The 57,671-nt window shown below is 40.9% G+C and carries 55 protein-coding genes, 1 tRNA gene and 1 pseudogene (2 of these 57 only partly in view); 27 read left to right on the top strand and 30 right to left on the bottom strand.

What is annotated here, in order from left to right; translation table 11 throughout:
* The 3 genes from LS48_RS04890 to LS48_RS04880 all read right to left on the bottom strand — a co-directional run.
* Window positions 1–5,468, bottom strand: partial view of an alpha-2-macroglobulin family protein gene (locus LS48_RS04890; RefSeq protein WP_062620518.1) — the 5' portion only. The gene continues 151 nt to the left of window position 1, outside the view; the window shows 5,468 of its 5,619 coding nt (coding positions 1–5,468); it begins with the start codon at window positions 5,466–5,468; its stop codon lies off the left edge, out of view.
* A 201-nt stretch (window positions 5,469–5,669) separates the two neighbouring features.
* A complete protein-coding gene (locus LS48_RS04885) occupies window positions 5,670–5,969 on the bottom strand; it encodes an antibiotic biosynthesis monooxygenase family protein (protein ID WP_062620516.1) in 300 nt (99 codons plus the stop codon).
* Window positions 5,970–7,034: an isoaspartyl peptidase/L-asparaginase family protein gene (locus LS48_RS04880; RefSeq protein WP_062620515.1), complete on the bottom strand. Its 1,065-nt coding sequence runs from the start codon at window positions 7,032–7,034 to the stop codon at window positions 5,970–5,972.
* Between the two features lie 202 nt (window positions 7,035–7,236).
* On the opposite strand from LS48_RS04880, the gene LS48_RS04875 reads away from it, so the two are divergent.
* The 3 genes from LS48_RS04875 to amaB all read left to right on the top strand — a co-directional run bounded on the left by LS48_RS04875 (window position 7,237) and on the right by amaB (window position 10,100).
* A complete protein-coding gene (locus tag LS48_RS04875; protein WP_076692418.1) occupies window positions 7,237–7,746 on the top strand; it encodes a CAP domain-containing protein in 510 nt (169 codons plus the stop codon).
* 65 nt (window positions 7,747–7,811) lie between these two features.
* Window positions 7,812–8,348, top strand: a complete 537-nt coding sequence (locus LS48_RS04870; protein WP_062620510.1) for a 3-hydroxyanthranilate 3,4-dioxygenase — start codon at window positions 7,812–7,814, stop codon at window positions 8,346–8,348.
* A 198-nt stretch (window positions 8,349–8,546) separates the two neighbouring features.
* Window positions 8,547–10,100: an L-piperidine-6-carboxylate dehydrogenase gene (gene amaB, locus LS48_RS04865; RefSeq protein ID WP_062620508.1), complete on the top strand. Its 1,554-nt coding sequence runs from the start codon at window positions 8,547–8,549 to the stop codon at window positions 10,098–10,100.
* Between the two features lie 54 nt (window positions 10,101–10,154).
* On the opposite strand, the gene LS48_RS04860 is transcribed toward amaB, so the two are convergent.
* From LS48_RS04860 to LS48_RS04830, 7 genes and pseudogenes are all read right to left on the bottom strand, one after another.
* Entirely contained in the window at window positions 10,155–11,144 is a 990-nt protein-coding gene (locus tag LS48_RS04860) for an acyl-ACP desaturase (protein WP_062620506.1), read from the bottom strand.
* Window positions 11,145–11,207: 63 nt separating this feature from the next.
* On the bottom strand, window positions 11,208–11,936 hold the full coding sequence (locus LS48_RS04855) for a metallophosphoesterase family protein (RefSeq protein ID WP_062620504.1): 729 nt from the start codon (window positions 11,934–11,936) through the stop codon (window positions 11,208–11,210).
* Complete coding sequence (locus LS48_RS04850) at window positions 11,933–13,021, bottom strand: TFIIB-type zinc ribbon-containing protein (protein ID WP_062620501.1); 1,089 nt, start codon at window positions 13,019–13,021, stop codon at window positions 11,933–11,935. Before LS48_RS04850 ends, LS48_RS04855 begins: the two co-directional genes overlap by 4 nt.
* A 52-nt stretch (window positions 13,022–13,073) precedes the next feature.
* Window positions 13,074–14,213 (bottom strand): SPFH domain-containing protein, encoded by a 1,140-nt coding sequence (locus LS48_RS04845; RefSeq protein WP_062620499.1) that lies wholly within the window; start codon window positions 14,211–14,213, stop codon window positions 13,074–13,076.
* Between the two features lie 57 nt (window positions 14,214–14,270).
* Entirely contained in the window at window positions 14,271–15,407 is a 1,137-nt protein-coding gene (locus LS48_RS04840; protein ID WP_062620498.1) for an ATP-binding protein, read from the bottom strand.
* A gap of 53 nt (window positions 15,408–15,460) precedes the next feature.
* Window positions 15,461–15,850, bottom strand: a pseudogene (locus tag LS48_RS04835) (four helix bundle protein).
* Window positions 15,851–15,886: 36 nt separating this feature from the next.
* Window positions 15,887–16,648, bottom strand: a complete 762-nt coding sequence (locus LS48_RS04830; RefSeq protein ID WP_062620497.1) for an SDR family NAD(P)-dependent oxidoreductase — start codon at window positions 16,646–16,648, stop codon at window positions 15,887–15,889.
* A 143-nt stretch (window positions 16,649–16,791) separates the two neighbouring features.
* On the opposite strand from LS48_RS04830, the gene LS48_RS04825 reads away from it, so the two are divergent.
* From LS48_RS04825 to LS48_RS04770, 12 genes are all read left to right on the top strand, one after another.
* The gene (locus LS48_RS04825) at window positions 16,792–17,577 is read left to right on the top strand and encodes a DUF4382 domain-containing protein (RefSeq protein ID WP_076692409.1); all 786 of its coding nucleotides are present in this window, start codon (window positions 16,792–16,794) and stop codon (window positions 17,575–17,577) included.
* A gap of 146 nt (window positions 17,578–17,723) precedes the next feature.
* Window positions 17,724–18,728, top strand: coding sequence for an AAA family ATPase (locus LS48_RS04820; RefSeq protein WP_045080334.1), 1,005 nt, complete (start codon window positions 17,724–17,726; stop codon window positions 18,726–18,728).
* 94 nt (window positions 18,729–18,822) lie between these two features.
* The gene (locus tag LS48_RS04815) at window positions 18,823–19,686 is read left to right on the top strand and encodes a DUF58 domain-containing protein (RefSeq protein WP_062620496.1); all 864 of its coding nucleotides are present in this window, start codon (window positions 18,823–18,825) and stop codon (window positions 19,684–19,686) included.
* Window positions 19,687–19,730: 44 nt separating this feature from the next.
* Complete coding sequence (locus LS48_RS04810; protein WP_062620495.1) at window positions 19,731–21,404, top strand: hypothetical protein; 1,674 nt, start codon at window positions 19,731–19,733, stop codon at window positions 21,402–21,404.
* Window positions 21,394–22,398, top strand: a complete 1,005-nt coding sequence (locus LS48_RS04805; RefSeq protein ID WP_062620493.1) for a vWA domain-containing protein — start codon at window positions 21,394–21,396, stop codon at window positions 22,396–22,398. The genes LS48_RS04810 and LS48_RS04805 overlap by 11 nt, the downstream gene beginning before the upstream one ends.
* Window positions 22,399–22,400: 2 nt before the next feature.
* Complete coding sequence (locus tag LS48_RS04800) at window positions 22,401–23,450, top strand: VWA domain-containing protein (protein WP_062620491.1); 1,050 nt, start codon at window positions 22,401–22,403, stop codon at window positions 23,448–23,450.
* Complete coding sequence (locus tag LS48_RS04795) at window positions 23,431–24,333, top strand: tetratricopeptide repeat protein (protein WP_117590211.1); 903 nt, start codon at window positions 23,431–23,433, stop codon at window positions 24,331–24,333. Before LS48_RS04800 ends, LS48_RS04795 begins: the two co-directional genes overlap by 20 nt.
* Window positions 24,334–24,336: 3 nt before the next feature.
* The gene (locus LS48_RS04790) at window positions 24,337–26,109 is read left to right on the top strand and encodes a BatD family protein (RefSeq protein ID WP_062620489.1); all 1,773 of its coding nucleotides are present in this window, start codon (window positions 24,337–24,339) and stop codon (window positions 26,107–26,109) included.
* A 12-nt stretch (window positions 26,110–26,121) separates the two neighbouring features.
* Window positions 26,122–26,871 carry a tetratricopeptide repeat protein gene (locus LS48_RS04785; RefSeq protein WP_062620698.1) on the top strand — a complete coding sequence of 250 codons (750 nt, stop codon included), beginning with the start codon at window positions 26,122–26,124 and terminating at the stop codon, window positions 26,869–26,871.
* A 67-nt stretch (window positions 26,872–26,938) separates the two neighbouring features.
* Window positions 26,939–27,232 carry a hypothetical protein gene (locus LS48_RS04780; RefSeq protein WP_062620487.1) on the top strand — a complete coding sequence of 98 codons (294 nt, stop codon included), beginning with the start codon at window positions 26,939–26,941 and terminating at the stop codon, window positions 27,230–27,232.
* Between the two features lie 131 nt (window positions 27,233–27,363).
* Entirely contained in the window at window positions 27,364–27,993 is a 630-nt protein-coding gene (locus LS48_RS04775; RefSeq protein WP_062620485.1) for a carbonic anhydrase family protein, read from the top strand.
* Window positions 27,994–28,102: 109 nt separating this feature from the next.
* Window positions 28,103–29,950 carry a SulP family inorganic anion transporter gene (locus LS48_RS04770; RefSeq protein ID WP_062620482.1) on the top strand — a complete coding sequence of 616 codons (1,848 nt, stop codon included), beginning with the start codon at window positions 28,103–28,105 and terminating at the stop codon, window positions 29,948–29,950.
* Between the two features lie 9 nt (window positions 29,951–29,959).
* On the opposite strand, the gene LS48_RS04765 is transcribed toward LS48_RS04770, so the two are convergent.
* Window positions 29,960–30,514 carry a CvpA family protein gene (locus LS48_RS04765; RefSeq protein ID WP_076692415.1) on the bottom strand — a complete coding sequence of 185 codons (555 nt, stop codon included), beginning with the start codon at window positions 30,512–30,514 and terminating at the stop codon, window positions 29,960–29,962.
* Window positions 30,515–30,694: 180 nt separating this feature from the next.
* Between LS48_RS04765 and LS48_RS04760 the strand changes: the two genes are divergently transcribed.
* From LS48_RS04760 to LS48_RS04745, 5 genes are read left to right on the top strand one after another with little or no spacing between them, the layout of a single operon-like run.
* Window positions 30,695–31,051 carry a hypothetical protein gene (locus LS48_RS04760; RefSeq protein WP_062620479.1) on the top strand — a complete coding sequence of 119 codons (357 nt, stop codon included), beginning with the start codon at window positions 30,695–30,697 and terminating at the stop codon, window positions 31,049–31,051.
* Window positions 31,052–31,074: 23 nt separating this feature from the next.
* Complete coding sequence (gene pheS, locus LS48_RS04755; protein ID WP_062620477.1) at window positions 31,075–32,094, top strand: phenylalanine--tRNA ligase subunit alpha; 1,020 nt, start codon at window positions 31,075–31,077, stop codon at window positions 32,092–32,094.
* A gap of 50 nt (window positions 32,095–32,144) precedes the next feature.
* The gene (locus LS48_RS15485) at window positions 32,145–32,309 is read left to right on the top strand and encodes a hypothetical protein (RefSeq protein WP_193392787.1); all 165 of its coding nucleotides are present in this window, start codon (window positions 32,145–32,147) and stop codon (window positions 32,307–32,309) included.
* Window positions 32,310–32,311: 2 nt separating this feature from the next.
* Window positions 32,312–32,707, top strand: a complete 396-nt coding sequence (locus LS48_RS04750) for a hypothetical protein (RefSeq protein ID WP_062620475.1) — start codon at window positions 32,312–32,314, stop codon at window positions 32,705–32,707.
* Between the two features lie 9 nt (window positions 32,708–32,716).
* Complete coding sequence (locus LS48_RS04745; RefSeq protein WP_062620472.1) at window positions 32,717–33,670, top strand: ABC transporter ATP-binding protein; 954 nt, start codon at window positions 32,717–32,719, stop codon at window positions 33,668–33,670.
* Here the strand turns inward: LS48_RS04745 and LS48_RS04740 are convergent.
* Window positions 33,667–34,662 (bottom strand): NADP-dependent oxidoreductase, encoded by a 996-nt coding sequence (locus tag LS48_RS04740; RefSeq protein WP_062620470.1) that lies wholly within the window; start codon window positions 34,660–34,662, stop codon window positions 33,667–33,669. The two genes, LS48_RS04745 and LS48_RS04740, sit on opposite strands and share 4 nt — an antisense overlap.
* 165 nt (window positions 34,663–34,827) lie before the next feature.
* Between LS48_RS04740 and LS48_RS04735 the strand changes: the two genes are divergently transcribed.
* Window positions 34,828–37,062 (top strand): FUSC family protein, encoded by a 2,235-nt coding sequence (locus LS48_RS04735; protein ID WP_062620468.1) that lies wholly within the window; start codon window positions 34,828–34,830, stop codon window positions 37,060–37,062.
* Window positions 37,063–37,092: 30 nt separating this feature from the next.
* A complete protein-coding gene (locus LS48_RS04730; protein ID WP_062620466.1) occupies window positions 37,093–37,590 on the top strand; it encodes a hypothetical protein in 498 nt (165 codons plus the stop codon).
* Here the strand turns inward: LS48_RS04730 and LS48_RS04725 are convergent.
* From LS48_RS04725 to pdxA, 9 genes are all read right to left on the bottom strand, one after another.
* Window positions 37,574–38,032, bottom strand: a complete 459-nt coding sequence (locus tag LS48_RS04725) for a hypothetical protein (protein ID WP_062620464.1) — start codon at window positions 38,030–38,032, stop codon at window positions 37,574–37,576. The two genes, LS48_RS04730 and LS48_RS04725, sit on opposite strands and share 17 nt — an antisense overlap.
* Entirely contained in the window at window positions 38,029–38,763 is a 735-nt protein-coding gene (mtgA, locus tag LS48_RS04720) for a monofunctional biosynthetic peptidoglycan transglycosylase (RefSeq protein ID WP_062620461.1), read from the bottom strand. Before mtgA ends, LS48_RS04725 begins: the two co-directional genes overlap by 4 nt.
* 53 nt (window positions 38,764–38,816) lie before the next feature.
* Window positions 38,817–39,935, bottom strand: a complete 1,119-nt coding sequence (locus tag LS48_RS04715; RefSeq protein ID WP_062620459.1) for an NAD(P)/FAD-dependent oxidoreductase — start codon at window positions 39,933–39,935, stop codon at window positions 38,817–38,819.
* Window positions 39,936–40,020: 85 nt separating this feature from the next.
* Window positions 40,021–41,373, bottom strand: a complete 1,353-nt coding sequence (gene accC, locus LS48_RS04710) for an acetyl-CoA carboxylase biotin carboxylase subunit (protein WP_062620457.1) — start codon at window positions 41,371–41,373, stop codon at window positions 40,021–40,023.
* An 82-nt stretch (window positions 41,374–41,455) separates the two neighbouring features.
* On the bottom strand, window positions 41,456–41,944 hold the full coding sequence (gene accB / locus LS48_RS04705) for an acetyl-CoA carboxylase biotin carboxyl carrier protein (RefSeq protein ID WP_062620453.1): 489 nt from the start codon (window positions 41,942–41,944) through the stop codon (window positions 41,456–41,458).
* 33 nt (window positions 41,945–41,977) lie between these two features.
* Window positions 41,978–42,976, bottom strand: coding sequence for a beta-ketoacyl-ACP synthase III (locus LS48_RS04700; protein ID WP_062620451.1), 999 nt, complete (start codon window positions 42,974–42,976; stop codon window positions 41,978–41,980).
* 172 nt (window positions 42,977–43,148) lie between these two features.
* On the bottom strand, window positions 43,149–43,346 hold the full coding sequence (rpmF, locus tag LS48_RS04695) for a 50S ribosomal protein L32 (RefSeq protein WP_062620449.1): 198 nt from the start codon (window positions 43,344–43,346) through the stop codon (window positions 43,149–43,151).
* A 9-nt stretch (window positions 43,347–43,355) separates the two neighbouring features.
* Entirely contained in the window at window positions 43,356–43,901 is a 546-nt protein-coding gene (locus tag LS48_RS04690; protein WP_062620445.1) for a YceD family protein, read from the bottom strand.
* Window positions 43,902–43,982: 81 nt separating this feature from the next.
* Window positions 43,983–45,044 carry a 4-hydroxythreonine-4-phosphate dehydrogenase PdxA gene (gene pdxA, locus LS48_RS04685; protein WP_062620443.1) on the bottom strand — a complete coding sequence of 354 codons (1,062 nt, stop codon included), beginning with the start codon at window positions 45,042–45,044 and terminating at the stop codon, window positions 43,983–43,985.
* A 56-nt stretch (window positions 45,045–45,100) separates the two neighbouring features.
* On the opposite strand from pdxA, the gene LS48_RS04680 reads away from it, so the two are divergent.
* Complete coding sequence (locus LS48_RS04680) at window positions 45,101–45,688, top strand: riboflavin synthase (protein WP_062620440.1); 588 nt, start codon at window positions 45,101–45,103, stop codon at window positions 45,686–45,688.
* Here LS48_RS04680 and LS48_RS15525 read toward each other — a convergent pair.
* From LS48_RS15525 to mce, 3 genes are all read right to left on the bottom strand, one after another.
* Window positions 45,669–45,866 carry a hypothetical protein gene (locus LS48_RS15525; RefSeq protein WP_204376466.1) on the bottom strand — a complete coding sequence of 66 codons (198 nt, stop codon included), beginning with the start codon at window positions 45,864–45,866 and terminating at the stop codon, window positions 45,669–45,671. The two genes, LS48_RS04680 and LS48_RS15525, sit on opposite strands and share 20 nt — an antisense overlap.
* Before the next feature lie 170 nt (window positions 45,867–46,036).
* Window positions 46,037–46,110: transfer RNA gene (locus LS48_RS04675), tRNA-Ile, on the bottom strand.
* Window positions 46,111–46,161: 51 nt separating this feature from the next.
* A complete protein-coding gene (gene mce / locus LS48_RS04670) occupies window positions 46,162–46,569 on the bottom strand; it encodes a methylmalonyl-CoA epimerase (RefSeq protein WP_062620438.1) in 408 nt (135 codons plus the stop codon).
* Between the two features lie 105 nt (window positions 46,570–46,674).
* Here mce and rbfA point away from each other — a divergent pair, with 105 nt between their 5' ends.
* Window positions 46,675–47,070, top strand: a complete 396-nt coding sequence (gene rbfA / locus LS48_RS04665; RefSeq protein ID WP_062620436.1) for a 30S ribosome-binding factor RbfA — start codon at window positions 46,675–46,677, stop codon at window positions 47,068–47,070.
* A 1-nt stretch (window position 47,071) separates the two neighbouring features.
* A complete protein-coding gene (locus LS48_RS04660) occupies window positions 47,072–48,277 on the top strand; it encodes an ABC transporter permease (RefSeq protein ID WP_062620434.1) in 1,206 nt (401 codons plus the stop codon).
* Between the two features lie 40 nt (window positions 48,278–48,317).
* Here LS48_RS04660 and LS48_RS04655 read toward each other — a convergent pair whose 3' ends face one another.
* The 3 genes from LS48_RS04655 to LS48_RS04645 form a co-directional block, all read right to left on the bottom strand.
* Window positions 48,318–48,974: an FAD-binding oxidoreductase gene (locus LS48_RS04655; RefSeq protein ID WP_062620433.1), complete on the bottom strand. Its 657-nt coding sequence runs from the start codon at window positions 48,972–48,974 to the stop codon at window positions 48,318–48,320.
* Window positions 48,975–49,032: 58 nt separating this feature from the next.
* Complete coding sequence (gene dusB, locus LS48_RS04650; protein ID WP_062620432.1) at window positions 49,033–50,025, bottom strand: tRNA dihydrouridine synthase DusB; 993 nt, start codon at window positions 50,023–50,025, stop codon at window positions 49,033–49,035.
* A gap of 79 nt (window positions 50,026–50,104) precedes the next feature.
* Window positions 50,105–52,507 (bottom strand): outer membrane beta-barrel family protein, encoded by a 2,403-nt coding sequence (locus LS48_RS04645; RefSeq protein WP_162266493.1) that lies wholly within the window; start codon window positions 52,505–52,507, stop codon window positions 50,105–50,107.
* Between the two features lie 235 nt (window positions 52,508–52,742).
* Here LS48_RS04645 and lepA point away from each other — a divergent pair, with 235 nt between their 5' ends.
* The gene (lepA, locus tag LS48_RS04640; protein WP_062620429.1) at window positions 52,743–54,539 is read left to right on the top strand and encodes a translation elongation factor 4; all 1,797 of its coding nucleotides are present in this window, start codon (window positions 52,743–52,745) and stop codon (window positions 54,537–54,539) included.
* Window positions 54,540–54,585: 46 nt separating this feature from the next.
* Here lepA and LS48_RS04635 read toward each other — a convergent pair whose 3' ends face one another.
* The 3 genes from LS48_RS04635 to LS48_RS04625 all read right to left on the bottom strand — a co-directional run bounded on the left by LS48_RS04635 (window position 54,586) and on the right by LS48_RS04625 (window position 57,073).
* Window positions 54,586–54,849, bottom strand: a complete 264-nt coding sequence (locus LS48_RS04635; RefSeq protein WP_062620426.1) for a hypothetical protein — start codon at window positions 54,847–54,849, stop codon at window positions 54,586–54,588.
* Window positions 54,850–54,938: 89 nt separating this feature from the next.
* Complete coding sequence (locus LS48_RS04630; protein WP_062620424.1) at window positions 54,939–55,166, bottom strand: hypothetical protein; 228 nt, start codon at window positions 55,164–55,166, stop codon at window positions 54,939–54,941.
* A 38-nt stretch (window positions 55,167–55,204) separates the two neighbouring features.
* On the bottom strand, window positions 55,205–57,073 hold the full coding sequence (locus LS48_RS04625; protein ID WP_045080365.1) for a cation:proton antiporter: 1,869 nt from the start codon (window positions 57,071–57,073) through the stop codon (window positions 55,205–55,207).
* A 138-nt stretch (window positions 57,074–57,211) separates the two neighbouring features.
* Between LS48_RS04625 and LS48_RS04620 the strand changes: the two genes are divergently transcribed.
* Window positions 57,212–57,671: the 5' portion of an MBL fold metallo-hydrolase gene (locus LS48_RS04620; RefSeq protein WP_062620421.1), read on the top strand. The gene runs 401 nt beyond the window's last position; the window shows 460 of its 861 coding nt (coding positions 1–460); it begins with the start codon at window positions 57,212–57,214; its stop codon lies off the right edge, out of view.

Below are 57,671 nucleotides of genomic sequence, written 5' to 3'. Positions count from 1 at the left end.
TCGAAGAAGAAATTCACCCTGTCGTCGCGAATGTCCGTATATCGTGCATTTCCACTTGCGCCACCGCCCAATTCGGAGAAAATGGTGTTTACTATTTCCCAACCGCTTGGAAAGATTTTTGCCAAAGCCACGTTGTTTATCCAATTGTTGGAAGTATTGGTAACACTCACTTTCGCGATGATTTCCGTGCCCTGTCGCAATTTTGTAACGTCAATTGATTTTCCATCGCCTCCCAAATATTCAGATTTTATGGAGAGATTGCGTCTTTCGGCAAGTTCTTCCCCTAAAGGCAATTTCCCACGTTGCGAAAGTGTAACGTAAACCACATTCCCTTTTTTGTTTGTTACGGAAACGGAATTGCTTCCCATTACAAAAGAAAGATCGCGCTGCGCAATTGCTCGGTCGGTTTTCACTTCAACCGATTTTCCGCCATTTGTAAAGGTAAGCTCCATAGCCTTTCCACCGTTTTTGGCAACCATTTTTGCCATTGCCATCAATGCATACGAAGTTTCCTGAGTGCTGTACCAATTTCCGGAAGACAAATCTTTCGCCACGGAAATCGCCAAATCACGTTGTTTCGAATCTCCCAAATGCACCAACGTTTCCAAAGCCATCGCCCTATTTCTGAAAGGCGAGCCGTACGTATAATAATCGTATTTCTGCGGAACGAAATTGATATTGGCCGTTTGTGCAATCTGCTGTGCAACTTCCTTTTTGCCAGCCAAAGCGTATGCCGCGGCCAATCGCCATTTGGCATCGTTGCTCAATTCTTTGCTTTCGCGAAGGCGGTTCATTGCAGCGAGCTCCGGTTTTCCCGCCAACGCCAAGGTATAAAGTCTGTAAGCCTGCGTCAAACTTGAATTATAAACCTTATAACTGTTTCGCCATTGGCGCGCCGTGTTTTGCTGGTATAGCAACCAATTGCTCATAAAACTGATGGGCAACGCATATCCTTTTTGTTTCGCTTCCAGCATAAAATGCCCGGCATAATTGGTTGCCCATTCGTCGGCTTCACGTTCGCCGGGCCAATATGCAAGTCCGCCGTTTGCAGTTTGGAATCTTCCAAGTCGCTCAATCGCTGCTTTTACATTTTTTTCAATTTTCTGTTTTTTATCAAAAGTAATGTCGAAAACATCCGCCAAATACAACTGCGGAAACGCCGAAGAAGTAGTCTGTTCAATGCATCCGTACGGATAATGGATCAAATATTCCATTCGTTTTCCAAAATCCATCGGCGGCAAGGTTGAAAATTCAAGCATCGCGGCATTGCTTCCGGGTACGCCAAAAGTTTCAAAATTGATGGTCTGCGAAGCATTTCCATCCACAGTGTAATTTGTGGATTTCTGAGAAACCGGATTCGGATTTTCCACGTCAATTTCAACTTTGTAGCTCGCTTTTTCGCCGTTTCCGGAAGCGGTTACTTCAATGGTTTGAAATTCCTTCGTCGGCAAAACTTCGAATTCGAAATTCACAATCTGCTCGCCCGGTCCGCTGAACGAAACAGTTTCGGAAGCACCGTTTTTCGGTTTCAGCGCATCGCCTGTTTTTACGGTAATCGTGGCGGTTTTCACTTTATTCTCCATCGCAAAAACGGTAACAGGAAGTGTAACCGTTTCGCCCGGCGATAATTTCCGCGGAAGCGAGGCCAGCACCATCAGCGGAGTACGGACGGGCGTAGTTTTTTCGACACTGCCGTATGCACTTTTGGTTTTATCGCCCGCAATTACCATCGTCCGCACCGAACCGATGTAATTTGGCATCATAATATTATGACTTGCAATTTTTCCGGCGGCGAGTTCGAATGGTCCCAGATATTTCACAACTGGTTTAAATCTGTCGGCTTTTCGGTTTTTTGCACCCAAAGCCGCATCGCCACCACCGATTGCGTAAATATTATCCACACTGCCGGAATAGGCGCCAATCACATAATCAAACATATCAAAAGTCTTAACCCCCAAAGCTTCCCGGTTGTAAAAAGCTTCGTGGATATCTGGCGTGGCAAAGCGCGTTAAATCCAGCAAGCCTTCATCAACAACCGCCAAAGTATAGGTCATCGGCTTCCCTTTTTCTTCGGAAACTTTTACGGTGAATTGTTTCTCCGGTTTTAAAACTTCGGGCATCGAAATTTTCGGATGAAGCACTGTTGAAGGATCTTCCACCGAAAGCGGAATAACGCCATAAAGCCGAATCGGCAAATCATTTTTGGTCTGGCTATGGGGTTGAAGTAACGAAATATTCACATAAATATTCGGCGCCATTTCCTTGGTGATTTTTATCGCAGCTTTGGTTTCGCCTTTTTTGGTTTCAATCCAGTGCGTTGCCAAAACTTCGGTGCCGTTTTCAACGCTAATCAACGCGTGGCCGTCGCTTCCCGAAGGAAAGGTTATAAACGCTTCTTCGCCAACATTGTATTTTTCCTTATCTGCTGAAAAGAGCAACATGCGCGCACTTTCCGCATCGCCGTCACTTGGGCGCTGCCACCAATTTCTGTAGAAATATGTTATGCGCCCGGTTGCGTGGCCAGATTGTTTATCGATGACCCGAATTAAATAGCGTCCGCCTTCCTCTTCGGGAATATTTACGGTGAATTTTCCCTTTCCGTTGCCATCGGTTTTTACGGTGAATTCTTTCACAGGATGGTGCACGGTTGAATTTTCATAGGTTGAAAGATTGTCCTCTCCGCGGTTCCACCACCAACGCCATTCAATTTGAAAAACTTTCACTTCCAGCTCGCGGTTGGCGGCAGCTTTGCCCTGCGCATTCACGGAAACTACATCAAAAGTTGTGTTTTCATCCGTAAAATAGGAACCGTAACGACCCGCTTCGGGAGATTTCAAACCGACAAAATGTGAGAATGGGGCTAAATCTTTCGAAAAAATATCCATTGAAAAATCGCCGCCGCCTTCGTACACTTTCGTTAAAAAAGTAGCTTTTAACATTCCGGGCGCGTTCTTTCCCACTTCAAGATTTTGGCTAAAAGCAGTACTGCCTTCCGAAGAAAGTTGCACATCCAAAACAGGGATTTCCACCTCATCAAATTTTCGGATTGGGTCGATGAAATTGTATTTTGAAAACTTCGGAAAAGCTGAATTGCTGGCTCGAAGCGTGGCTGTCATATCAATTTTCAAATTGCGCGCAGGCGAGCCGTGAAGCCACATGGCGCTTGCCGTTCCTTTTACGGGTTTTGTGGCATCGAGAATTTCATCCTCAAAATCGAGTTTTATTTTTAACCGGTTTGGTTTAATGGTCGCCACTTTCAACGTGTGCGAAAATTGTGCGCCACCAACGGTTACGGTTGCATTCCAGTTTCCGGTTGGGGCGGAGGGGTCTGTGGCGATTGGGAAATAATAAAATCCCTGCCCCCCTCTGCCTGCGGCATCTCCCCCAAAGGGAGAGAAGTTCGAACTACTGTTCAGAACCGTTCTTTGTATGAGTTTTCCGCGCGCATCAGTAACAGAAAGCGTAACTGGATGATTTTTTGGAAGGGGATTTGCATTGTCGTTCAAGACGAAAGTCAAGTGAATGCTGTCGCCCGGACGGTAAACGCCACGTTCGGTATAAGTATAACCTTTTAATCCTTTTTGAAGCTCTTTCCCCGAAATGTCGAAATTGCTCATGGAAAGGGCATTTCCGTCCTCCAGTTTTACGTAGGCAAAATTATTTCCTTTCTGTGCCACTGCGAAAGCTGCATTTTTTGAACCATCGTAAAGTGTCATTCCATCGCCTTCGGTCGTAACAGTTTCAATAAGTTGCTGCTGATAGTTGAAAAGTTTCACTTTTACGCCACCTTCCGGCTTTGCGGTAATCAAATTTGTGGCAATAAAATGATATGAACGGTTGTTGCCCTTTTTCACAATCAATCCCAAATCTGAACCGAGAATATTTGCGGTAACCACACGCTCTTCATTGTAATACGCGGGATGGCACGGGTTATCGCGCTGTTCCCAGTTGTAATTGTAACTTCGCCAACGGTAGATTTCGTTATCCCAATAACGCTCCTCGCGGATTTCCTCGTCTTCGGAAGAATCGCTGGCGTAATAGGGATCTTCTTCGTAATAATCATTGTAGTATTCATCTTCGTTTTCCTCAGTATTTTCTTCTTCCGAAGTAGTTTCGGCACAATCATAAATGATATAATCCTTTTTGAAACTGAGTTCCAATTGGTAAATGGCGCCCGGATCTGCCGTAAAATATTCCGAAAGATTAATGGCGTAGGCTTTCCAACTGCCGTTATCGCCCAAATCGGCATTTTTTAGTTCGATGGTTTTTTTGGCGATTCGTCTGCCAACACGCTTAATATCGTAGGTATTTGTATTGTCCAAATTATAGCTTTGAAGAAATTGAAGCACGTTGTTTTCGTAAATTTTAATGACGCGCACATCCACTTTTGAAAGGTTTACCGCTTCAAAATAAACGGGCGTTGAAGCGGAATTCGGGAGAATTACACCTTTTGAAATCATCCGCACGGCTGGTTTCAGTTGCTCAAAGGAAACCAATTCTGAAAATTCCTTTTTCAGACCGATGCCTTCCGAATTTTTGATTCCCGTGAAAACCGTAACCTTTACGTGGCCCACCACGCGGTTTGGCGGATATACGTTGAGCACATTTCCGTTGACTTCGTATCGTAAATCCTGCGTATTTTCAATAGTAACCAAACCTGCAAAATCCTGATTTTCCAGCAACGGGTCGGAAAAGTTGATGCTCAAAAGTGCAGCCGGAGCCAACGTGCTGCTGATGTCAACAATTGTAAAATTGTTTTGGCCTGGAATTGCAAATGTATTTTCCCCTCTGTTTTCGGCTCCGATTGGTTTTCCATCCCATTTTATGAGAATTTCGGAATCGTCAATTTTCCTTGAAATACTGTCGATAGTAAAGTTGAAATAGCGCGCCTCTTTTTCTTCTGACGGCCATTTCAGTTTTAACTTTTTACCTTCCTGCGACGCAGAAACCAATTGTTTAGCCTTTTCAAAAGAAATAACATCCGACGCCTCAACTGATGCCTCAACATATTGCCATTGCTTGCTATAGCTTTGCAGTTTTCCAATATCTACTTTAAAATTGGGCGTAATTGTATGAAAGCTGAAAGTGTAGGTTTTAAATTCTTTGGAAATATCTTCGTAAAATTTATCCAGTTTTACCGTTACAGTATATTCTGTGTCGGGCTTTAAATATTCCGAAGGTTGGAAAATTAGGGTTTTGCCGTTTTCAACAACCAATTTACCTTTCGTAGCGGGAGAAATTTTTAAATATTCATCGGCAGCAAGTTCTTGAGTGATCTCAAATTGTTCCAACGGTTTTGCAAGTTCAACACGAATATCTGTAGTGATGGATTGGTTTCCGTAGGTGTTATAGGAAATATATTCCTTGAATTTAAAGAGATTGTCGGTTTCGGAATGTTTGTCTTTGTCTTTACAGGAAAAAACGAAAAGCAATAAAAGGACAGTTAGGAACTTGAGAAGATTTTTCATACTCGATGGTTAAAGGCATTTAAAAATAAGGCAAAATGATTGGGCAGCAAAGCAAAAACCAAATCGTTTTGTTTGAAATAATTACTTAAATACGTTTTATGGGTGGGAGGTTAAATTTGTAACGTTCAACTATTTTATAATCGTATTTTAAAATTTAACATTTGGGATGGAATTAACAGATTGTCAAAAAATTATGCCCCTTCAAGCGTTAAATTCATAATCCCGTTCCACTTTGCAAACCCTCACTTTATAATAGGAATACCATTGTTCTCTACCTTTTTTCTGCGCAGTTAAATGATCCAAATTTTCTTTCCATTTTTTAATGCTTTCAAGGCTTTGCCAATAGCTTACGGTAATGCCGATTTCATTTCGGGCACTTTCAATTTCCAAAAAACCAGGTTGCTGTTTTGCCAGATTTTCCATTAATGTTGCCATTTCAGAATAGCCTTCAATATTTTCAGTTTGGACGGAAGTGAAAATTACAGCGTAATACGGTTCCATTTATTCCTCTTTATAAATTTTAAAAACCAACTCGCCTTCGGAATTCATCGTGGCGCGATACATGCCCGCAGTGTTGAATTCCATCGCCACATTTCCATCCTTATCAATTGCAACAATGCCACCATCTCCGCCAAGGGCAGGTACTTTTTTCTGGATAACTTCATAAGCGGCTTCCTGTAACGTCATTCCTTTATATTCCATCAAGGCAGAAATATCATAGGCAACAACAGAGCGGATAAAATACTCGCCCCAACCCGTTGAAGAAACGGCGCAAGTTGCATTATTTGCATAGGTTCCAGCGCCAATAATTGGGGCATCGCCAATGCGGTTCCAGCGTTTATTGGTCATTCCGCCCGTTGAGGTTCCGGCGGCGAGGTTGCCGTGTTTGTCCAAGGCCGCACAACCCACGGTCCCGAATTTTGAATTTTTTATATAAGAATCTTCAAAGGAAATCTTCTTCTCGTTTTGGGCTTTTTCCCTTTCCAAAACCCGTTGTAAAGACTTATATCTGTTTTGGGTGTAGAAATAGGAGGTATCCATCATTTTATAGCCCAAACCTTTTGCAAATTCTTCCGCGCCAGCGCCATAAAGCATTACATGTTCACTGTTTTGCATTACATCTCGTGCCAAATCGATTGGGTTTTTAATGTGCTTCACCCCAGCTACCGCTCCAGCATTCAAAGTAGCCCCGTCCATTATTGACGCGTCGAGTTCGTTGGAACCTTCGTGCGTAAAAACCGCTCCTTTTCCCGCGTTGAAAAGTGGTGAATCTTCCATAACATTGATAGTCTGTGTAACAGCATCTAAAGAAGTGCCGCCGTTTTTTAAAATTTCATACCCTACGGAAATTGCTTCTTTCAGCTTAGCCTTATAGGCTGCTTTCAGGGAATCGCTCATATTTTCCTTCAAAATAGTTCCGGCGCCTCCGTGGATGACAATTCCAAAATTTTCTTCCTTTTGAGTTGCATTTTCTGAAATCTTTTTCCTCTCAGAAGTAGATTTTTCTTCGTTTTTACATCCGAAAAGAAGAAAAATAGCAATAAAATATGTTAAAATTTTAACCATACCGATAATTTTAAATTTATCCCTAATATACGTGAAATATACTGTTTACGGTGCATCACGTAATTGCAATTGTTTTTGAGATGCTAAAAATCTGTCGATAATCCGATAAAGTGCGCAATTTATTCGTTAAAGTGCATTTTTTAAATATTTTTTTATATATTTGAATCGACATCAAGCCCCAAATCTGGTGTCCCCCCAAATTATGCACCTACTAAAAAGCAACCTACTTGCAATGGCATTGCTATGCCTAGTGATTACCTCCTGTTCAAAAGAGGATTCTGTTGAAGTTGAAGCCGCCAAGTACGACATCGATTTGGCTTTGGCCCAAAGAAACGACAGCCAAATGTCTTCTGAAATTTTAAGCCTGGTGAATGACCATCGCGCGTCATTGGGTCTTTCCTTACTCAAAATTGATACCCAATACGCTTCCGCCTTTGCTGTGGACCACACTGAATATATGATTGAAAAGGAGCAGATAAACCACGATAATTTTGGCTATCGTTCCGAAGGAATAAAATATCACGACAACGCCGTAGTAGTAGGCGAAAACGTTGCCTATGGCTATGAAACCGCCGAGGCCGTTGTAAATGCTTGGCTGAACAGCCCCGGACACAAGGCCATTATTGAAGGAAATTACACACACACCGGATTTGGTGTGATGAAATGTGCCAAAGGCCGTAGCTACTTCACACAACTTTTTTATAGAAAGTAACCTCACATCCCTTTTTTAATTAGTCTAAATTGCCGTATTTTTACGTAACAGTTAAAAATACGGCAATGGCTATTAAAAAACCTTTCAATTTAAATAAGTGGGTTGAGGAAAATCGAGATCTTCTGAAACCACCGGTGGGCAATAAAAATTTATATATTGAATCTGACGATTATATCGTAATGATCGTCGCCGGTCCCAATGCCCGAAAGGATTATCACTACAACGAAACCGAGGAGCTTTTCTATCAACTTGAAGGAAATATTCAGGTTGCAATCCAAGAAAATGGCGAGAAAAAAGTGATGGAACTAGGCCCTGGCGATATGTATCTTCATCCCGCAAAGGTGCCGCATTCTCCCGGCAGGAGTGCTGGTTCAATAGGTTTGGTTATTGAAAGAAAACGAACCGACCTTGAGGGAAAAGACGGCCTACTCTGGTTTTGCGACAATTGCAACAACAAACTATATGAAGTTTACTTCCCGCTAAGCGATATTGAAACTGATTTTCTAAAACACTTCAAACATTTCTACGGAAGCAAAGAGTTGCGAACTTGTAACAAATGCGGAACGGTGATGGAAGCCGACCCACGTTTCACACAAGATTAACAGCGTATTTCCAAACAGATACCGTTTCGTTTTACTTTCTTCAGCGCATTGTGTACCTTTGCAACATTCCCGCGGAGGCGGGAATCTTTATAAAATTAATAAAAAAATCCGTCTAAGTCTATCCCAAGTGGAAACCGAAAGACGGAGATAAAACAATCATGTGATTCCCCCTTTCGGGGGAATAAAAAACAACTATATATGCAAGCAACAACCACTAGCTTCGGTATCGAGGAAGCATTGGAACAATTAGGAATTAAGGACGTAAACCAAGGAACTTCCACTGGAAATGAATGGTTTTCAAACGGGGAGGAAATTTCATCTTTTTCGCCCGTTGACGGCCAACTCATCGCAAAAGTGAGCACCACTTCCAAAGAAGATTACGAAAAAGTAATGCAAAGCGCCACTTCAGCATTTAAAGACTGGCGATTGAAACCAGCTCCACAACGTGGGGAAATCGTGCGCCAATTTGGGGAAGAGTTGCGAAGACTGAAAGAGCCGCTCGGAAAATTGGTTTCCTATGAAATGGGAAAAAGTTATCAGGAAGGGCTTGGCGAAGTACAGGAAATGATTGACATCTGCGATTTTGCAGTCGGTCTTTCCCGCCAGCTTCACGGCTTGACGATGCACAGCGAACGCCCCGGCCACAGAATGTACGAGCAATATCATCCGCTTGGCGTTGTCGGGATTATTTCAGCATTTAACTTTCCCGTAGCCGTTTGGGCTTGGAACACAGCATTGGCCTGGATTTGCGGCGATGTTTGCGTTTGGAAGCCTTCGGAAAAAACACCGCTTTGTGGAATAGCTTGCCAGAAAATTGCTGCAAAAGTTTTTGCGGACAACAATTTGCCGGAAGGCATCTCTTGCCTAATCAACGGCGATTATAAAGTTGGTGAAATGATGACCAACGATAAGCGCGTACCTTTGGTGTCGGCTACTGGCTCCATTAGAATGGGGAAAATTGTTGCACAGGCCGTTGCTGCACGTCTTGGTAAATCCCTGCTGGAACTTGGCGGAAACAACGCAATTATTGTAACTCCGGATGCAGATATAAAAATGACCGTTATCGGTGCCGTTTTTGGCGCTGTGGGAACTGCCGGGCAACGCTGCACCTCAACCCGAAGATTGATCATTCACGAAAGCATTTATGACAAAGTGAAGGATGCGGTGGTTGATGCTTACAAGCAACTTCGCATTGGGAATCCTTTGGATGAAAAAAACCACGTTGGGCCTCTTATCGACAAGGATGCCGTAAGAATGTACAACCAAGCCCTTGAAAAAGTGGTTGCGGAAGGCGGAAACATTATTGTTGAAGGCGGCGTTTTGGAGGGTGAAGGCTACGAAAGCGGATGCTACGTAAAACCAGCCATTGCCGAAGCCAAAAATAGTTTCGAAATCGTGCAGCACGAAACCTTTGCCCCCGTATTGTATTTAATGAAATACAGCGGCGATGTTGAAAACGCCATCGAACTTCAAAATGGCGTTGTGCAGGGACTTTCATCAGCAATCATGACAAACAATCTTCGCGAGGCGGAACGTTTTCTTTCGCACGCTGGAAGCGATTGCGGGATAGCAAACGTAAACATCGGTACCAGCGGTGCCGAGATTGGCGGTGCATTTGGTGGTGAAAAGGAAACCGGCGGCGGCCGCGAAAGCGGAAGCGATGCCTGGAAAATCTATATGCGCAGACAGACAAATACAATCAACTATACCACTGAGCTTCCTTTAGCGCAGGGAATTAAGTTTGACTTGTAGTAATATATTTTAAAAGAAAAAAAAAGCCGCTTCAATTGAAGCGGCTTTTAGATTTTATATTATTCCGTTCGGCTCAACCCATTTAAAACGGTTGGCATCCTGTGGAATTTTTATCCTTTCAGCAATACGAAGCATTCGCGAAGGTAATTTCAAAAGATAATCCCGTGCCTTTTCAGCTTCATCGGTCAAGCCGCTGATTTTTGAAATTTCCCAATGGGCATTGAGTTTTTCAAGAATATCAATGTAATCAAATGTGGTATAGACGCCCAAACGCTGTGCCGCGTTGCTGAAATCGTCAAACGCCGAAGCCATTTTTCCACCGCTTTGGCGAAGGTTTTGGGCCGGCATAATGATTTTTTTCTGCATCATATCTTGAAAGGCAATCATCATTTCGCTGGCGTCGTATTCAAAAATAGTTTTAACAAATTCGCGATAGGCCAAGTGGTGGCGCATTTCATCACCTGCAATAATATTGCACATTTTCGCAAGCATTTTATTGCCCTTTTTCTTTGCAATTTTTCCAACGCGGTTGTGGGAAACATTCGTTGCCAATTCCTGAAAACTGGTATAAATAAAGTTTCGGTACGGATCGCGGCCGGTTCCAACCTCAAAACCATCATTAATTAAATGTTGGGTGGTTTTTTCAACTTCTTTCATATTTACCCTTCCGGATAAATAGAGGTATTTGTTGAGCGCATCTCCGTGGCGATTTTCCTCTCCCGTCCAATGGCGTATCCATTTGCTCCAGCCGTTTCGGCCGTGCTGGTCCACGCCTTCCATATCCATCAACCAACTTTCGTAGGTTGGCAACGCTTCTTCCGTAACCATATCGCCCACCAAAACAATCCAGAAATCATAGCCCAATTCTTTGGCCTCTTCACGGATTTGGATAACCTCATCCATATAATTTTCCTTTTGAAAATTGGGCAATAGATCGGTGGGTTGCCAAATTTCATCAACAGGGATCAAATATTGGTCAATATAACTGTCGATTTTCTTTTCAACAGTCTGCATTACTTCCAAACGGATATTTTTAAGCGCCATGGTGTTATTTTAGAGGAATTACAAAGATAGCAAGTGAAAGATGGAATTTGTAATAAAGAAGTCTTAATTCCTGCCTTTTTCTTCGGGATATAATTTATAAACAGGCTCGCTCTGCCAAATTTCCTTTGAATCTACATCGAGCATCGAGATTTTTCCTTTGAAAGCCGCACCCGTATCCACGTTCCAAACATTGGCGAAATTTGCGGGTTTGTCAAACCCAACACGCGTTACGGGCGTGTGGCCGATATAAATTTCATTAAAAAGTTTCAGCCGTTTTGGGTATTTATCGTCCTCTTCGGAAATGGAGGAATCCATCGCGCAGACCATTTCCCAAAGGGTTCGGTCCCAATAGACCATGTTTGGATAATACTCACTTTGCGGCCCATGCTGATTGGTAAAACCCGCATGAACGAAAAGTCTGTTTTCGGAATCTTCGTGAAAATTCACCAAATTTTCAAAAAATTGAAGATGCTTTTCCTTTTCTTCTTCGGAAATTTTCGAATAGCTTTCCACGCTGCTCTCCCCACCCTGACTGAGCCACATTGGGTTTCTTTCACCGAATTTTAAATACTTATAAAGCAATTCATCGTGATTTCCGCGGATAAAAATGCAATCATTTTTTTTTGAAAAATCTATCAAATACGAAACCACTTCGGCCGATTCGCTCCAGCCGTCCACGTAATCGCCCACAAAAATATATTGTGTGCCTTTCGGAAGATTTACCCCTTCCAATAATTGTTTTAACGCCCTAAACCCTCCGTGAATATCGCCGATTACAACTGTTTTCATCATTTAGAAAATAAATAAATGAGTCCAATTACGCAAAGAATCGCGAGGACAAAAAAGAATATTTTCCAAAACGAATACGGTCGCTCGCCCGAAATAACACCACTTTGGCCATTTACGAAGAAATTATAGCGCTTGCCCTTAAATCTATAGGTGCTGACATAGACCGGAAGCAGGACATGCTTAAATGTTTCTTCGGAAAGCGTCATATCCGTGGATGTTACTTGTTGGGTATCGCCGCCAATATCGCGCCGAATCCAACTGTCTGCAATCTGTTCGGCGATTTTATTGCTTTCCAGATGTCCTTCCAAAAGCGGAATAGTATATTTTTCAGTAACAAAACCCGCGAGATAGGAACTGTCAAAAGGTTTCAGCATTTTTAAATTCCACCGAGCTATTTTCTGTGGAATAACCCCCGTTTTTTGGTTGGAAGCTTTAATTAAAGTGTCGTCAACAAATCCCGAAACACTTCCCGAAGCAGGATACCAGCGCGTTCTTCTTTCTTGTACGGTTCTTTTATTTTTTCCGCTGCCCACTGTTTTGGTCACGTAATAATATTCGCCACGCTGGCCTGTATAATCTGCATAAAGTTGGGCGTCAAACGTCCAATATGGGGCGTAAAGCCCTCGCGTTTTTTCGGGATCGAGGGCGGCTTTTTTTAGATTGTTTGGCGCAAACCAAAGTCCATCGACCCATTTTTTAAAAATTTGAAATGCTTTTTTTTGATCAATTTGAAAGGGCAAAACCGCACCCGGAAGTATCCATTCCTCTTTATAGGCATCTTCAATAATCAAGGGCGAGCCGCAATAAATACAGGAAAGCGATTTGTAATTTTCTTCAATGTGTTGGTTGGCACCACAATTTTTACAGTGGAGCATCGTGATTTCCTCGCTGTGTTTTTGCGAGCCCATCTTTTCGAGATAAGGTTTCAATTCCAATTCCTCAAAACCATTTTCGGAAGGGGCAATCGTTTCGGTATGGCCGCAATAATCACATTTTAGCTCAGTTGTCCCAGGCGCATAGGTAAGCTCTGCGCCACAGTTGACACAAGATTTTTTGAGTTCAGATTTTTTTGGTGAAATTTCTTCCATTGAAAATATAAACCTCCCGGTTTAGAATTTGGGATTGTTTCGTGCCTCGCAATTATTGCTGTGGAAGCGGCGGTGGGGTATTTCCACCCAAAAACGATTTCAATTCCTCAATCTGCTGAAGCGGTGTCCATTCTGCCAAACCGGCTTTCCAAACTAAAGTGTCTTTGTTTACCGTTCTGCTCGCAAACAAAGATTGCAACTGCTCAAAACTCACCGGACCGGCCTGTGTGCCATTGGCGGCGTAAAAATATTGGACTGCGGCAGGCATTGGCGGCGGCATCATTCCGCCCTGTGGCTGCTGTTGTTGCATTTGCTGTTGGCCCATTTGTGGATTCATCATCCCGCCCATTTGTTGCGCGAGTACGAAGCCCATTCCCATTCCCATTCCGGCTCCAGCTGTTCCACCCTCATTGGCCGCGGCAGCTTCAATAGCTTTTGCAGTTTTGAATTTGGTGAGCTTGTCAAGATCCAACTTGTCAATTCGGCTGTATTCGAAGATTTCCTTTTTAAGGTCTTCGGGCATGGAAACGTTTTCAATAAAGAATTTTTCCAAGGAAATTCCCACACTGTTAAACTCCGGTTGCATCACTTCCTTACAGGTTTCGGAAAGCTCGGTAGTGTTTGCCGCGTACAGTTCTATGGGAAGTTTTGCTTCGCCAACAGTATCCGTAAATCGTGTGGCGATAAGGCTCTTTAAATGTTCGTTTATTTCGAAATTGGTGAAATTATTGTCGGTTCCAACTATGTCAACAATAAATTTTCCGGCATCGTTAATCCGGTATGCATAGGTTCCGAAAGCACGGATTTCAACCAAGCCGAAACGGTCATCGCTTAGCGTAATCGGGTTTTTGGTGCCCCATTTTTCATCGGTAAAAAGATGGGTGTTCACAAAATAAACTTCAGCTTTGAAAGGACTATCAAACCCGTATTTCCAACCTTTCAACGTGGTTAAAATAGGAAGGTTTTGGGTGTTCAACGTATAGGTTCCGGGCTTAAAAACGTCTGCCAATTGGCCTTCGTTTATAAAAACTGCTGTTTGCCCTTCGCGCACGATGAGTTTTGCGTTATTTTTTATTTCGTTTTGGTAACGTTCAAAACGATGACAAATAGTATCTGGCGTATAATCCAGCCACTCGATGATGTCGATGAATTCATTGCTTAGTTTTTCTTTTATTGTGTCGAAAATGCCCATAGTTCCAAAATTTTAAAAATTGAAGTTTAAAGATATAAAAATAGGTTTAACATTGGATTAATTATAACTCACCTTCCTCAAAATACGCAGCGATTCTTTTGAAAGTTGGTAGGCTTCAGCGTCATAATCCCTCAAAAATTCCTTCGCTTCCTGTAATTTTTCCTTTGCTTCTTCAAAATCATTCAAATAGCAAATAAGATATGTGGAAGGAAGACTGTGCAAATCCTTTTCTTCGGAAGCGTTCAGTGGAATGCTCTTTTTTAACTTTTCCAAGACGGCATTGTTTGAATTATAAATATGAAAAAGCGTTTTTTTGTTGAATTTGGGTGCTTCAAAAATAAGTTTTGAATCCATACTGTAAGAGCCATTTTCTTTGAAATGAATCGTCACTTCCTCCAACGGATAATATTTAAATTGTTCATTCAATCCCAAGTGAACATACTCTACGGTTTTAAAATAATCATCATTATAAGTAATGCTTATTTCGTCCAAAGCCGAATAAAATAGCCGAACCTGTTCGTTTATCAATTCAATATCAACGCGAGAATAATAAAGATTTTCCTTTACTCTTTTTGGGTTTCCAGCCCAACAAACCACAAATTGTTCCTTAAAAACTTTGTAGTGGCTTTCCAAATCTTTGTGGCGATTGTTGGTAAAATCCATTACACCGTCAAGCGTGAGTTCAATATTATTTTTGGCGGCGTTTTCTATGGATTTTACTATTTCGGAATTCACGTCTTTTATCTCAATATCAAAATCCTTCGGCATCGAAATACTGCCATCTCGAAGAAAAATAGAACCGCCCCAATATTTCCAAATGTTTTTGCGTAGCGAAGTTATCTTACCGTTTGGGCGAATCGTTACCAAGCCCACCACTTTATCTGAAGGCAGATTGGGAAATGCGACGTTTTCATAAATAATCAGCGGCGCATTGGTGAGATAGGCGTTTACGAGGTTTTGGATTTTGCTGTCGTCAAAAAAATCGACTCCCCGAATCTCGTTGGTTTCATCCTCAACGCCAATTACGATAAAGGAATTATTTGCCGGATTGCTGTTACTGAGCGCGCAAATGTGTTTCAGAAATTTCGCCTTTCCTTCTTTGGTGCCGAGGTCTATTTTTCGCTTTTTATCATAGAAACTGCTCTCGTCGTTATGGGCGAGCAGATTTTTGATAAGAAGGCGTTTGTTGATCATGATTATGGTTGCAGGTTGCAGGTTGCAGGTTGCAGGTTAAAAGTTATTTTTTTCTAATCATATTTTGAACCTTTTATGCCTGAGTTTTTCAGATATATCATAAATGATTTTATTTTTCTACTATTTAAAATGGCTTTTTCAGAAATTTTTTTAAAAGTCTCTTCATCAATATGATTTCTATCCAAACAACGATATAATTGAGATCTTGTTTCACCACACGAAGCTTTGGCAATACTTAAAAAATTAATAAACTCTCGATTTCCATCTCTTTCAAATCCTTCGGAAATATTATCCATTATAGAACCCGAAGCCCCATTTATTTGCTTTCGAAGTTTATAATCCTTTTGTAAAGTTGTATTTTGAATTATGGCTCAAACATCTTTACAAATTTCTCTGGCTAACTGCCAAATTTCCAAATCCTCAAATCTTTCAATTTTAGCCATAATATTCAAATTTAGAAAACCTGCAACCTGCAACTTTCAACTTGAAGCCTTATTAACAATTGTGCTACTCGCCTGATCCAAGCACATAACGGTCAAATCTGCAATATTCACGTGCGGTGGACGGGTAACGGCAAACCAAATAATATCTGCAATATCTTCGGGTTTTAAAGGTGTGTAACCTTGGTAGACTTTTTCGGCTTTTTCAGAATCACCTTTAAATCGCACTTCGCTAAATTCTGTTTCAACCAATCCAGGGTTTATGGCTCCCACTTTTATTCCCTTTCCGTTCAAATCCAATCGCATTCCTTGATTTATGGCGTCCACAGCATGTTTGCTAGCGCAATAAACGTTTCCTTTTGGATAGACTTCTTTTCCGGCAGTGCTTCCAATATTTATAATATGCCCGCTTTTACGCTCCATCATTTTCGGAAGAATTGCTTTGCTCACATAAAGTAAACCCTTCACATTTATATCCAGCATCGCGTCCCAATCGTCAATATTTCCTTCATCAATGGTATCCATTCCGTGTGCGTTGCCAGCATTGTTTATTAAAATATCTATTTCTGAAAATTGCTTCGGAAGTGAATTCACAGCTGAAAAAACTGCTTCTTTATTGCGAACATCAAAACTTAACGTATGAACTTCAGTGAAAGTTGAAAGTTCTTTCGAAAGCTTTTTCAACCTGTCTTCCCTTCTTCCGCAGAGAATTAATTTTAGTCCGTTTTTGGCGAAAAGTTTTGCCGTTGCCATTCCAATGCCAGAGGTTGCTCCGGTTATAAATGCAGTCTTGTTTTTCATATTCAATCTTTTTCTAAAAATAACATTTCTATAATATCTGCAATGGTTAAAATTAGTTAACTCAAAAGTTAATAGTTCTTAACATTCATAAAACTCTAAATTTCGAATAATATGTTTGTAAAACTAATTCTAAAAATATAACCATGAAATCCCTTTTAAAAATTAGCTTAATTGCTTTGTTGATTGTAGGTTTTACCGCTTGTAGTAGTGATGATGATGCTACCAACAATGATGGTAATGCAAAATTGTCCCTTAGATTAACTGATGCTCCTGGCGATTATGACGCTGTGTTTATTGATGTTCAAGAAGTAGTAATAAAATATAATGGCGGCCAAGATGATATTACTTTAGGCATTAACGCCGGTATTTATGATCTATTGGAATTAACCGCTGGCGTCAATGTTCTATTGTTCAACGATGAAGTCCCCGCTGGAAATATTAGCCAGATACGCCTAGTTCTTGGGGATCAAAACACAATAGTTGTAGATGGTCAACCTTTGCCACTAGACACTCCAAGTTCACAACAATCTGGTTTAAAAATTCAAGTAAACGAAAACCTAGAGCCTGGAATTTTATATGAATTTATGCTCGATTTTGATGTTGATAAATCTATTGTCGCGCAAGGAAATGGCGGCTATAGCCTTAAGCCAGTGATAAGGGCTACTACTGCTGCAGAAAGTGGCGCAATTTCAGGAACCATTATTCCAGTTGGTGGATTGGTAATGGTGACTGCCACAAATGGACCTATTGAAATTTCTTCCTATACAAATATAGCGGGCGAATTTCTTTTAAGCGGTGTTCCCGATGGAACCTATACCGTCGCATTTCAAGCCGATCTAGGCTTGGGAATTCCTCCACTTGTTGTTGAAAATGTAACTGTCGTTCAAGGTGAAGTTACAGCTATGGGAGAAATAGATTTGGAACCATAAAACACAATTAAAATAAATTTATAAAAGAGGAAAATTGAAAAATTTCCTCTTTTTTATTTTAACCAATCATTAACAGGATTTTCTACAATAAATTTTCAATTTGCACCGTCTTTTTATAAAGGCTTTAAATTGAATCTAAATACAGTATGGAAAATACAAATTCGACCTTTGACATTGGGGCATTAAACGAAAAAATTGAAAGGGAAAGTGCATTTGTGGATGTACTTTCTATGGAAATGAACAAAGTAATCGTAGGCCAAAAACATATGGTGGAACGACTTATGATAGGGCTTTTGGGCCAAGGCCACATCCTTTTGGAAGGTGTGCCCGGACTTGCGAAAACCCTTGCAATCAACACACTTGCAAAAGCGGTGCACGGTACTTTCAGCCGAATACAGTTTACCCCAGATTTGCTTCCCGCCGATGTTGTGGGAACGCTCATTTACAATATGAAAGTAAATGACTTCAGCATAAAAAAAGGTCCCATCTTTGCCAATTTCGTACTTGCGGATGAAATTAACCGGGCTCCCGCAAAAGTACAATCAGCGCTTTTGGAGGCGATGCAGGAAAAGCAGGTAACCATTGGCGAAACCACTTTTACCCTCGACAAGCCATTTTTGGTAATGGCAACCCAAAACCCAATTGAGCAGGAAGGAACCTATCCGCTGCCCGAAGCACAGGTGGACCGTTTTATGTTGAAAACGGTAATAAAATATCCACAGATTGCCGAGGAGCAACTCATCATCCGTCAAAACTTAAAAGGCGCTTACGAGCAAATCAATCCAGTGGCGACCATCGATCAAATTCTTCGGGCACAGGCTGCCGTTCGGGAAGTTTATATGGATGAAAAGATTGAGAAATACATTCTCGATATCATTTTCGCAACACGAACTCCCGAGAATTTTGGGCTTGCAGATTTAAAACCACTTATCAATTTTGGCGCATCACCACGTGGAAGTATCAACCTTGCCATTGCCGCTAAATGTTATGCCTTCATCCGCCGTCGCGGGTATGTAGTGCCAGAAGATGTTCGCGCGGTAGTGCACGATGTGCTTCGCCACCGTATCGGCATAACTTACGAAGCGGAGGCCGAAAACATTACTTCCGAAGACATCATCAACAAGATTGTTAATGTAATTGAAGTACCTTAAAAAAGTATGCAGTGTTCAGTGGCAGTAGGCAGTAGAGTGAAGACAACCTGTTTATACTGCTAACTGCAACTGCCAACTGGCTACTACAAAAAAAATGGACACCAAAGAACTTCTTAAAAAAGTACGTAAAATCGAAATCAAAACGCGGCGGTTGAGCGATCACGTGTTTGGTGGCGAGTATCACAGTACGTTTAAGGGTCGGGGGATGACGTTCAGCGAAGTGCGCCAGTATCAATTTGGCGACGACGTCCGAAATATCGATTGGAACGTTACCGCACGCTACAATGAGCCTTTCGTAAAAGTTTTTGAAGAAGAGCGGGAGCTTACGTTAATGCTGATGGTTGATATCAGCGGTTCCGAATTTTTTGGAACGCAGGAACAATTCAAAAATGAAATCATTACCGAAATTGCCGCAACGCTCGCTTTTTCAGCAATGCAGAACAACGACAAAACGGGACTGATCCTTTTTTCAGATGAAATTGAACTTTACATTCCCCCGAAAAAAGGCAAGTCGCACGTACTTCGGATTATTCGTGAATTGATTGAGTTCAAGCCAAAAAGTAACAAGACCGATATTGCCAACGCCTTGAAATTTTTAAGCAGCGTAATGAAGAAGAAAGCCATTGTTTTTGTGCTTTCAGACTTTATTGCGGACGGTTACCGCGACACTTTAAAAATCGCAGCCAAAAAGCACGATGTTACGGGAATCAGAATTTACGATAAAGCCGAGGAAAACATACCAAATCTGGGAATGGTGCAGATGGAAGACCAGGAAACAGGGGAACTTTTATTGGTAAACACAGGGTCTAAAAATGTGCGCAACCAATATTACAGTTATCATCGCGAAAGGGTGGATTATTTCAATGAATCGTTTACAAAAAGTGGCGCAGGCGCATTGAGCACAAGGGTTGACGAAAGTTATGTGAAAAAATTACTGGGGTATTTCAAACGCAGGTAGGCGCGCGATTCATCGCGAGCATTTAAAAGAAATCAAAATTTGAATTGAAAAAAAATAAAATCCATATTACAAAATTTGAAAGATTGAAGCCATTTGGTTTTCAAAAGAACCGCTCGTTTCTTTTTTCTCTGTTCTTTTTTCTTTGCTCTCTCAGCTCCTTTTCACAAGTAACTTCTTCTATTGATTCCACAAAAATCAAGATTGGCGAGGAAATACTTTACACCATCAATGTACAAGCAGACTCAACGGATGTTGTGGTCTTTCCCGAGGAGCAGACATTTGCGCCTTTGGAAATGATTGAATCTTATAAGACCGATACAACTTTTGAAGCTTCAAAACTGCGCCTAATCAAAAAATACGGGTTAACGCAATTTGACAGCGGCCATTACACCATTCCGCCGCAGCGCGTTCTCATTAACAACAAACCTTTTTTAACCGATTCCATAAAAGTTGAAGTAGCCGACGTTCCCGTTGACACGACCAAACAAAAAATGTTCGACATAAAGCCGGCGGTGGAAGTGAAAAGTGCGCCGTTTGATTGGTTGTCGCTTCTGTATTGGTTGGTCCCAATTCTTTTAATTATTGCAATCGCCATTTATCTCTTCCGAAGAAAAAAACGAAAAGAAGCCGCCGAAAAACAATTGCCGCCCTACGAAGAAGCAATCGTCGCATTAAAAACTTTGGACAACAGCCAACTTTTAAAGGAAAACAAAAGCAAGGAATATTACAGCAGCCTCACCGAAATCGTAAAAAGATATTTGGACCGCGAAGTAGACGAAGCCGCTTTGGAGAGCACGAGCGACGAACTAATCACGCGATTGATGATGCACAAGGACGCGGGGCATTTCGACTTCGATTTGGAAACCATCCGCAAGCTGGACGCCATCTTCAAACGTGCCGATTTGGTGAAATTTGCAAAAATGAACCAAGAATCGGGGCAAGCCGAAGTGGATAGAAAAACCATTGAGGAAATCATCAACGAAACCCACGAAGCCGTTCCCGAGCCTACCGAGGAAGAGCTTTTGGCCAATCAGGAATACCTTGAAAAACTTCAGAAAAAACGCCAACGCAGAAAATGGATTTTGGGAATTTCGGGCGTATTTGCTGCGATTGTTTTGGCAGGAATTATCTACGGTGCCGCTACCGGGTTCGACAATTTAAAGGATAAGGTTTTGGGCAATGACCTCCGCGAGCTCGCCGAAGGCCGATGGATAAAGAGCGAATACGGCAATCCGGCGGTAATTTTGGAAACCCCCGAAGTGCTCGTCCGAGCGGAAGCTCCGGTTACAAATGCCGATAAAAGTGCGGTGATGGGAAGGGATTTCTTCTCCTATGGCGAAATGAATTCCCCACTTTACATTATGGTTTCAACTACTCAGTTCAGCCAAAAACAGGACATTGCCCTGGAAACGGCACTCGATGCGGTTTTGGACGATTTGGAACAAAGTGGCGCGAAAAATCTAATAGTGAAACGCGATGATTTTGAAACAGATAAAGGCATTAAAGGATTGAAAGCCTACGGCGAATTCAACGTACAAGTTTCAGACACTAAAGTGTTGAAACAAAAAAGCACCTATGAATTATTGCTTTTCGCACAGCAGAACGGCTTGCAGGAAGTTTTGATTGTGTATCAGGACGACGGAAAATATGCAGAAGAAATATTAAAAAGAATTGAAGCTTCCATAGAGCTTGAAATTTCAGAGAAAGATGGGCAGTAATTTCGAATTTGTAAATCCACAGTTTTTCTGGTTGTTCCTCCTACTTCCGGTGCTCGTGCTATGGTATTTATGGAAACGGAAACAGCAAACGGCTTCCCTGAAAATATCAAGTGTCAGCGGTTTCAAATCTGGCAAAAACTGGTTGGCACGATTAAAACCGTTGCTTTTCGTGCTTCGTCTTTTGGCACTTTCAGCTTTGATTATTGCAATGGCGCGACCCCGCACCGTTGACGAATCCACAAAAACAAAAACCACCCGCGGAATCGACATTGTCATGGCAATAGACGTTTCAGCAAGTATGCTGGCTCGCGATTTAAAACCGAACCGTTTGGAAGCATTGAAAACAGTAGCTGCGCGTTTCATAAATGGTCGCCCAAATGATAGAATCGGCTTGGTAGAATACGCAGGCGAAAGTTACACCCGCACGCCGTTGACGAGCGATAAAACCATTGTGCTTTCGTCCCTAAAAAACATCACCTACAACACGACCATTGAAGGTGGAACCGCAATTGGTTCTGGTCTGGCAACGGCTGTGAACCGTTTAAAGGAAAGCCGCGCCAAAAGCAAAGTGATTATTTTGTTGACCGACGGGGTGAACAACACGGGATTCATCGACCCAAAAATTGCGAGCGAACTCGCGGTGGAATTTGGGATAAAAGTTTACACAATCGGTTTGGGAAGCAACGGCATGGCGATGTCGCCCATTGGCATTCGTCCCGACGGTGGTTTTCAATACGGAAATGTGCAAGTGGAAATTGACGAGGCGTTGCTGAAAGAAATTGCCGAAAAAACCGGCGGACAATATTTCCGGGCAACGAGCACCACCAAACTGGAGCAGATTTACGAAGAAATAAACAAACTGGAAAAAACCGATATCGAAGAGTTCAAATACACCCATTATGATGAAATGTTCCGCCCGTGGGCCATTTTCGCCTTAATATTGATTGGGTTTGAGTTTTTGTTGCGAACTACAATATTTAAAGGATTTTTATAGAAATGGATCAAATAGTTTTAGATCAACCCATATACTTCTACATTCTCTTCGCCATTCCGGTGATAGTGGTGGTTTTTCTATTGCTTTTGGTTTGGAAAAGAACGGTTCAGAAAAGATTTGTTGATAAAGAACTTCTGAAAAAATTGAGCCCAAACCGTTCGCTCTTTAAATCTGTCTTAAAAGTTTTGGTGCTTTGTTTGGCCATTGCCTGTTTAAGTTTTGCATTGGTAAATCCTAAAATAGGCACCAAGCTCGAAACGGTAAAGCGTGAAGGCGTTGACATTGTTTTTGCGTTGGACGTTTCAAAAAGTATGTTGGCGGAAGACATTGCGCCAAACCGTTTGGAAAAGTCAAAACAGCTCATTACCCAAATAATCAATGGGCTTGCAGGAGATAGAATTGGAATCATTGGTTACGCTGGGAGCGCATTTCCGCAAGTTCCAATTACTTCAGATTTTTCATCCGCAAAGCTATTTTTGAGTGGCATGAATACCGATATGGTTTCTTCACAAGGAACCGCCATTACCCAAGCCATTGAACTGGCGCAAACTTTTTATGACGACGAAGACCAGACCAATCGCGTGCTTTTCATCATTTCAGACGGGGAAGACCACGAGGGCAATGTTTCGGCAATTGCCGAGGAAGCTGCGGAAAAAGGCATCCGCATTTTTACCATTGGCGTGGGAACTTTGGAAGGCGGGCCAATTCCTATTAAAGAAAACGGAGTGCTTCAATATTATAAACGCGACCAAAATAACGAGCAGGTTATCACCCGTTTAAGTGAAGAAACTCTTAAAGAGATTGCCAAAACCGCCAATGGTGAGTATATTGACGGCTCAAATACCAAAGTAGTTGTTGATCAAGTTAAAGCCATTTTAAACGGAATGGACAAAAAGGAATTTGAGGCCAAGCAATTTACCGATTTTAAGGACCAATTCCAGTGGTTTTTGGCTGGGGCATTATTTTTGCTGGTTTTGGATGTGTTCCTTTTGGAACGTCAAACAGCTTGGCTCAAAAAGTTGAATTTGTTTAATGAAAAGGAAAAACAATAAAATGATGTTTGTGGATAGAATGTTTTTTCAAAATAAAAGTACGCGAAGAATTGGAATGGTTCTTTGTGCTGCCATTTTTTCAATTAATTCATTTGCACAGCCTCAAAATAAGGAACAAGAAAAAGAACTGAAGGCTGCTCAGAATTATTTAAGTGAAGCCCAGCAAGCGCTTCAAAAGGATAAATTTTCCGTTGCCGAAGCAGATTACCGAAAAGCGATTTCCCTCAACCCAAAAAGCGAAACTGCAAAGTACAATTTGGGCACCGCTTACTACGGAAAAGAGAAAAATGCCGAGGCCATGTTACGCTTTAAACAGGCCGCACAAACCGCAGACACCAAGGCCGAAAAACACAAAGCCTTTCACAATCTCGGGAATACGTATATGAACGAAAAAAAATATACCGAAGCTGTGGAAGCGTATAAAAATGCACTTCGCAACAATCCAAATGATGATGAAACGCGGTATAATTTAGCATTGGCGAAGGATATGTTAGAAAAAAATCCGCCACCGCCCCAAGACGATAATAAGGACGACAAAGACCAAAACAAGGAGAACCAAGACCAGGATAAAAAAGACCAACAGGACCAGGACAATAAAAATAACGAGGGCGACAAAGGCGACGAGAAAGACGAAAAGGACAAAGGCGACCAAAACGAGGATAAGAAAGAAGGCGATAAAGACAAAGACCAAGGCAAGCCCGACAAGCCAAAAGATGAGGAGGGCGACAAGCCACAACAGCAGCAACCCGTGCCCGGACAACTTTCACCGCAACAAGTAAAAAGTCTGTTGGAAGCAATGAACAACGAAGAGAAAAAAACGCAGGAAAAGATAAATGCCGAAAAACAAAAAGGCGCAAAAGTAAGAACGGATAAAGATTGGTAGATTATGAAGACGAAGAGTTTTTTATTCCTTTTAGGGTTTGTACTGTGCAGCATTGCTGCAACGGCGCAGGTTCAGTTTGATGCCAAGGTTAGCAAAAAAAGACTTGGAATAAACGAGCGTTTGCGGATAGATTTTGAAATGAACCAGGATGGCGACAATTTTAGACCACCGAGTTTTGATGGTTTCCGCGTTGTGGGCGGTCCCAACCAATCCATCAGTAATTCGTGGATAAACGGCAAACGAAGTTTTTCAAAAACGTATTCCTATTTTTTAGCGCCACAGACCCGTGGAAAAATCACCATTGCCCAAGCCACGATTGAAATAGAAGGCGAAACCTATAAAACCCTTCCCGTTGAGGTGGAAGTAACCGCCGCAGTCGATGTGCCAAAAGACGGCAACAATGCCGATTACGTAGCCAGTGAAAATGTTCATTTGGTTGCTGAAGTTTCAAAAGCCAATCCATACCTAAACGAAGCAATTACGGTTACCTACAAACTTTATGTTTCGCACGACGTAAGCATTACCAGCCAATGGCGTGAGATTGACACTCCAAAATACGCCGATTTTTGGAGCCAGAATATTGACAATCAAAACAATTTTAAGGTTTACGAAGGCAAATACAATGGCCAGGATTATCGATACGTGGTGTTAAGAACCACCGTACTTTATCCGCAAAAAACTGGCGAACTGGAAATAGAACCGCTCACGCTGGATATTCCCATTGACGTGCAGGGCAACCGCCGCGATATATTTGGCAGAAGAGTGATGGAACGTGTGAACAAAACCATTTCGGCAGGAAAGCGTACCATTAATGTGAAACCGCTTCCTTTGGAAGGCAAGCCGGATGGTTTCAACGGCGCCGTGGGCGATTTCACTTTTGATGTAAACACCAATAAAACCCAACTAAACGCCAACGAATCACTTCAATTGGACGTGAAAGTTTCTGGGAAAGGGAATTTAAAATTGTTCACCCTTCCCACGGTAAAACTTCCAAATACTTTAGAAGTTTATGAGCCCGAACACAGCGAAAGCGTAAACACCACCATCGGCGGAATGTCAGGCAGCATAACGGATTCCTATACTGTTGTTCCGCAGTTCAAGGGAACCTATCCGGTGAACCCGATTACCTTTTCGTTCTTCGACCCGAAAACCGAAAAATATAGAACCATTACTTCAAAAGAATTTACCATTGAAGTTGAAAATGGGCCCATAAGTTCGGCTACTGCCAATACCAATTCCAACGATGCGAAAAAGCAAGTTGTACTTTCCAAAGACAATTTTAAATACATAAAATTGGACGCCAACCTAGAGCCGATTGCACAGGAAAGTTTCTTTAAATCGCCATTGTTTTGGTCGCTTTTGGGCGGGCCATTCTTGTTGATTCCCCTATTCATCCTTGCAGGGAAAAAACGCAAAGAGCGCTTGAACGATGTGGAAGGAAACAAGTTGCGCCGCGCAAACAAACTCGCCAAAAAATACCTTTCGGAAGCCAAGCGGAACATTCAAAACCCAACTGCTTTTTATGAGTCGTTAGAGCGAGCACTTCACAATTATTTAAAAGCGAAACTCAATATTGAAACTTCGGAAATGGAAAAGGGTCTTATTTCCAAAATGCTGCTCGAACGAAATGTGGAAGCCCCAACAGTAGAAAGCTTTATCAGCCTGTTGAAAAGCTGCGAATTTGCGCGATATGCTTCATCTTCAACAGCATCGGTACAGCAGGATTACAGCAAGGCGGTGGAAGTAATTTCAAATATTGATAAACAAATACAGTAAAAATTGATGACGATGAAAAAGCTACTGTACATACTTATTTTATTGGTTTCTTTCTCCGGAATTGCACAAAATGAAACGCTTTTTGAGCAAGGAAAGGAATTATACAAAAACGGAAAATACCAACAGGCCATCAATTCCTGGATGAAAATTTTGGACAACGGCGAACATTCTGCCGAGCTGTATTTCAATTTGGGAAATGCGCAGTATAAGCTGAACCACATAGGCCCGAGTATTTATTATTACGAAAAAGCGCTGCAGCTTTCCCCGAACGACCAGGACATTAAAAACAACCTTGCCTTTGCCGAAAACGCACGCATTGATTCGATAGAGCCCTTGCCGCAGACGGTCTTTTCAAAATGGTATAATAGTATTTCCAGCATTTTTACTTTTGAAGGATGGGCGGTTTTAGCAGTTGCTTTTTCATTATTTTTTGTAGCGTTGTTTCTTTTTTACTATTTCGCTTTTTCTGAAAAAAGAAAACGCTTGCTTTTTGTGAGCTCCATGTTTGCAGGGTTTTCATTGGTTGCGTCGTTGACAATGGCATTTTTGACTTACGGCGATTACTCAAGAAACCAACCCGCGGTCATCTTTGCAAGTGAAATAGAGGTAAAGACCGAGCCTTCCATGGGCAGCAACATAGCTTTCACGCTCCACGAAGGAACAAAAGTCCAGATTTTGGCACAGGACGGCAACTGGTTTCGAATCAGTTTGGCCGATGGAAAAGACGGCTGGATTCCTGCTTCAGATTTAAAACAACTTTAGAATTAATATTTAGTTAACAGGATTTAAGCCAAATTCTGCTATTTTTGCTTTTCTTAAAAAAACACGCTTGCGGTTAACCAGTATTTTATTGTTGCTCGTCTTTACAAGTTTTCTTGTAACGCCTGCTATTATAAGCCTTTCTGGTAATCAAGCCGATGTTTCTACCTTTTTTTCAATGAATGAGGAAGAAAATTCGAACAAAATGCCCAAACCCAATTTTGTCTTCGATATTGAAAAAATACAATCAAACTGCAATAGTTTAGAATTTCTGAAAAAACAGCAAAACCGAGATGGTTTTCAAATTGACAGCTATTCCAACGTATTTTTAGATGTAGTGTCACCTCCTCCCCGAAAAGCTTAATCTTTTCTAAAAACAAATTTTTAATTTATTTCCCAAAAAAATTCCATTGCATTTGCAATCTGGAAATTTTTGTCAATTTTATTGACTTTGGGGACAATTCATATAATTTCAAAAAAACAAATAATCATATTATGAAAGCACATACTAGAGAAACTCAAGCAACGATGACGCCTCAAAAGGCGCTGCAATTCTTAAAAGAAGGAAATCTAAGATTCCAAAATAATTTAAAGGCAAATAGAAACCTATTGGAGCAGGTAAACGATACCAGCGAAGGGCAATTTCCTTTTGCCACAATTCTAAGCTGTATAGACTCTCGGGTTTCGGCAGAACTAGTTTTTGACCAAGGCTTGGGCGATATTTTTAGCGTACGTATTGCCGGTAACTTTGTTAATGAAGATATCTTGGGAAGCATGGAATTTGCCTCAAAACTTGCCGGAACAAAACTAATCGTGGTTTTGGGCCACACCAGTTGTGGTGCGGTAAAAGGGGCTTGCGATGATGCAAAAATGGGTAATCTAACAGGGATGCTTGCAAAGATAAAACCAGCAGTTGAAAGCGTTTCAGAACCTAAAGATGAAGGCCAGCGCAATTCAAAAAATCTAGATTTCGTAGATGCGGTAGCAGAAAAGAATGTGACGCTAACCATTGATAATATTAGGAATATGAGCCCAATTCTAAAAGAAATGGAAGACAATAACGAAATAGATATTGTGGGTGCTATGTATGACATTAACACAGGCGCCGTCTCATTTTTTGAATAAATAATTGGACTGGATTCAGTATGCTTTTGAAAAAAGATTTTTAACAGTGTGACAAATCACATTCGTAAAATCGATTAGCATATTATATCCAAAACCTAAAAAATTAATTATGACAAACATATTTACAAATTTAAGAGGAAATCTATTTGGCGGAATTACAGCCGGAATCGTTGCCTTGCCCCTTGCGTTGGCTTTCGGGGTTCAGTCGGGCCTTGGTCCCGATGCCGGATTGTACGGTGCTATTTTCATAGGTTTCTTTGCTTCGCTTTTCGGCGGAACAAATACACAGATTTCTGGGCCAACAGCACCTATGACAGCAGTTTCCATGGTTGTTATCACTGGAATCATAGCTTCGCACAATGGTAGCGTAGAACAAGCCTTACCGTATATTTTATTGGTTTTTTTACTGGCCGGACTAATGCAAATTTTGTTGGGTGTTACTGGTGTGGGGAAATATATAAAATACATTCCCTACCCCGTGGTGTCAGGTTTTATGACTGCAATTGGGGTTATCATTTTAATTACCCAACTGTTGCCGGTTTTGGGTTATTATACCGAAGATGATACAACTTTCATTGAAACATTTAAACCCCAGGCTGAAGAAGTAATAATGACCAATATTTTGCGTGATGAAGCGGGTGAAGGAATTTTAGTGCTCGAAGATTTTGAGGAAACAATTAACCGTTCCGAACAGATTACAGAAGAAGAAATTCTCCAGGAAGCAAAAGTATTGGCAAAGTCTGAAACATCAGGAGTTGTAGGAGCAATTAAAGCCTTGCCCAGAGCTATCGCCAATATTAATTGGTTAGAATTTATTTTGGCTTCATTGACCATTTTAATCATTTACGGCTTTAAGCGCATTACAACTGTGGTTCCGAGCACGTTGGTAGCATTGCTTGTAGTTTCTGTGGGTGCCTATGTGCTAAAATTGAATTATCAGCCCATTGATCAGATTCCGGGAGGTTTTCCAATTCCGAATTTGAACATATTCACTGAATTTGAATTTGGACAGATTTCACCTTACATATTTACTGCATTAACGCTAGCGTTTTTAGGAGCAATTGACTCCTTGCTTACCTCCGTTGTAGCAGATAATATGACCAAAACCAAACACAACCCCAACAAAGAATTGATGGGCCAAGGTATTGGTAACAGTATAGCCGCAATTTTTGGTGGTATCCCCGGAGCTGGTGCAACTATCCGTACGGTGGTAAACATAAAATCAGGGGGAACAACAAGACTTTCGGGTATGATTGCCGCAGTCTTATTGCTCGTAATATTATTGGCCTTAGGGCCCGTTGCATCACAAATTCCTGCAGCCGTTCTTGCAGGAATTTTGATAACCGTGGGTATTGGAGTAATGGATTACAAAGGCTTGAAGGCAATCCCAAAAATGCAAAAGGCCGAAATTACTATTATGATTGTGGTTTTATTACTTTCCGTTTTTTGGAATTTGGTTTATGCAGTAGGTATAGGACTGGTTTTGGCCTCCATCATTTTTATGAAGAAAATTGGAGACCTTACCGCCGACCAATCAAAAGTAGTTCCGCTTAAAAATGCCGATGAGCTTGCGTTAGCTTGGAGTGACGAAGTTAATTTTCCCGAAAGGTTAAAAGAAGAAGTATTTATAAAACGTTTGGAAGGACCCCTGTTTTTTGGTTATACTTCAGATTTTCAACAGTTGGCAAACCAAATTCCTGATACCGCTACTCACGTAATTATACGAATGGGAAAGACGCCGTATATAGACCAATCGGGACTTTATGCAATGGAAGAAGTATTAATGAACATCACCAAAAAAGGCGTTACGCCTATTTTTGAAGATCTTCAGGCACAACCACGTGTAATGATGGAAAAGATTGATATTATTCCAGATTTAGTGCCGAAGGAGCTTATTTTCAACGACTTTAAGGAAGCCGTGAAATACGCACGTAGCAATATAAAAGATGTAGTGTAAATTATTTTATTACTCCTCAGGAAGCCCCGTTTCATCGGGGCTTTCTTTTGGAGTAATTTCAGGATCGTCAATATTTAAATTATCAACCTCCTCCATTATTGTGGGCAATACTGCCGGTGCAATTGCCGCAACGGGTGTGTATAAAAGCGACGATTCGCGTTTTTCCTCAGTAAGAATTCTATAATTATCTGAAGCGTTTACAAACATAAAAATCACACTTATTAAAAACGCCAATTTCAACAGGTTGAAAATACCTCCCAAAAGTTTGTTGAAAATTCCCAACATCGCAAAATCCGCAACTTTGGTCAAAAGTCTTCCCAACAAACTAAAAAGGAACATTACGAGAAAAAAAGTAATTAAAAATGAGGCAATTCTATTTAAATCTGCACTCCAATCAAACCATCTTTCAATATAAACCCTCACGTAATCAGAAAAAAACATAGCGCAGTAAACGCCAACTACGAGCCCGATTAAAGAAGCGAGCGAACGGAGCAATCCTTTTTTAAAACCCACAAAAAAAGCGATTATGAAAATAATTCCAAGTACAATATCGATAGTGTTCATACTTTTTAATTTTTCATAAATATAGCAATTTAAAAATTCCAAGTTCCAAATCGCAAATCCCAAATTTGGAGTGCCTAGTATTTAAAAATTTTATGAAAATTTGAAATTTATCATTTTGGATTTTGGCGCTTGACATTTGGAATTTTAAACTTGTATCTTTGCAGACTAATTTATTTAGAAATGGCACGCGACGAACAATTAAAGGAACGATGGGAAGCAGTAGTAAAAATGCTTGGCGACCGTTTTGCCGATGGGCAGGTTTTAGATTTGGATGCCATTATTTATTTAATAGGAATCCAAGAGCTAGGCCAACTGCACCGCAAATTTAAAAAAGACGAAAAGCTAAACCTAATGCACATTGCCATCTGCCGTCTTTTGGAGCCTTACGGGTATTACCAATTTGATTATTACGACGAGGAAGGCTGGCCGCATTATACTGTTTTAGAACAATTGCCGCCCTTAAAGGCAGGCGAGCAGAGCGTTTTGATGAAAGAAGCTATCGTGCAGTATTTTTGGGAAAAGGAAGTGATAAGTTAGAATATATTTTATAAAATTTAGTGATGATAGAAACCATAAAAAAACACATAGCCGAAGTACAAGCCTTTTCTTCCACCAACAAAGAAGAAATTGAAAACTTCCGCATAAAATACCTGGGTAAAAAAGGATTGCTGAACGACTTTTTCGCCGAATTCAAAAATGTGCCGAACGAGCAGAAAAAGGAGTATGGCCAGGTTATAAACACCCTTAAAAACGCTGCGCAGGAAAAAGTGGATTCGCTTAAAGAAGCACTTGAAAACAGCGCGGAATCCAAAGGCGTTTACGGCGACCTTTCCCGTCCGGGCGAGGTGATTCCCCTGGGCTCACGCCACCCTATTTCCATCGTAAAAAATAAAATTATCGATATCTTTTTGCGTATCGGTTTCAATGTTTCCGAAGGGCCCGAAATTGAGGACGACTGGCACAACTTTACTGCCTTGAACCTTCCCGAGTATCACCCGGCGCGCGACATGCAGGATACGTTTTTTATCCAAACCAATCCTGATGTTTTGTTGCGTACGCACACCTCGTCCGTACAGGTGCGTTATATGGAAAATAACAAACCGCCCATCCGTACCATTTCGCCCGGCCGTGTGTATCGAAATGAAGCCATTTCAGCGCGCTCACACTGCTTTTTCCACCAAGTGGAGGGTTTGTATGTAGACAAAGGTGTAAGCTTTGCAGATTTAAAGCAAACGCTACAATATTTCACCACGGAAATGTTCGGAAAATCTAAAATCCGTTTGCGCCCCTCGTATTTCCCGTTCACGGAACCGAGCGCCGAAGTGGATGTATATTGGGGGCTGGAAACCGAAGCAGACCACCGAATTACCAAAGGAACCGGCTGGCTCGAAATTGGCGGCTGCGGAATGGTTGACCCGAACGTACTTAAAAACTGTGGCATCGACGCCGAGGAATATTCTGGCTTCGCCTTTGGCGTAGGTATCGATAGAATTGCCATGCTTCTGCACCAAATTCCTGATATCAGAATGTTCAGCGAAAACGATGTGCGCTTTTTGGAACAGTTTAAAAGCGTGTTGTAAAAATCTAAGACCGCTGCGCTGAAAGACATAAGATTTAAGACAAAAATGCTATGAAAAAATATCTTGTTATCGCCCTTTTGGTAATCGTTGCCATTGCAATAGCCTACCTTACTTTCGTAATTGCGGCCATTAAAATTGTAATTGGCGCCATATTGCTGGGCGTATCTGCCATTGCGCTTTTGGCAGTTTGGATTATGTGGAAAATTGACGATTGATTATGCGAAAGGATATAGAAATCCCAAAAGCCGAAAACGTGCATATTGTGGCCGTAAAGGAATGGGACAAGGATTTTACCGAACAACAATGGTACATTTATCTGGTGAATAACCGAGAAGATGAAATTGAAACGGTTTTGGTACTATCCCGCGGAAAAAGTGAAGATAAAAAAACCTCAACCCTGCGTCATGGTCTGGGAAAAATAAAACCAAAAACTTCGGTTAAAGTTGAATTTATCCCAACAGAGGTTTTGGGTTTTACCAATGAATATTTGGTAACCTTTTTCGCCGAAAACAAACTCTTTGAGCGAAAGTTCACTTTTGAGCCCAATAGTATTTCAGAAGAAAAAGTGACCGCGCTTCCCGTTTTGGAAAGCGAAGGAATTTTGGCGAAATAACCATCTGCGATGCTAAAAGTTGAAATCGATTCCTTCGCCTATTCCGAAAAAACCATTTTAAAAAACGTTTCCTTTTCGCTGAAACCTGGAGAACACCTCAGTATTTTAGGTGAAAGTGGCTGCGGAAAATCTACACTTTTACATCTTGTTTACGGGTTGCTCCATTTGGAAAACGGTTCAATTTTCTACAACGAAAAAAAACTGCTCGGCCCAACCAAAGCGCTCATTCCCGGCGAACCATTTATGAAACTCGTAGCGCAGGAATTTAATATAATGCCGTTCACGACGGTTGCTGAAAACCTTGGTTCACATCTTTCCGGTTTGGATGAGGAAAAAGATAAAAAAAGAATTGAGCAGCTGCTGGAAGTTGTTGAAATGGAAAGTTTCAAAAACACATTGGTAAAAAACCTAAGCGGTGGCCAAAAACAGCGCGTGGCTTTGGCAAAGGCATTGGCAAACGAACCCGAAATCCTTTTGCTGGACGAACCTTTTAGCAATATTGATGTTTTTAGAAAAAATAAATTACGACGAAAAATTTTCAATTATCTAAAAGAGAAAAATATCAGTTGCATCACCGCAACCCACGACAACGATGAGGCATTGTCATTTTCCGACCAGATTTTAATGCTGAAAAACGGTTCTAAAGAAATGTTAGGAACGCCGCAGTTTATTTACGAAAACGTTTCCACTGAATATCAGGCAGGATTTTTTGGCGAAGCGAATCTACTTTCAAAAAGTCTTATTTCTTCGGAAGTTTCTTCAGAAGAAATCATCATTTTCCCACACCAACTAAAAATTTCCGAAGAAAAAACAAAGCTTGAAGTAACCGTAAAAAAATGCTATTTCAAAGGAAGCCATTATTTGATTGAAGCGGATTTTAAAGGAAAAATCCTATTTTTCAACAACGCCTTTCCATTAAAGAAAGACGAGCCGTGCTATTTGAAAATTTCAGAAACGCCTTAAACCACAACAATCATTTTCCCTTTATTTTTCCCATCAAACAAGTCGATAAACGCCTGCGGAATATTTTCAAAACCTTCCACTACCGTTTCCAAATAGCTCAATTTATCCTGCTCCATCCACTTGGCCAATTGGTTTTGCGCAGGGCCAAAATCCTTTACAAAGTCGCGGACCGTGAAGCCCTGCATTAAAATACTATTTTTTATGAGCGTTGTTTCAACCCGCGGCCCCGTTGGGGTTTCGGTTTTGTTGTAAAGTGAAATGGCGCCGCAGTTTACCACCCGGCCGTATTTATTCATATTTGCCAAAGCGGCATCCAGTATCTCGCCGCCCACATTGTCAAAATACACATCAACCCCGTCGGGACAGGCTTCTGCGATAGCTTTTTTCATATTGTTGGTGGTTTTGTAATTGATTGCTGCATCAAAGCCGAACTTTTCTTGAATACGGTCAATTTTTTCCTCCGTTCCCGCAATTCCCACCACGCGGCATCCCTTTATTTTTCCTATTTGCCCGGCAACGCTCCCCACGGCGCCGGCGGCTCCGGAAACCAAAAGCGTTTCGCCTTTTTGGGGTTTTCCTATTTTGTCGAGACCTAAATATGCGGTAATTCCGGTAAGTCCCAAAACGCCCAAATAGGCTTTTAAGGGCGCCCTTTCGGCATCTACCTTATTCAATCCATTCCCGTTGGAGGTTTGAAATTGCTTCCATTGAAGCATTCCGTTTACAAAATCGCCCTTCTCAAAATTCTTGTTTTTCGATTCAATTACCTCAGCAATAATACCCGATTCCAAAGGCTTTCCAACTTCAAAAGGCGGAATGTATGATTTTTCATTGCGCATCCGTCCGCGGAGGTACGGGTCAACGGAAACATATTTCGTTTTCAATAAAATTTCGCCATCCTTTGGTTGTGGTTTTTCTTCTTCGGTAAATTCAAAATCCTTTAATGAGGGCTTCCCTTTTGGACGGTCTTTCAGTAAAATTACTTGGTTCATTGCTGCAAATTTTTTAAGAATATGTATAAATTTAAGATTTTAAAGAGCGTTCGCCATACGGCCGCCGTACATTTAATAAAAGTATAACACACTTACATTTCTGAAAAGATTAACGAACTTCGCTTTTGGGCGCAATATCTTTGCAGCTTTTGAAACCAACTGCTTTTGAAATTTCCAAAAAACATAGTAGCCACCTCACTAAAAGACCTTTCAGAGTTTGTAAACAGTACAGATTTCTCCAAGGCCATTCTTTTGGGAATTGCACTTACCCTTCCCATTGTGGCCGGTGTAAAACTGGATGCGCTGGATATGGGAATAGCCGTAACCGCGGGAGCCATGCTTGCATCGCCAAGCGATGTCAGCGGTAGTATTCGGCATAAAATTACTGGAATCTTGCTGGCTACGCTGCTGGCCATGATTGTAAGCTTAATCGGCGGCTATCTACATCTATCGCTGTGGTTGGTCTTTCCAATTTTGGGCATTTTGATGTTCGGCATTTCCTATCTTTCCATTTATGGATTTCGGGCCTCGCTTATAAGTTTTTCGGGCCTTTTTGCTCTGGTTCTGAGTTTTTCAAATTTTTCAGACGTTATACAACCCTACGAGCGGATGCTGTTAATCGGTATCGGCGGGCTTTGGTATGCGGCTCTTGCGTTGCTTCGGCATTTTATTTTTCCGAAGGCACCCACGGAATATTATCTCTCAAAAACTATAAAGCTAACGGCAGACTATTTAAGGACACGTGGGGAATTGGTTGCCGAAACCGCTGACAGGACACCGCTTTTAAAGAAATTATTAAGCACGAAAACCGAGCTAACCAACACCCACGAAACCCTCCGCGATATTTTAATTTCGAGCAGAACCGGCTCGGGAAAATCTGATTACGAGGGAAAGCGCCTGCTCATTTTTGTACAGTTGGTAGATATGCTGGAGCTGGCGATGGCAAACCCGGTGAATTATGCAAAAACGGATGAATTTTTTAGGAAGAAACCCGCGCAATTGGCCAATTTCCATGAGTTGCTTTTTGCCATGAGCCAGAGGTTGAACATTATTGCCGACAATATTGCTACGCCGCAAAAACTTCGGAAAAGTTCCAAAATAGAAATGTTCGCAAAAAGAATCAAGGACGATATTTCTGAATATGCAGCGGCTTCCAATGAAATTTACGATGAAAATCTATTGCTGCTCAGAAATCTTTTCAAATATCAAAAAGAGCAAATAAAGAAAATTGAAAAAATAGAATGGTTGCTTTTAAACCCCGCAAAACGCGAAATTTCAACCCTCAAAAAAGAAGATTCCCGCAGGTTTTTGACCAAAGAGAATTATGACCTTGAGGTACTGATAGAAAATTTCAATCTGCGCTCCCCTATTTTCAAGCATTCGCTTAGGTTGGCGGTGATGACAATGATTGGCTATGGGGTGGGAATTCTGTTTTCCCTCCAAAATCCGTATTGGATTTTACTCACCTTGATTGTAATTATGCGCCCCACTTTTGGCCTGACAAAAACACGTTCCAAAGAACGGACCATCGGAACCTTGATTGGCGGCGCGCTGGCCGTGGGCATCGTTTTGATTACGCAAAATACGACAGTTTACGGTATTTTGGCAATCGCTTCGCTTGTTATTGCCTTTTCCATGGTGCAGCGTAACTATAAAGCTGGGGCAACTTTTATTACGCTGAGTGTGGTTTTTATTTATGCGTTGATGCGGCCCGATATTTTTAACGTTATCCAGTATCGGGTAACAGATACCATTATTGGCGCAGGGTTGGCCACCTTGGGAAATCTGCTGCTCTGGCCCGCGTGGGAAATACAAAGCATGCAAAAAACCTTGCTGGAAACGGTTAAGGCCTACCGGGTCTATTTGGAAGAAATTATCGGCTATTACAACACCAAAGGCACCGTTCCCGACCAATACAAAGTGGCCCGCAAGAAGTCCTTTTTGGAAATGTCAGACCTCAGCGCGGCCTTTCAGAGAATGACCCAGGAGCCCAAATCGAGACAGAAAAGCCTGGACAAGGTTTATGAAATCGTGGTTTTAAACCACACTTTCCTTTCGTCCTTGGCATCGTTGAGCACCTATATTCTCAACAATCCCACCACGCCTGCCTCAAAAAATTTCAATTTGGTTTCCGAGAGAATTGTTCAAAATCTTAAGAGGGCCGAGTCTATTTTAAGGGAAGAAATTCCTTCCCAACAGATACCCGAAACGGAGAGTGCGGAAGATATTTTTGAAGCCACTTTTGGGAAAAGCATTCCGTTTTCCGAAGATGAAAAAAACTCAAAATCTGAGAGCTTTCATTCAAAAATGGAAGAAGCCCATTTGGTGCGGGAACAGTTGAAATGGCTTTTGGCAATGAGCGAAAAAATGCCGAAACTTTTGAGGGAGATTGAGTTTTAATAATTTATATTTAAAATTTCAAAATTGCCTATGCATAAAAATATCCGTCATCTTCAGCCAGTTGCTAACATAAAAATAATTTTTGCCATAATTCTCTCATTGTTCTCTGTTTACCTATTTTTTGCAGGAACCTTATTTGGCCTTATTCTGCTAGGCTCAGCATTAAAACTATCTTTAAGAGAGGGTTTTGAACTGAATTTAGAGGAAAGAAAATATCGAAACGTTTATTCCATTTTCGCAATTAACTTTGGGTTTTGGAAAAAATTGCCGGAAATAGAATACATTTCCGTTTTCAAAACAATTAAAAATAGTAGAAGTCGAGTAATCACTGCAGAAGCGACGTTAGGTTTTGAGGTTTTTAAAGTGAATATGTTTTACAACAGGAATCAACATATTGAAGCGTATATTAGTGATGAAGTGGAAGATGCTTTTTCTGTGGCCAAACATATAGCAACTGTCTTGGAGCTGGATATTCTGGACGCAACGAAGCCAGAAAAAGAATGGATAACTGTTACTTCACGCTCATAATTTTATAACCATTTCCATTGAAGCTGAATTCATCACCTTTCTTCTTGCCCGAAAGAAGCAACCCCACGGGAGAATTTAGCGCAACACAAAGGTAGTCCGACCTTCCAATGGTAACATTGCCTATGGAGATACTGATGAAATAGGTAAATTTATCCGTATAGATCAAGCTTCCCAAGCGGGCATAGTCTGACGTTGCGTTCACATCAATTTTCTTTAGAAGCTGCACGATTTTTTCAATTTCCTGTAACTGTTTTCCGGCATTTTCACGGTCAATCTGGAGCATCGCCCGGCCGGTTTCGTGTTTGTCGCCACTGCTGCTTTTGGATTCCTCAAGCAAGGATTCCTCGATATCGGCAATGGTTTGTTTTATTTTGGAATAACGGTTGTCAACCTGTTTTTGGCAGTGTTGCAGCAATTCGATCTTAATTTCTACTGCGGTCATTTTTTCTTTTTGGAATTTGGTATTTGGGATTTGTTGCTTTTCCCCTTGGGTTCCTGTTTTTCCAACACAAAAGGGCCGAAATACCGCATTTGGCGAACTATCCACTGTGTGCGCCGTGCCACGTATGGTCCCGGCGGATTGGCTTTATAGCGCTGCGGGCTCGGTAAAATTGCGGCAATCGCGGCGGCATTTTCTGTCCGAAGATTTTTTGCCGACTTTTTAAACCAATATTGCGAAGCAGCCTCGGCCCCAAAAACTCCAGGCCCCATTTCGATGCTGTTGAGATATACTTCCAAAATACGCTCCTTGCTCCAAAGCGTTTCAATCAAAAGGGTGAAATAAGCCTCCATTCCCTTTCGGAACCACGTCCGTCCCGGCCATAAAAACGCATTTTTTGCGGTTTGCTGCGAGATGGTGCTGCCACCGCGGAGCTTCTTTCCTTTTTCGTTGTTTTCCAATGCTTTTTCAATCGCTTCCCGGTCAAAACCGCTGTGACTTAAAAATGTCTGGTCCTCGGCACAAATTACCGCCAGTTGCAGATACGGGGAAATTTCTTCAATCGGCACCCAATCGTGGCGGGTTTCGTAATTCTTATCGCCTTCCATCGAGCGGATTGCCATCAAAGGCGTGTAAGGTACCGGGACGAACTTGTAAATAAGTACCCACAAAACCGTAAGTCCAATAAACCAAAGGATGAGTTTAAAAATAAATTTGAATAGTTTTTTTATCATAAGCCCTCTCCCCAACCCTCCACCGAAAGAGGGGGAGGGAGCGGGAAATGTATTTAATTAATTAATTCTGCCAATTGTTTCCCGATTGAACTGCCAATGGCGACGCCCATTCCGCCGAGACGCACGCCGCAGAATACGTTTTCAGAAACTGCCTTAACAATCGGTTTTTTCTGTTTTCCCATTCCCATAATGCCGCTCCACCGTCTTTCAATTTCGAAGGTTTGCCGTGGTAAAATTACGGTTTTAAGCAATTCCTCCAACTTGTTTTGCACCAATTCCGTCAATTGCATTTCGGTGGTTTCCTCGGTTTTAAAATCGAGGTTTCTGCCGCCGCCGAAAAGGATTCGGTTGTCAATATTTCTGAAATAATAATACCCTTTATCCAAATGGAATGTGCCTTTAATTTGAAGATTTTCAATCGGTTTAGTAACCAAAACTTGTGCTCTCGCTGGCTTTACATCTTCATCTAAAAATTGCCTTGCGAAACCGTTTGTGGCGATAAAGACTTCTTTCACTGAGATGTCGATGGAAGAATTTAGTTGAAGTGAAACAGCTTCACCGTTATCTGAAATGTCTGTGATTTCCGAAGAATTCAGTATCAAAATGTTTTCTTCCGAGGCTTTTTTTATGAGCCCGAGCATCATTTTTCCGGTGTCTATTTGGCCTTCAAAATTGCTATAAATCAATTTCGGCTGAATGTTTTTAAACCCGAAATGGTTTTCCTTTTCCGAAAAAACCTCGGCCTTGAAAATTGGTTTCAGCAATTGGTTTACGTAGCCAATCTTTGATTTGCAAGTTTCGAAAAGCTCGGCGTCTTCCTTTGTAAAAAGTTCATAGCCGCCGTATTCTTGGTAATCCAACTGTCGGTCACCCAAAGTATTCCGAAGCAATTTTAACCCTTCTACCCTGTTTTTAACAAGTTGTACAACCTCTTCCTCGGAATGGTTTTTTAAATCCTCCAATATTTCAGAAATACTTCCGAAGCAGGCAAAACCAGCATTTTTGGTACTTGCACCGCTCGGTAAAGTTCCTCTTTCAAAAACTACAACTTTACTTTTGGGAAATCTCCTCCGAAGCGAAAGCGCGCAGCTTAAGCCCACAATTCCGCTTCCGATTATGGCGTAATCAATGTTTGAAAGCCAGGTTTTATTTTCCCAGAAAGACAGATTCATTTTATAATAAACTCCAAATTAAAAAGCACCAAATTCCAAAGGTACGTTTTTTGGAATTTGATGCTTTATTTTTGGAATTTGAAATTTATTCTTCTTCGGGCTCGTTCATTTTAAACGTATTCATAAACGCCGTGGTGTAATTTCCAGCCACATAATCGGGTTCATCCATCAATTGGCGGTGGAATGGGATTGTGGTCTTTATGCCTTCAATTACAAACTCATCCAAAGCGCGTTTCATTTTATTTATGGCCTCCTCACGGGTTTGTGCGGTGGTGATAAGCTTTGCGATCATGGAATCGTAATTGGGCACAATGGTATAACCTGCATACACGTGGGTGTCCAAGCGCACGCCGTGCCCGCCTGGTGCGTGTAGCACGGTAATCTTACCCGGCGAGGGTCGGAAGTCGTTGTACGGATCCTCAGCGTTGATTCTACATTCTATGGAATGCAGCTGCGGAGTATAGTTTTTTCCCGAAATCGGTACTCCAGCTGCAACCAATATCTGCTCGCGGATTAAGTCGTAATCGATTACCTGTTCGGTTATTGGGTGCTCTACTTGAATACGGGTGTTCATTTCCATAAAGTAGAAATTTCGGTGTTTATCTACCAAAAACTCTATGGTTCCAGCTCCTTCATATTTAATATATTCAGCTGCTTTTACTGCGGCATTACCCATATCTGTACGCAACTTCTTAGTCATAAACGGACTTGGGGTTTCCTCGGTAAGCTTTTGGTGACGACGCTGAACGGAGCAATCGCGCTCACTTAAATGACACGCTCTCCCGGTGCTATCGCCCACAATTTGAATTTCAATATGGCGTGGCTCTTCAATGAGTTTTTCCATATACATTCCATCATTACCAAAGGCTGCTGAAGCTTCCTGGCGGGCACTCTCCCAAGCTTTTTTAAGGTCTTCTTTTTTCCAAACGGCACGCATTCCTTTTCCTCCACCACCTGCAGTGGCTTTCAACATTACTGGGTAGCCAACTTCTTCAGCAAGTTTTTCGCATTTCTCGAAAGATTCTATAATGCCATCACTTCCAGGAACGGTTGGTACTCCCGCCGCTTTCATTGTAGCCTTTGCTGAGGCTTTATCTCCCATGCGCTCAATCATTTCTGGAGAAGCACCTATGAATTTTATGCCGTGCTCTTGGCAGATTTTTGAAAACTTGGCATTTTCGGAAAGAAATCCGTAGCCAGGATGAATGGCATCTGCATTGGTTATTTCTGCGGCAGCGATAATATTGGACATTTTGAGATAGCTCAAATTGCTCGGCGGTGGGCCAATGCAAACTGCTTCATCAGCAAAGCGAACGTGTAGGCTCTCCGCATCTGCGGTTGAATAAACGGCAACCGTTTTTATACCCATCTCCTTACAGGTACGAATAATTCGCAATGCGATTTCGCCTCTATTTGCAATTAATATCTTTTTAAACATACTGTTTTGAAATTACAAATTACAAGCACCAAATTCCAAAGTTGAAATTTGGAATTTGGGATTTGGAATTTGAGATTTATATTTACGACGGATCTACTAAAAACAATGGTTGGTCAAATTCTACCGGAGAGGAATCGTCCACCAAGACTTTTACGATTTTACCGGAAACCTCACTTTCAATTTCGTTGAAAAGCTTCATTGCCTCTATCACGCAAAGTACATCGCCTGCGCTGATGGTGCTTCCAACTTCCACAAAAACGGGCTTATCTGGGGCGGGTTTTCTGTAGAAAGTACCTATTATGGGTGACTTTATAGTGATGAATTTAGAATCTTCCGCGGCAGCCGGAGCATCTGTAGCCGGAGCCGATTGCGGAGCTACAGGAGTTTGAGGCTGCATTTGCATCTGCGGCTGCGACATTGCAGGTATTTGCTGAATATAGGTGGTTTCTCCTCTATCATTTTCAGATCCTGTTTTAATCGTGATCTTTATGTCTTCCGTTTCAAGTTTTACTTCGCTGGCACCGCTCTTTGCCACAAACTTGATCAAGTTTTGTATGTCCTTTAAATCCATATTTAGAAATTTTAGTCTTTTGGGTTGTTAAAATTATTTTGAATCGTAGGCCCATTTCACATAAACGGCGCCCCAAGTAAAGCCTCCACCGAAGGAAGCGAATATCAAATTATCTCCTTTTTTTAATTGTTTTTCATAATCAGCCAAACAGAGCGGCAAGGTTGCAGAAGTGGTATTGCCGTATTTGTGGATGTTCATCATTACCTTCTCATCAGGCAATTTCATTCGTGAAGCTGCAGCATCGATGATTCGTTTATTGGCTTGGTGCGGCACTAGCCAGTCCACATCTTCACCGGTAAGGTTATTGTTTTTCATCACTTTCTCGCAAACATCGGCCATATTTGATACGGCAAATTTGAAAACCGTCTTACCTTCCTGAAAAACGTAATGTTGTTTATTATTTACCGTTTCAATTGAAGCAGGCAGCAGAGAACCTCCGGCATCAATCTTTAAGTAGGGTCTTCCTACGCCATCGGTTCGAAGGTATTCGTCTTTCACGCCGAGGCCTTCTGTATTTGGTTCAAATAGAACGGCCCCGCCTCCATCACCAAAAATGATACAGGTGGTTCTATCTGTATAATCAATGATAGACGACATTTTATCGGCACCAATTAGGAGTACTTTTTTATATTTTCCGGACTCGATATATCGTGCCGCTGTTGACATTCCGAAGAGAAAGCTGGAACAGGCCGCAACCAAATCATAGGAAAAGGCGTTTACGGCACCAATTTGTGTTGCGACGTAAACCCCGGTAGCCGCGACGGGCATATCTGGCGTTGCGGTTGCCATGATAACCATATCAATATCGGCAGGATCTGTATTGCTTTTTTGAAGAAGGTCTTTTGCGGCTTGGATAGCAAGATAGGAGGTGCCTTTGTCTTTATCCTTTAATATTCTCCGCTCTTTGATTCCGGTTCTGGTAGTAATCCACTCATCGTTGGTATCTACCATTGTTTCCAAAACTTTGTTTGAGAGAACGTAATCTGGCACGTAACTCCCTACAGCGGTGATAGCTGCCGTGATAGTATTCATAAAGCTGAATTAAAATTCACAAAAAAGACCAAAAATCTTTTAAAAAGAGTGAAAATTACTAAATTTTACTTGAAATTCGGCACTAATTAAGTTGTTTTTGACTTTTTGCGAAGTAAAAAAACAAAAAAAACCCTCACGTTGCTGTGAGAGTTTTAAAATAAAGTATATAAAATTATGCCTCTACTTGCTCAGTTGCATCAATTACAACTTGACCACGGTAGTACATTTTTCCTTCGTGCCAGTGGGCTCTGTGGAAAAGGTGCGACTCACCAGTTGTTGGGTCTGTTGCAAGTGTAGGGGCAGTAGCTTTGTAATGCGTTCTTCTCTTATCTCTTCTTGTTTTCGAGATTTTTCTCTTAGGATGTGCCATTGCTATTTATTATTTATCCGTTAATAGTTTTTTTAATGAATCCCATCGGGGATCGGTATTTTCATCCTCGGGCGCAGTTTCTTCATCTATCGCTTTCGGACTTAATTCTTCAAGTTTGTCGAGTATGTCACTTTTTAATGTGCCGTCTTTTACCCCGGGATGAATTCTTCGTGAAGGCATAGCCAGCACAATGGATTCATAGATGTATTGCTGGATGTTCACTTCGTAACTTCCGTGCGGCAGAATGAGCAAATCTTCATTTTCATCATTATACTCCTCCCCGAACTTAACTACAAATTTATAGGACCCTGAAATCTCTTGATCAAAGAGCTCGTTTGTCATATCGCAAGCAACGTTTACGGTTCCATTAAATGTTAATGTGAACTCTAGCAACGTGCTCATTTTTTCCAGCAGTACGTCGAGATTAATGGCAGCGTCATTAAATTCATCATACTCAAAATGCTCAAAGAACGCTTTTTTTAATTCAAAGTTAAACTGGTGTTTTCCTAATTTCAGCCCTACGAAAGGGATGGTAAACTCTTTCAAATCCTTCATTTTCACACCTATTTAAGACCTTAACCTTACGGATAAGGCGGGTGCAAAGATAAAAAATTATTTGAATAGCAATTAGTTTTTTTATTTCTTTTTTGAATACCCTCTTTTCCGGTTAATTTGAAGTGGATTTTTGGAGATTTCGAGATATTCCTCCCGTGTCTCAAAAATGGAAACCGCGCTGAATACCGCTTCGCGAAAAGATTCAAAATTCGCCTCATTTTTTCCCGCCAAATCAAAAGCTGTTCCGTGGTCTGGCGAGGTGCGGATGCGATTAAGACCTGCAGTGAAGTTTACACCCTTTCCAAATGCCAAGGTTTTAAAGGGTATCAAACCTTGATCGTGATAGGAAGCTATTATTGCATCAAAATTTTTGTAATTGCCAGATCCGAAAAAGCTGTCGGCGGCGTAAGGGCCGAAAACCATTTTTCCATTTTTGCGGATATTGTCGAGCGCAGGACGTAAAATAGTATCATCTTCGTCACCAATCACGCCATTGTCGCCCGTATGTGGATTGATTCCCAAGACGGCGATTTTCGGTTTTTCAATTCCAAAGTCTTCAATTAGGGTATGGTGGATTGTGTTAATTTTTTTATCAATACGTTCTCGGGTAATGTTTTTCACTACGTCTTTTACCGCAACATGATCTGTTAAAAGTCCAACGCGTAAATTTTCAGAAATCAAAAGCATTAAGCTTTCACCCTCAAGTTCCTGTGCCAAATAATCGGTATGTCCGGGAAAATTGAAACTTTCAGATTGAATGTTGCTCTTGTTTATAGGTGCTGTAACCAGTGCATCAATTTTTTTATCCTTTAATGCCGATACTGCAGCTTTTAAAGATTTTATGGCATATTCGCCTCCTGTTGGATTTTCTTCGCCAAAGGTAACATCCACGTGTTCCTTCCAAACATTCAGTACGTTTATTTTCTTTGGAACAAGGTCTTCTATTTCATCAATTCCGTGGAAGTTGATATCTGTATCAAAATGTTTTTTGAAGAAAGACATCAGTTTTACTGAAGCAAAAATAACGGGTGTACAAAACTCTAGCATACGTGAATCCTCAAACGTTTTTAGAATTATTTCGCTTCCAATCCCGTTAATATCGCCGATGGAAACACCGACAACAATTTTATCCTCTCTGCTCATTATTATTGGCTTTTATAATTGTTACTTTTGCAGTACAAATGTAACCAAATACAACGATGTTTACAGGAATTATTGAAACCATTGGCGAAATAGTCCAACTTACCAAGGAAGGTGAAAATCTTCATATAGAAATTAAGAGCCCATTGGCTCAGGAATTGAAAATAGATCAAAGCGTATCGCACAATGGGGTTTGTTTAACTGTAGTTGAAGTAAAGGAAGCATCCTATGTGGTTACCGCTATTCAAGAAACTTTAGACAAAACAAATCTAAAAACACTCACAAAAGGTTCTTTGGTGAATTTGGAAAGGGCGATGAAATTGGGTGATAGGCTGGACGGCCATTTAGTCCAGGGTCATGTGGACGGGACTGCTATTTGTAAAAAAGTGGAAAATTCAAATGGCAGTTGGGTTTTTACATTTGAATATGATAATTCAGAATTCAGCACTGTGGAAAAAGGCTCTATTACGGTAAATGGTGTAAGTCTTACGGTAGTTGAGTCTAAAAACGGGGCATTTAGTGTTGCAATTATCCCCTACACTTTTGAGAACACAAATTTTAATAAAATAGAACAAGGAACCGAAGTAAATCTTGAATTTGACATTATTGGGAAATATGTCAAAAGTATTATGAAGCCTTATTTATAGAACGGTTTCTTTTAAAAAGTATATAAGCTCCAAATAATACACCTGCAACAAGCAAAATCCATATATTATCGTCTATTGGTAACTGAGCGCCACGATTTTGAGAAGGCGGAGGCGGTCCCTGCCCAGCAGAAGCCGACTGAATAGCAAGCATTATAAAACTATAAATAAATGTTACCATGGTTGTTCATTAACGATTTGGGGATCGTGTTTATGCGCCTAAAGTAATAATTTTTTTTTATCCTCAAATAAAAAAATGAGTTATCGGATGATTAATAACTCATTTTTAATGTGAAAATTGCCTTTTATTTAGGTTTTAATGTGGCTCGTTATAAGCCTTTTGAAAAAAAGTGGTCCCACATGGGCTCGAACCATGGACCCCCTGATTATGAGTCAGGTGCTCTAACCAGCTGAGCTATGGGACCCGATAATAGTTTGCAAATGTAAAACACTTTGCAAATACAGCAAAACTATTTTTACTTATTCTCAATTTCTTGGCAAAGCTCAACCAATACTCCATTTGCAGATTTAGGGTGAAGAAATGCCACCATCTTATTGTCTGCCCCTTTTTTTGGAGCTTCATTTAACAATATAAAACCCTCATTTTTAAGTCGTTCCATTTCAGAGAAAATATCAGAAACAGCAAAAGCAATGTGATGAATACCTTCCCCTCTTTTTTCTATAAACTTCGCAATTGGGCTTTCAGGGTTTGAAGCTTCCAAAAGCTCTATTTTGCTTTCACCACAGCGAAAAAAGGAAGTTTCCACTCCTTCACTTTCCACTTTTTCACTTTTGTAGGGTGCACTTCCCAATAAAGCTTCATAAATTTTATTGGCTTCAACAATACTTTTTACAGCAATACCTATGTGTTCTATTTTTTCCATATTAATAAGTTGATTGCTCAAAAATACAAACTTAATAGCATTGAATTTCAACAAGCTTGTGGCTTCATTAACATTCGGTACGGTTTTATGTTCTATTTTTGTAGTATGGAAGAAAGTAACAGACAAAAAAAAATAGCGAGTGTGCTGCAGAGCGACCTCGCAAACGTGCTCCAAAATATGCTTCGCGAAGCTGGGCAGTTGGGCATTATTATTTCAGTAAGCAAAGTGGGCGTAACTACAGACCTTTCCATTGCGAAGGTTTATGTAAGCGTTTTTCCGGCAGATAAAGCTGAAGTGATTGTGGCTGAACTCAATAAATTAAAGCCAAACATTAAACATCAAATTGCCCAATTAACCAAGCACCAATTACGTAAAATGCCCAATCTTTCATTTTATAATGATGATTCATTGGAATACATTGAAAATATTGACAAGGCCGTAAAAGGCGAAGAAAATCCTTTGAAAAACCCAGATTTACTTCCGAAACGAAAAAAATCATAGCTTGAATTTTTCGCTCTACATCGCCAAGCGCTATTTATTTTCAAAAAGCAGCAACAACGCCATAAATATTATCACGGGCATTGCCGCGGTGGGCGTAGTGGTTGGCGCAATGTCACTATTTATAGTGCTTTCGGGCTTTTCTGGATTGAAGGATTTTAGCCTTCAGTTTACCAATGTTTTTGACAGCGATCTTAAAATTCTTCCTTCAAGTGGAAAAACAATAACATTTTCCGAAGCGCAAAAAAATCAGTTGAAAAATATAGAAGGCATTGAATCTATTTCAGAAATTATTGAGGAACGCGTTTTTCTCCATTACAAAGGTAAAAACCACATTGCCTACATAAAAGGGGTTGATTCGCTATATGGCAGCGTGACACAGCTGGATAGCATAATGTATTACGGCGATTGGTTGGTACCGCAGCAAAACGAAGTGGTGGTAGGCCTTTCCACAATTGCAAAACTATCGATGGGCGTTCGTGATTATGGCGCACCCTTGGAAATTTATGTTCCAAAACCGGGAACGGGACAACTCAATGCGCTGGACCCATCTGACGCATTCAGCAAGGAAAATGTAGTGGTTTCCGGAGTGTATCAAGTAAACGAGGACTTGGATGCAAAATATGTTTTTACAGATTTGGACTTTGCCCGAAACCTTCTTTCTTTGGACACTACAAAAATTTCTTCCATTGAAATGAAATTGTTGCCCACCGCTTCCGAAGAATTGGTTCGAGAAGAAATTAAAAAAAATTTTCCCGAAGGGATTATCATTAAAAACAGAATCCAGCAAAACGATGCGCTTTATAAAATGTTGAATACCGAAAACATCGCGGTTTATTTAATTTTTACATTGGTGTTGATAATCGCACTTTTCAACGTAATTGGTTCTATTATTATGATGGTTTTGGACAAGCGGAAAAATATAAAAACACTCTACAATCTGGGCGCTTCCTTGCCCGAGATACGCCGCATCTTTTTCCTGCAGGGCACGCTAATGACCGTGCTTGGTGGTTTGTTGGGGATTATTTTGGGAATTCTTGCCGTAATGGCTCAACTGAAATTTGAGTTTGTAGCTATAACCAGCACCTTGCCCTATCCTGTGAAATTGGAGTTGCTGAATGTGGTAATTGTATTTGCAACGATAAGCGTTCTTGGAATTATCGCTTCAAAAATTGCTTCGAGCAGGGTTCGGGAAAAGCTTTTGGTGTAACCCCAAAAAATTAAATTTCTATAATTTTTTTTATAAGAAATTAAACAATCAAATATTCCGGATCGGCCCCCAGGCTTATAAGCGCACTACATATCTCCTTTGTGAAAATCTCCGGACCGCAAACATAAAATCGGGAGCTAAAATCGCCGATGGTCTCAATAAGAAATTTACGGTCAATCCTGCGTTCGCGAAAACCGATTACCCCTTCTTGGGTAAATACATTTCTATAGGCCGGACCCAACAATTTTGTCAACTCATCGTGCAAGATAATGTCCTCCTTGGTTTTATTTGAATACAAAAGCGCAAGATTTCGCAGATTTCCACTTTCGAAAAGCGCTCTGAAAATTGCGATAAAAGGAGTAATTCCAGTACCGCCCGCTATAAATATTCCCGGACCTTTATATTGAATTGTTCCATAGACAGAATGAAGTAACAATTCATCGCCAGTATTCAGCTTGCCCATTTGGGAGGTTACACCTTTGTGGTCATCATATATCTTAATGATAAATTCTAAATGATCCCAATGTTGTAATGAAGTAAAGGAAAACGGCCGAACTTGATCCTCCCATCCAGGCTGATTGACGGATATAAGTGCGGATTGCCCCGGAGTATAGGTAACGTCATTGGGCTTTTCCAACACAAAACGCTTAACGTTATGGGTAATATAATGGCTATGGAGGATTTTGAGCTTACGCATTGTGAAAGTTGAGATTCAAAGATAAGAAGGATTTACTTATCTAAAGTACATAATCTCCTTAAGCAAACTCATAATCCCCAAACGTTTCCAGCACCTCATCAAAGGCTTCAAAAACCGTGGCAGCATCATCACTGGTTACCATTTTCATTCGGTATTCCTTAAAATTTGGAATTCCTTTAAAATAGTTTGTGTAATGGCGGCGGGTTTCAAAAACGCCGAGGGTTTCGCCTTTCCAGTCTATCGCCATTTGCAGATGACGTTTGGCGGCTTCCACACGCTCTGCCATTGAGGGTGGAGATAAGTGCTCTCCAGTTTTAAAATAGTGTTTTACTTCCTTAAAAAACCACGGATAACCAATACTGGCACGACCTATCATTGCACCGTCCAGCCCGTATTTGTCGCGCATTTCCATTGCCTTTTCGGGCGTGTCAACATCACCATTTCCAAAGATGGGGATGTGCATCCGCGGATTGTTTTTTACTTCGGCAATGGGGTTCCAGTCTGCATCGCCCTTATACATTTGCGCTCGGGTGCGACCGTGGATGGAAAGGGCTTGACAACCCACATCCTGTAAACGTTCGGCCACCTCAACAATTTTTATGGAATCGTGATCCCAGCCTAGGCGGGTTTTTACGGTAACGGGAAGTTTGGTATGCTTTACCATGGCTTCGGTAAGGCTTACCATTAAATCAATATCTTTCAAGATACCCGCGCCGGCACCTTTTGAAACTACTTTTTTTACGGGACAGCCAAAATTGATGTCAATCATATCTGGGCCACTGGCTTCAACAATTTCAACACTGCGAAGCATAGATTCCAAAACGGCACCAAAAATTTGGATACCCACGGGACGTTCCTTTTCATAAATATCGAGCTTCATTACGCTTTTGGCGGCATCGCGTATAAGCCCTTCAGAAGAGATGAATTCGGTAAAGACCACGTCAGCGCCCTGTTCTTTACAAAGTGCGCGAAACGGAGGGTCGCTTACGTCTTCCATAGGCGCGAGCAACAAGGGGAAGTCTGGCAATTGTATGTTTCCTATTTTTGGCAATTCTTTTGTTTTAGAAATGCAAAAGTAGTAAATATCAGCAAAATGAGGTTTGAAAAGATGTGGCCCAAATTAAAAGAGGTTACTTACCTTCCAATCTATCACCTTCGTCCGTTTCTATATTTTTGTTATTATCCCGAAGCCTTGCATTTCCGAAGTTGTATTTGAAACCTACTCGTAACAATCTACTTTCAGTATTTGCATAATAGTAATTGTCCTGATTATAATACTTTGAAACTGAAGCGGTGTTATTAAGGGTATTAAAAACATCATCAACGCCCACGGTCAAACTTGCACGCTTATCCCAAAAATCTTTTCTAACCGATACGTTCACGTAGTTTTGGTTTTCAAAAAAACGATTTCCAAAAACGAAATTTGAAATATAAACCCCTGTTAAATCAGCCGTAAGAGCGCGATCCTTTGATAACGTAAAGTGATTGGTGAGAAAAATGTATTGTCCAAAAGTATCATTAGTATAGGTTTCCGGTGCGCTTTGCAGTGCATAAAATTCATTGGCCAAATAAAAGGAAGAGGTATTTAAATGAAGCCACCACCAAGAGTTGAACGAACTAAAATATGTTATATCAAAAGCATATTGGTAGCTTTTTATCATATTGGCATCTATGCCGCTGAGCGTACTGTTTGTGTTGTTCTGAAGTATTAGTATGTCGAGGCTATTCTCAATATTTTGGTAATAAATCTCAAAAAATAGTTTGCTTTTGTGATCAAATGTTAATGTAATTTTATCTTCAATTGCAGGAACCAGTTTTGGGTTTCCCCCATTAAAATTCCGTTCGGTTATATAATATTTAAATGGGTTGAGACTTTGATAGCGCGGACGTTGAACGCTGCGGCTGTAACTTAGTCCAATCCCGTTGTTTTCATTTATTGTATAATGAAAAGATGCTGAAGGGAAAAAATCAAAATATTGCTGATTGTTCACTTCGCCCAATGAAAGGGAAATGGCATCTAAATCTGTATATTCTCCTCGAAGACCCGCAGTAATACTCCATTTTTCCCACTCTTTTTCGAAATTAATATATTCTGCATATATATTTTCCTTGTAATTAAAATCATCAGAAAGGGAATTATTAAAAGTAGTTGTGCTTTTCATAACATCAAAAAAGTCCAACTTGCTTTCAGTATCGATACTACTGAATTTGAACCCTGCTTCAAATGTGCCGCCCCACAATTCCGATGAAATGTCGGCCTGTCCCGTAAAAATGTCACTGTTCTGATTAGAGTCCGTATAAAAACTATTATTTCTTAAAAAATCACCATTTGGCAATAGATAATCGGAATTCACGCTTTGGTTTTGAGTATTGTCATAATAAATATAATTAGCAGATACAGCCAAGGTTGCGCCATTATCATTCAAAGCACGAATATAATCCAAAGCAAATGACAAATTTTGTTTGTCATAATCTACATAACTTAAGGTTGTAATTGTGGAATCTAACTGACGCTGCGGGTTAAAAATTAAAGAGTTGCCATTGTTATGGTAATTAACATTAGGGGTAAGAGATACGTTTGAAGTAAGGCTGATTGTGTTTTTGTCATTTAGTGTAAAGTCCAATACCACATTTCCGTTGTGATTGCTACGCTCCGTTGTTCGGTTAAAGTCGGTTTCCCAAATAGATTTTGTTGAAACTTCATCTGGCTGAAAGAAGCGAATGTAGTTTTCATCATTCTTATATTCCTTTTTCTTAGAAAAAGAATAGCCTGCGTAAATATTCAACCAATTATTTTTATAAAAATGAGAGGTGCCCAATGTATATTTTGGGTATATTCCCTGCTCATATGTAGCGTTTACCGAACCCTTGTAACCAACGGATATTGTTTTTGACATAATAATATTCAACACAGTTCCAGCTTCCGCATCATATTTTGAAGAAGGATTGGTAATTACCTCCACAGATTTAATAGCCGCTGCATCGGTATTCTGCAATAGTGAATAAATTTCTTCTGAAGAAAGATATACTCTCTTGCCATTTATATAGATGACAGGTGTTGACATTTTTACCTGAATATTTTCACCAGTAACAATAATTCCCGGGGTCTTTTTCAATAGATCCATCGTACTACCGACCGCGAACGATGTGTTTTCAACTTCAAAAACAAGTTTGCCGGGACTCTTGCGGATAGTAGGTAATTTTGCAACAACCACTGTTTCGTCGAGCATTTGTTGATCTTCTTTTAAAACTAAATTGCCTAAATTCTTGTTTGAAAAAAGTTGGATGGTTTGTTGAAGGTCTTCAAAACCAATATAGCTGAAGTTTAATGCATAGGTTCCACCGGGTAAATTATTTAAAACAAATGAACCGTCCTCATCTGTGGTAGTGCCTTGAAGAGGTGTTTCTTCTTTATTGCCATAAACTAAAACGTTTACAAAAGATAGGGGAACGTTGTTGGAATCGGTTAATTTCCCCGAAACAGAAAAGTCCTGTGCCATCAAAACTCCTGCTTGAAGGCAGAAAAAAAACATAAAAAGTCTTGTCATAACATAAGTAGATATCTGGTGCGACACCCGTTACTATGATTCTTTATCTGGGGAGAAAACTAAGTTTGTATAGCTGAAATACAGCTTTACACTACAAATATGTTAAAAATTTATTAAACAAAAACAATCGCAACATAATTATTTTAAGTGTTTTAATGATAGCACAGATAATCACTCTTTTAATCTATATTTGCAACTTGTAGCACGAGAAGGAATTTTTATGAAGAACATTCGCAATTTTTGCATCATCGCTCACATTGACCACGGAAAAAGTACCTTGGCAGACCGTCTATTGGACGCCACTGGCTCCGTGACCGATCGCGAAAAACAAGCACAGTTGCTTGACAACATGGACTTGGAGCGCGAGCGCGGCATCACCATTAAAAGTCACGCCATACAAATGGATTATGTATATAATGGTGAAAAATATACCCTAAATTTAATCGATACTCCCGGTCACGTGGATTTTTCATATGAAGTTTCCCGGTCCATCGCCGCTTGTGAAGGTGCTTTGTTGATTGTAGATGCCGCACAAAGTATACAGGCGCAGACCATTTCTAACTTATATTTAGCTTTGGAAAACGATTTGGAAATAATTCCAGTTTTGAACAAGGTAGATCTCCCTTCCGCAAATGTAGAAGAAGTAACCGATGATATCGTGGACCTTTTAGGCTGTAAAGCCGAAGAAGTAATTCCGGCAAGTGCCAAAACCGGATTGGGAATAGATGAAATTTTGAGTGCCATTATTGAGCGCATTCCTCCGCCAAAAGGTAACCCAGACGAATCTTTGCAAGCCCTTATTTTTGACTCAGTGTACAATCCTTTTCGGGGTGTGGAAACGTACTTTAGGGTTCTCAATGGTGAAATACGAAAAGGGCAGCACATCAAGTTTATGGCTACCGGAAAAAGTTATTTTGCCGATGAAGTAGGTACGTTAAAACTAAAACAACAGCCAAAAGACGTAGTAAAAACAGGCGATGTTGGCTATCTTATTACAGGAATAAAAGAAGCGAAAGAAGTAAAAGTGGGCGATACGATCACTGATTCCAAAAACCCAACCGTCAACATGATCGAAGGTTTTGAGGATGTAAAACCCATGGTTTTTGCAGGAATATATCCCGTAGATACCGAAGATTACGAAGAGTTGCGAAACTCCATGGAAAAACTGCAATTGAACGATGCTTCACTGGTCTTTATACCTGAAAGTTCTGCTGCACTTGGTTTCGGTTTCCGCTGCGGCTTTTTGGGAATGCTTCACCTTGAAATTATCCAGGAAAGACTTGAAAGAGAGTTTGACATGACGGTAATTACCACCGTTCCAAATGTTTCCTATCACGCTTATACAAACAAAGAACCGGATACACCAATCTTGGTTAATAATCCTTCAGACCTTCCCGATCCTTCAAAGCTAAACCGTGTTGAGGAGCCATATATTAAAGCTACAATCATTACAAAATCAGACTTTGTGGGTTCTGTAATGTCACTTTGTATTGAAAAAAGAGGTGAAATTACCAACCAAACCTATTTAACCACCGAACGTGTAGAACTTACTTTTGACATGCCTTTGGCCGAAATTGTTTTTGACTTTTACGATAGATTGAAAACCGTTTCAAAGGGTTATGCTTCCTTTGACTATTCTCCTATCGGGATGCGCCAGTCGCACCTAGTTAAGGTAGATGTTCTGTTAAATGGAAACATTGTGGATGCGCTTTCTGCATTGCTCCATCGCGATAATGCGTATGATATTGGGAAGAAAATCTGCGAAAAATTACGCCAACTCATCCCACGCCAACAATTTGATATTCCAATCCAGGCGGCCATTGGTGCAAAAATAATTGCCCGTGAAACGGTTAAAGCCTTGAGAAAGGACGTTACCGCAAAATGTTATGGTGGAGATATTTCCCGAAAGCGAAAACTGTTGGAAAAGCAGAAGAAAGGAAAGAAACGCATGCGCCAAGTAGGAAATGTAGAAATCCCGCAGGAAGCGTTTATGGCGGTCTTAAAATTAAACGATTAAAAAAAAGCCCTGAATCTTCAGGGCTTTTTTAATACTATAGAATTAATTATGGATTAGAACAATCCCCTAGTCCATCAATAAGGGCTTGATACGTACTTTGACCCGGACAATCTGAATCTACATAAGCCTGCAGTGCAGCTTTATAATTACGGCAATTTTCGGTTGTTGCCTCATCCAAATAAACTAGTAATTCCGCTTGAATCCTTTCCACTCTCTGTTCACATGTTTGTGCATCCCCATCATCATCTTTATTACAAGAGGTAGTGAAAACCAATGCCATAAAAAGGACACTAAATAATAGTTTTTTCATATTTAAAATTTTTACGTTAATTAACAAATATGGAAAAATCAAAAAATACCCACAAACATTTTTTAAGAAAATTTTAAGAAAATTTTAAGTTATCCGCCACAGTTTGCGCCAGCAGACTCTAAACCAGAAACATAGGTGTCATAAGGCGTTCCCGTGTTTTGGCCATTTACGGAGGCGTTGCCATCCTTTTCCTCGCAGACCTGAAAATCTGAAGTTTCGGCAGAGGAACAGGTAGTACAGCTAACACCATCATCGTTTTTACATGAAATGACCGCTAGACTCAGGAACAAGGCTATTATAAGAACAGATTTCTTCATTTAAATCGAATTTATTAAAAAACGTTTCTTTTTCAGGATTATTTCTTCTCTTTCGCTTCATTTTCAGAGCGGGTAGCATTCACTACATCCTCAAAATCCATTGGTTTCCCGAGATAGACCAAACTACATCCTTCTTCCACTTCCAGTTCCGTGGGTGCGGTAATGAGTTCAAGAAAACCATTGGGACGTTTTAAAAATAAAGGTATGGCGTTTTCATTCTCGCTTATTATATTCAGCACGCGCAAAAACTGATTGTGGCTTTCCACAGGAATTTCCTGAATAGAGGGGAAATCCTGCGCAACTTCAGTGAAACGACTGTAGTCGTGAGTGTATGAAAATAATTCTTTTGCAGATAGACTCTGCCGTTTCCGCATTTCTTCAGAGGTCATCAATCTAAACGTTCCATTTTCACCAAAATAGCGTCCAAAACGGCTAATGGCCTGCTTGTTGATTTCGTCACTACCGGTCATTGCCAATAAGTAGCCCACATCGTTCAATTCTATATTATCCGTAAGATCATCGGCATAAATGTTTGCGGTAAAAGCCTCCAAGCCCAACTCTTTTGCCCTGTTGATATTTAATTGGTTGGAATCTATTAAAACTACATGGCGGTTATTTTTATGCAAGTACGTGGCGATCAAGCGGGAAACCTTGGACGCTCCCACCATAAGTATTCCTTCAGATTTTTTCAGAAATACACCCATCCAGCCTGCCATAACCCGCGCGGTTGTAGCGTTTATAATTACAGTTATCAAAACAACGGCAAAAACCAAGGGCGTAATATACTCGGCTCCCACTACGCCTTTTGAAACCAATTGCGTTCCAAAAAGGGAAGAAATACCCGCAGCAACAATACCCCGCGGGCCTACCCAACTTATAAAAAGTTTTTCGTTGGTTTTGAGCGAAGAGCCCACTGTACTTGCAAACACCGTTAAAGGCCGCAGTATGAATATTATGATAGCCAAAAGAATAGCCGTTTTCCAATTATAGACAAGCAACAGATCTTCGATACTTATATTTGCGGCAAGCAGAATAAAAAGTATGGAAACCAGTAACACACTGAGCGATTCCTTAAAGTAAAGAAGTTCCTTAAGGCTTGGCAAATCACTGTTACCAAGAAACATACCCATTACCACCACTGCCAAAAGTCCCGATTCGTGCGCGAAAAGATCACTGATCACAAAAACGGCCATAACTAGGGATAGTGATACCACGTTTGATAGATAGTGCGGCACAAATTTCTTTTTAATGGAAAAATAGAGCGCATAACCCGCTGAAATTCCAAAAGCCATTCCAATCAAAACAATTTTTCCAAAATCCAGCAACGCCTGCTTTGTATAGCCTGAATCACCTTCAACGCTAATAAATTCATAAACCAATACGGCTACCAAAGCGCCAATGGGGTCAATCAAAATTCCTTCCCATCTGAGAACAGCGGCTACATCCTTTTTCAGCGGAATGTTTCGCAAAATGGGGGTAATTACCGTAGGCCCAGTGACGATTATCAAGGCAGAAAAAAGAAATGATATGCGCCAGTTAAGTCCAAATACATAATGTGCCGCAATACCGGCCCCAATAAATGTAATGGCGGCCCCAATGCTTATGAGCTTTCCAATGGCGGGACCTACTTTTGAAATTTCGTCCCTTTTTAGCGTCAATCCGCCTTCGAACAGAATTATTCCCACGGCCAGCGAGACAAAATAAAAAAGATTCTCTCCGGGAAAGAGTCCTTTCTCGCCGTTCCATATTGGTTGGAGCCATTGTGTGCCATCGGCAGACATTAATGTGGACAGCGGACCCACCAATAGTCCTATTAAAATTAAGGGTAAGATAGCAGGAATTTTAAACTTCCATGCGACCCATTGGGCCAAGATTCCGAGAATTATAATTCCAGCAAGTTCTACCATTCAATTGGGTTTTCGGTAAATTAAAGATTTTTCGTTTCCACGAAATATTAATGAATTGTTAAAAATAGTATAATTAATTTACACTACGCCCGTGCGAGTGTAACGCTTTTATTAATTTGCGACTCATTTCTCCTGACTATGAATTTATTCCCTATTGAAGCTGGAAATTTTAAACTCGATGGCGGCGCCATGTTCGGGGTCGTTCCAAAAACCCTTTGGAACAGAACCAATCCCGCCGATGCCAACAATATGATAGATATTGCCGCGCGCTGTCTTCTCATTGAAAACGGCAATCGGCTTACTTTGATCGACACGGGAATGGGCAACAAGCAAAGCGAAAAATTCTTTGGATATTATTACCGATGGGGAGATTTCAATATAGACGACTCACTTAAAAAACATGGTTTCCATCGCGATGATATTACCGATGTTTTTATGACCCACCTCCACTTTGACCATTGCGGCGGCAGCGTGCAGTGGAACAAAGACCGTACAGGCTATGAGCCAGCTTTTAAAAATGCTACATTCTGGAGCAACAAAGACCATTGGCAATGGGCCACGGAACCAAACCGAAGAGAGCAAGCTTCTTTTTTAAAGG

Source organism: Aequorivita aquimaris, from assembly GCF_001573155.1.
In the GTDB taxonomy this organism is placed as follows: Bacteria; Bacteroidota; Bacteroidia; order Flavobacteriales; family Flavobacteriaceae; genus Aequorivita; species Aequorivita aquimaris.
This window is presented reverse-complemented; position numbering and strand designations above follow the sequence as displayed.

Bases quoted from the DNA above. Each gene is read 5' to 3' on its own strand.
- LS48_RS04885 (WP_062620516.1), bottom strand. From the start codon at position 5,969: ATGGAACCGTATTACGCTGTAATTTTCACTTCCGTCCAAACTGAAAAT.
- LS48_RS04880 (WP_062620515.1), bottom strand. From the start codon at position 7,034: ATGGTTAAAATTTTAACATATTTTATTGCTATTTTTCTTCTTTTCGGA.
- LS48_RS04875 (WP_076692418.1), top strand. From the start codon at position 7,237: ATGCACCTACTAAAAAGCAACCTACTTGCAATGGCATTGCTATGCCTA.
- LS48_RS04870 (WP_062620510.1), top strand. From the start codon at position 7,812: ATGGCTATTAAAAAACCTTTCAATTTAAATAAGTGGGTTGAGGAAAAT.
- amaB (WP_062620508.1), top strand. From the start codon at position 8,547: ATGCAAGCAACAACCACTAGCTTCGGTATCGAGGAAGCATTGGAACAA.
- LS48_RS04860 (WP_062620506.1), bottom strand. From the start codon at position 11,144: ATGGCGCTTAAAAATATCCGTTTGGAAGTAATGCAGACTGTTGAAAAG.
- LS48_RS04855 (WP_062620504.1), bottom strand. From the start codon at position 11,936: ATGATGAAAACAGTTGTAATCGGCGATATTCACGGAGGGTTTAGGGCG.
- LS48_RS04850 (WP_062620501.1), bottom strand. From the start codon at position 13,021: ATGGAAGAAATTTCACCAAAAAAATCTGAACTCAAAAAATCTTGTGTC.
- LS48_RS04845 (WP_062620499.1), bottom strand. From the start codon at position 14,213: ATGGGCATTTTCGACACAATAAAAGAAAAACTAAGCAATGAATTCATC.
- LS48_RS04840 (WP_062620498.1), bottom strand. From the start codon at position 15,407: ATGATCAACAAACGCCTTCTTATCAAAAATCTGCTCGCCCATAACGAC.
- LS48_RS04830 (WP_062620497.1), bottom strand. From the start codon at position 16,648: ATGAAAAACAAGACTGCATTTATAACCGGAGCAACCTCTGGCATTGGA.
- LS48_RS04825 (WP_076692409.1), top strand. From the start codon at position 16,792: ATGAAATCCCTTTTAAAAATTAGCTTAATTGCTTTGTTGATTGTAGGT.
- LS48_RS04820 (WP_045080334.1), top strand. From the start codon at position 17,724: ATGGAAAATACAAATTCGACCTTTGACATTGGGGCATTAAACGAAAAA.
- LS48_RS04815 (WP_062620496.1), top strand. From the start codon at position 18,823: ATGGACACCAAAGAACTTCTTAAAAAAGTACGTAAAATCGAAATCAAA.
- LS48_RS04805 (WP_062620493.1), top strand. From the start codon at position 21,394: ATGGGCAGTAATTTCGAATTTGTAAATCCACAGTTTTTCTGGTTGTTC.
- LS48_RS04800 (WP_062620491.1), top strand. From the start codon at position 22,401: ATGGATCAAATAGTTTTAGATCAACCCATATACTTCTACATTCTCTTC.
- LS48_RS04795 (WP_117590211.1), top strand. From the start codon at position 23,431: ATGAAAAGGAAAAACAATAAAATGATGTTTGTGGATAGAATGTTTTTT.
- LS48_RS04790 (WP_062620489.1), top strand. From the start codon at position 24,337: ATGAAGACGAAGAGTTTTTTATTCCTTTTAGGGTTTGTACTGTGCAGC.
- LS48_RS04785 (WP_062620698.1), top strand. From the start codon at position 26,122: ATGAAAAAGCTACTGTACATACTTATTTTATTGGTTTCTTTCTCCGGA.
- LS48_RS04775 (WP_062620485.1), top strand. From the start codon at position 27,364: ATGAAAGCACATACTAGAGAAACTCAAGCAACGATGACGCCTCAAAAG.
- LS48_RS04770 (WP_062620482.1), top strand. From the start codon at position 28,103: ATGACAAACATATTTACAAATTTAAGAGGAAATCTATTTGGCGGAATT.
- LS48_RS04765 (WP_076692415.1), bottom strand. From the start codon at position 30,514: ATGAACACTATCGATATTGTACTTGGAATTATTTTCATAATCGCTTTT.
- LS48_RS04760 (WP_062620479.1), top strand. From the start codon at position 30,695: ATGGCACGCGACGAACAATTAAAGGAACGATGGGAAGCAGTAGTAAAA.
- pheS (WP_062620477.1), top strand. From the start codon at position 31,075: ATGATAGAAACCATAAAAAAACACATAGCCGAAGTACAAGCCTTTTCT.
- LS48_RS15485 (WP_193392787.1), top strand. From the start codon at position 32,145: ATGAAAAAATATCTTGTTATCGCCCTTTTGGTAATCGTTGCCATTGCA.
- LS48_RS04750 (WP_062620475.1), top strand. From the start codon at position 32,312: ATGCGAAAGGATATAGAAATCCCAAAAGCCGAAAACGTGCATATTGTG.
- LS48_RS04745 (WP_062620472.1), top strand. From the start codon at position 32,717: ATGCTAAAAGTTGAAATCGATTCCTTCGCCTATTCCGAAAAAACCATT.
- LS48_RS04740 (WP_062620470.1), bottom strand. From the start codon at position 34,662: ATGAACCAAGTAATTTTACTGAAAGACCGTCCAAAAGGGAAGCCCTCA.
- LS48_RS04730 (WP_062620466.1), top strand. From the start codon at position 37,093: ATGCATAAAAATATCCGTCATCTTCAGCCAGTTGCTAACATAAAAATA.
- LS48_RS04725 (WP_062620464.1), bottom strand. From the start codon at position 38,032: ATGACCGCAGTAGAAATTAAGATCGAATTGCTGCAACACTGCCAAAAA.
- mtgA (WP_062620461.1), bottom strand. From the start codon at position 38,763: ATGATAAAAAAACTATTCAAATTTATTTTTAAACTCATCCTTTGGTTT.
- LS48_RS04715 (WP_062620459.1), bottom strand. From the start codon at position 39,935: ATGAATCTGTCTTTCTGGGAAAATAAAACCTGGCTTTCAAACATTGAT.
- accC (WP_062620457.1), bottom strand. From the start codon at position 41,373: ATGTTTAAAAAGATATTAATTGCAAATAGAGGCGAAATCGCATTGCGA.
- accB (WP_062620453.1), bottom strand. From the start codon at position 41,944: ATGGATTTAAAGGACATACAAAACTTGATCAAGTTTGTGGCAAAGAGC.
- LS48_RS04700 (WP_062620451.1), bottom strand. From the start codon at position 42,976: ATGAATACTATCACGGCAGCTATCACCGCTGTAGGGAGTTACGTGCCA.
- rpmF (WP_062620449.1), bottom strand. From the start codon at position 43,346: ATGGCACATCCTAAGAGAAAAATCTCGAAAACAAGAAGAGATAAGAGA.
- LS48_RS04690 (WP_062620445.1), bottom strand. From the start codon at position 43,901: ATGAAGGATTTGAAAGAGTTTACCATCCCTTTCGTAGGGCTGAAATTA.
- pdxA (WP_062620443.1), bottom strand. From the start codon at position 45,044: ATGAGCAGAGAGGATAAAATTGTTGTCGGTGTTTCCATCGGCGATATT.
- LS48_RS04680 (WP_062620440.1), top strand. From the start codon at position 45,101: ATGTTTACAGGAATTATTGAAACCATTGGCGAAATAGTCCAACTTACC.
- LS48_RS15525 (WP_204376466.1), bottom strand. From the start codon at position 45,866: ATGGTAACATTTATTTATAGTTTTATAATGCTTGCTATTCAGTCGGCT.
- mce (WP_062620438.1), bottom strand. From the start codon at position 46,569: ATGGAAAAAATAGAACACATAGGTATTGCTGTAAAAAGTATTGTTGAA.
- rbfA (WP_062620436.1), top strand. From the start codon at position 46,675: ATGGAAGAAAGTAACAGACAAAAAAAAATAGCGAGTGTGCTGCAGAGC.
- LS48_RS04655 (WP_062620433.1), bottom strand. From the start codon at position 48,974: ATGCGTAAGCTCAAAATCCTCCATAGCCATTATATTACCCATAACGTT.
- LS48_RS04645 (WP_162266493.1), bottom strand. From the start codon at position 52,507: ATGTTTTTTTTCTGCCTTCAAGCAGGAGTTTTGATGGCACAGGACTTT.
- lepA (WP_062620429.1), top strand. From the start codon at position 52,743: ATGAAGAACATTCGCAATTTTTGCATCATCGCTCACATTGACCACGGA.
- LS48_RS04635 (WP_062620426.1), bottom strand. From the start codon at position 54,849: ATGAAAAAACTATTATTTAGTGTCCTTTTTATGGCATTGGTTTTCACT.
- LS48_RS04630 (WP_062620424.1), bottom strand. From the start codon at position 55,166: ATGAAGAAATCTGTTCTTATAATAGCCTTGTTCCTGAGTCTAGCGGTC.
- LS48_RS04625 (WP_045080365.1), bottom strand. From the start codon at position 57,073: ATGGTAGAACTTGCTGGAATTATAATTCTCGGAATCTTGGCCCAATGG.